We start from the raw sequence: 57,128 nt of genomic DNA, 5'->3' as shown, positions 1-57,128 counted from the left end.
TCCTGAGCACAGAAGAGGAGCGCTTTGCTGTTGATGTTCATTGTCCAGTCCCAGTGGGACTCTTCCAGCTCCATAACAGGACGCAGCACGCCGGAAGCCGCATTGCTGATGAGAACATCCAATCGCCCGAATTCCTCCTTGATTTGTTCGAACATGGCCTTGATTTTATCCACATCCCCGACATTTGCACGAACGATGAACGCCTTTCGTCCAAGCTTTTCGATCTGTTCAGCCGTCTCAAGGGCTCCCTTCTTACTGCGTGCGTAATTGACGACGATATCGTATCCTTTTTCAGCAAGCTGAATGGCGATTTCCCTTCCCAATCCACGACTGCTTCCAGTTACCAATGCTACTTTTTGACTCATGTTCATCTTCCTTCCTTACCCTCTGTATATTCGTCCTTCATTCATCCAAACTAAGGACAGGAGGGATCATTAATGTATGTAGGTAGAGATATGACCGAACTTTCCATGGTACCAAAGAGTGATTGGAAGGAATCCGAACTTGCCTTCTTCCATCACTCACTACAACAAATAGTACCTTATTTGAACAGTGAAGGACAATCCATCCATCGTGAAATCATCAAAGAGATCGAGTCACGCGGAGGCCTGTCCCATCATGAAGCCACTTATACCAATGGAACAAAGGTCAGTTATGATTAGGGGTGCACTTGCCCCTTTTCAAGCTGTGAGCTGACTTCCTTCCATATCTTTTGATGGGATACGGGAAATGCATATTTTTCAAGCTCTTCCGGTGTGACCGCAATAAGATCACCATATGAGTCATGATCTTCAACAGCCCCAACGAATACATCGATATCCCATATGATGTGAGAGAAGATATGTTGGAAGGTCGAAGCGATTTCCCTTTTTAACGCACTCTCCACCCCATATACTTCAATGAGGCTTTCATGGAGCTGTTCACGGATGTGACCGGTACTTCCGACTTCAAAGTTCGGAAACTCCCACAAATTCGCAAGAAGTCCAGTGCCGGGACGCTTATGGATCAAAACCTTTCCATCTGTGTTGAAAAGCACGGCTGCTGCCATATTGAGCTTACGGGCACTTTTCTTTTTTGATTTGATGGGAAGTTCAGACTGAACGCCCTCTTCAAATGCATGACAATGCTCCCTTACAGGACAGAGCAAGCATGAAGGGGACGTCGGCGTACAGGTTAACGCACCAAGTTCCATCAGTGCCTGATTGAAGTAAGAAGGGTTTTCTTCAGAAATGAGGGCCCGTACCGCATCTTCGAACACCTTTCGCGATGAAGGCTTGGCAATATCGAGCCAGATCGATAATATGCGCGAGAAGACCCTCATGACATTGCCGTCCACGGCCGGTTCGGGTTTCCCGTAGGCGATACTTAGGATGGCGCCAGCCGTATAGGGCCCTACCCCCTTCAGGGTGGCGATATCTTTCGGATCATCAGGAACGATCCCGCCGTATGAGTCCCTCACCTCCCGGACCGCTGCCTGCAGATTCCTTACGCGTGAATAATACCCTAGCCCTTCCCAGGCTTTCAGGATTTCTTCTTCATCGGCAGAGGCAAGAGCATCTATCGTAGGAAATTTTCCGATAAATCGGTTAAAATAAGGTATGACCGTATCGACACGAGTTTGCTGAAGCATGATTTCCGACACCCAGACTTTATAGGGGTCCTGGTCCTTCCTCCATGGAAGATCCCGCTGCTCATTGGTGAACCAGGAGATCAGGTCTTCCTGGAACGCTTCACGGTCGATGGAATGGAGATTCTTTAATGGTTCATCTATCACTTTTGTCCCTCCAGGATGTTATTTGTTACTCAATATAGGGAATAACCCCTGTAAGCAGGGGGAGCTTGCCCTCCTGCTACCACGAATTATCACAAAACTGTAATCATTCTTACCTTGAAATTCACACCCATTAACCATATCATGTTCAGAAACGATTCGCGACACAAAACATGCGAGCCAAGGAGGACTTACTTTTGGATACAGGTACACACATCGTCATGGGGTTTGCACTCGGGGGGCTTGCAACGCTGGATCCGGTCGTGGCCGAAAATGCATCCACCGCTCACAGCGTGTTGATTGCTGCGGTTATCGGCTCCCAGATCCCCGATGTCGATACCATACTTAAACTTCGGAACAATGCCGTTTACATCAGGCATCACCGGGGCATCACCCATAGCATACCCGCTGTCATCCTGTGGCCACTCCTGATCGTCGCCTGCCTGTACCCATTCTTCCCGGGTGCAAATCTGCTTCATCTTTGGTTATGGACCTTTTTCGCCGTCTTTCTCCACGTGTTCGTGGATATCTTCAATGCGTACGGCACTCAGGCCATCCGGCCGATTTCATCGAAATGGGTGGCTCTAGGGGTCATCAACACGTTCGACCCCATCATTTTCGGTATCCACATCGTCGGATTGATTCTATGGGCCGTTGGCTTTCCGCCCGGCCAGACGTTCCTTGTGATGTATGCAGTCATTATCGGATACTACCTCCTGCGCTTCATCGTGCAGAAGACGGTCAAAAACGCAGTCAAAAGAAGGATCCCCAATGCCGAACGGATCATCGTCTCCCCGACGATCCGATTCTTCCAATGGAGGCTGGCCATACTTACCAAACATCACTACTATGTGGCACGTGCCTACAGGAGATCCATCACGATCTACGATGAGTTCAAGCGGGTTCCGATACCGGATATCCCGGTTATGAACGCTGCCCGGAAAGATAAAAATCTGGCCGCATTCCTTTCCTTTTCCCCAATCTACCGTTGGGAAATGGACGAATACGATGACCATTATGAAGTAAGATTCATCGACCTCAGGTACCGCAACAATGGTCACTATCCATTCGTTGCTCTCGTGCAGCTCGATAAAGATCTGAACATCGTCAGCTCTTATACGGGTTGGGTGTTCAGCGAAGAGAAATTACGCCAGAAGGTGGATATCAATGTCATCATTGATTGAATGACGAAAGGGACGGCCAATTGGCTGTCCCTTTTGATTTCCACCTGATCAGTGGACCGTATGATCTCCGTCATCAAGCAAATGACTGTATTTCGGATTACTCGCCGCGAAATCATGCACATTTGTTCCATACGTCGCAATCCATTGCCTTACGACCTTTTCAGTGACTTCTTTTCCTTTATATTCATAACCAGCCTTGGCATAAGTCGTTTCAAAATCTTCCCAAACAAGCTCAACCCAAGTCCTGGCCTTTTCATACGTCAGTTTGGAATTTTCATCCATAAGAAGCTGTGTCAGTTCGTGAAAAATCGATTCCATTATCCACCCTCCTTTTCCAGTGACAGTAACGTGTTTTCTATCTGAAAAATCATCATACTATAGATGTGGCATCGTCCACAAACATTCCACCCTTTAAGGAGGCAGTCACATGCGCAATAAGACAACAGGGTTTCCGAATGAACATGGCAATAAATTCGAAGGAGAACCCCGTGCCAAAGCGGAATATGCATCCAAAAGGGCGGATGGCACCATCAATACCCACCCTCAAGAACGAATGAAGGCTTCAAATAATCGCAAGCAGGATTCACTCTAGAGCAGGGGGGAATAGTTGATGAAATTCAATCGAGATTACAACAGTCCATTTAAAAAGGCATTCTACAATCCGAAGCATGCCCATGCACAAGCAAATGGACAAACAACCCAGACACAGAATCTGATCATCCTTGAGCGCGATACTAAAAAGCGCACATAACATGTTGCCCGTTCCCTTTGCGGAATGGGCTTCACTTTTTCTTATCCGGGGCAAGTAGTGAAATCGGCAATGCCTCTTCTTCCCCATTTCCGCCGAGGCGGTAACCCCAGGCAAACACTCCATTCAGGTAGTCGACCTTAAAGTATACACCGGGATCTCCTTCGATCCCATATACCCCGCCGGCCTCATAATCAGCAGGATTCCTCAAATAAGCCTGTGCCATCAGCGTCTTACGCTCCAACACCGCAAACTCATTCACAATGCCCAGTTGCTCAGCCTTGCGTGCCTTCTCCCTCAACGAAGCAATCTCCTGATTCAACTCATGCTCCGTCATCTCACTATAACGTCTCTCCTGATCCATTTCCTCACTCCTCCCTACTATTGTAGTATAAGGAAAATGGTATAATAAGAAAAGCGGAGGGCGCTTGGTCTAGGGCGACAAGCATAAGACGGGAGGGACGGAAAGGCGTCCTGTGCCTTTTTGGCCATCACGGCTTATGACCTCGAGCCCCAAGCGCCCGGAGCTGGACAATAAGAAAAGCGCAGGCGGGTTGGGCTGACCCGACAAGCATAAGGAGAGGAACACAGAAAGGCGTTCTGTGCCTTTTTGGGTTTCTTGACTTATGACCTCGAGGGGCAACCCGCCGGAGCTGGACAATAGAAAAGCGGAGGGCGCTTGGTCTGTGGCGACAAGCATAAGACGGGAGGGATGGAAAGGCGTCCTGTGCCTTTTTGGCCATCACGGCTTATGACCTCGAGCCCCAAGCGCCCGGAGCTGGACAATAAGAAAAGCGCAGGCGGGTTGGGCTGACCCGACAAGCATAAGGCGAGGAACCCGGAAAGGCGTCCTGTGCCTTTTTGGGTTCCTTGATTTATGACCTCGAGGGGCAACCCGCCGGAGCTAGCCAAAAGAAAAGCGCAGACGATCCACCATTTGCTCAACAATAGTACATACGCCGAAAGGATTGATCATCATGGGAACAGCAGTCATAACTGGTGGAGGCACCGGGTTAGGAAAAGAACTTGCAAAACAGCTCAGCGCAAAGGGATATGATATTCTTCTTGTCGGCCGCAGGGAACAGCCGTTAAAAGAAACTGTCCAGAGTATCCTTGCATCAGGTGGGCAAGCTTCATATGTCATCATGGACGTCCGCTCACAATCTGAGATTGAACATACGCTTTCAACATGGGGCGCGCGAGATATTGAACTGCTCGTCCATAATGCAGGGGTGGGTTATTTCGGTCCACTTGAATCATCCACCGACGAAGAATTGGTCGCCACCTTTGAAACAAACGTGTTTGGTCCTATCCGCCTGACAAAGGCCTTGATCGAAGCTGTCCCCCATCCCAGGTTCACTGTTATCAATGTCATCTCGACGGCGGGGCTCCGTGGTAAGAAGAATGAATCGCTCTATGCGGCAAGTAAATTTGCACTCAGGGGATTCGGTGAAAGTCTTCAGAAAGAATATGAAGAGAGCCCGATCCGGATCGTGAATGCCTTTATGGGGGGAATGAATACACCATTCTGGGATAACAGCGACCATGTTGAAGATGCCCGCCGATTCCGCTCACCCTCAGAAGTGGCAGAGATGATCGTATCCCAGTACACGGAAACGGAAGAAATCATCATTGAATCCAAGAAATAAAAAAAGAACCGGGAAGGTCACTCTTCCTGGTTCTTGATTTCCTCTATTGCCCTGTCGATATCCTCCATGGAGAACCCTTTTCGGTACAACGCCTGCTTCATCCTCTGATTATAGTCGTACCCTTCATACTTTGAGCTCAGCTTGCGATGGGCCTTCAATGCCTGATGGTAGACTGCCTGCCACGCTTCGTCATCATCCCGCTGGTTGTCGACCGTTTCCCAAGCCTGCTTCATGATGGGGCCGGTGTAGCCTTTCCTCATCAAGTTCTGTTCAATTTTTTGTTTTGCCACGGTGATGGAGTCATTTTTGTACTTCTTCAGCATCTTCTCCATAAGGGCAGCAGCCTTTTCAACCTGCTGATCCTGAGAGAAGGCCTCTAGAGCCTCTTCGATATACTGGGCATCCACGCCTTTCCTTCTCAGTTCTCCACTTATCCACTTCGGCCCTTTATCCGATGTATTCATATGGGTCCCCGTGAAGGCATGGGCAAACTCCTCATCGTTTGTATATTTCAATTCCTTCAGCTTATCCATCACCTCTTGTACGATCCCATCCTCCCACTCCGACTCAAGAAGGTGGTCACGCACTTCCTTCTCCGTTCTCATCCGGTAGGAAAGATAATGGCTTGCTTTATTGAAAGCTTTCTTCACGTCATCCGCATATTGAAGCTCACTGATGGCAAGCTCGTCCACTTCAAGACCCTTTCGTAAATGATGCGAGGTCAGTATCCCTTCATCGACACTGAATGCATATTTTCCATCTATAAATAGGTTATAACGTTCTGTATTTTTGATCTGCCTTGTTATCTTTGTGATGGTTCCCATCTTTATCACCTCATTTCAATCGTAACACATCCTTTATGTTTTTAATTCTGCAAAGAGGTAAAATAATAAGTATTAACTGGAGGGATGATCATGAAAATAGCGATTACCGGCGGGACAGGATTTGTTGGAAACGTGTTATCAGAGGAACTTCTCAAACATGGGCATGAGCTATTCATCTTGACCCGCAATCCTGACAAACAAACCGCGCACGAAAACATAACCTTTATCGGCTGGATGACCGAAGGAGCCGCTCCTGAAAGCCACCTTGAAGGAATCGATGCCTTCATCAACCTGGCAGGTGAATCCATCAACAGCGGCAGGTGGACGGAAGAACGAAAGCGCAGGATCCTCGCAAGCAGGATTGACGCCACCCAGGAAGCACTGCGCATCATAAAGAATCTGGAAAACAAGCCGGCTTCCTTCATCAATGCAAGCGCCATCGGAATCTACCCTTCTTCTGTATCCAAGACCTATACAGAAGCTTCTACTGAACAAAGCGAAGAATTCCTTGGACAGACGGTACAGATATGGGAACGCGAAGCAGGAAGGGCCCGTGAGATGGGTCTCCGTGTCGCTTTTATGCGATTCGGGATCGTATTGGGAAAAGACGGCGGCGCTCTGCCAAAGATGGCCATTCCTTATAAGCTCTTCGCCGGAGGTCCTGTAGGAAGCGGGGAACAGTGGATGTCATGGATCCATATACAGGATATCGCCAAGGGGATCTCCTATACCCTCCAACATGAAGACATTGAAGGTCCAGTCAATCTGACGGCACCCAACCCGCTTCAGATGAATGAGTTTGGAAAGGTGCTTGCCGAAGTACTCGGAAGGCCCCATTGGCTGCCGGTTCCTTCCCTTGCTCTTAAAGCGGCCATGGGAGATATGAGCACCCTCGTACTCGATGGACAAAAAGTCATTCCAGAAGTCCTTTTGAATCACGGATATGAATTTGAATACCCGCACTTGAAGGATGCACTTCAGTCCATTTATAGGTAATTTACGTATACAACACCCTCTTCAAGGAAAAGATGGAAGTAGGTTTTAATGGAAGGGGTGTACAGATATGGACAAGAAAAAGGGCGATCAAAACAAGGCCACACTGACCTCTGCTCAACAGGTCACCTATTCCCATCAGTTCAAGGCAGCTGACCGTGCTGCAGGCTATGCGCCGAAACGAAATCGCTAGGAAATTTTCCCTTATTAAAATGGGTGACAATGACCCACACTATACGTACAGGCGCCAGCGCTTGTACCGACTATGTATGATAAGGGGATGTTTCGATTGGGAAGATCGCATAAGAATCGTGATAAAAATGCCAATTCATTGCCTCAGACTCCGGCCCAGAACAAAATGGGCGTCGACGAAGAGTTCTCACGTGAACTTGCCGACCAGGCCGATCTAGAAGCCCAGGCCCGCGCCAACGCTGCCAATCAGCGTGCCCGGGCGAAGAAATAGCACCATCATACGACAGAAGCCCCCGCTCACGTTTGTGAGCGGGGGCTTTCCTTTATTCCTCTTCCAAAGGCAGTGGCTCATAGCGGTAGTGATCGAGATTGACTGTCCCGTTCTGAAAGAGGACCCCTTCCTGACGAAGAGCTTCCATTTGGTGCTGACCTTCTTTTCCACCTAGACTGATTTTCCCTTTCGCATTCAAGACTCGATGCCAGGGTAACCCGCGCTTTGCACTCATGGAATGCAGGATCCTGACCACCTGTCTTGCACCCCGAGGACTGCCGGCGTGCGCAGCAACCTGTCCATAGGTCATAACCCTTCCATGAGGTATCGACTTGATGATGCAGACTGCACGTTCTGTGAATGGCTTCAATTCTCCAGCCCTTCACGTTCACCGATCCTCAGCTGCTGCTTGGCAAAATCACGGTACAATGCGTGTGAAGCAAATAGTTCTTCATGATTTCCGCTACCTGTCACCCTCCCTTTCTCAAGGAAGATGATCTGGTCAGAATCAACAATGGTTGACAGGCGATGAGCAATCACGATCGTCGTCCTCCCCTTCATGAGATTCTTGAGCGCTTCCTGTACAACGATCTCAGACTGACTATCGAGGCTAGAAGTCGCCTCATCGAGCATGAGGATATCGGGGTCCCTGAGAAGTGCCCTAGCAATGGCTATACGCTGGCGCTGCCCACCTGAAAGCTTGATCCCGCGCTCCCCTACTTCCGTATCGTACCCATCCGGAAGGTCCTTGATGAAGTCATGGGCAAATGCCATCCTTGCGGCTTCGATCATTCTTTCTTCAGATATTTCCCCTTCAAGCCCATAAGAGATATTATCCCGGATAGAACCGGAATAGATCGGACTATCCTGGGAAACGTATCCCAGCAGGCTTCTCCATGATTTCAAGGAGAAGGTGCTGATAGGCGTTTGCCCAAAGCGGATTGAACCGTGTTGGGGGCGATAGAATTGTTCAATCAAAGAGAACAACGTGGTCTTTCCGCTGCCGCTCGGCCCGACGATGGCGGTGACCTTTCCTTTTTCAGCCATGATACTTACTTCTTTAAGGACCATTTCTTCGGTCTCGTACCCGAATGATACATCTTCGAGGATGAGGGCTTCATCAAGATCCTTCACCTCTTCCCCTTCATCGAGGCGCTCCTCTCCAAGCTGAAGGATGGAAAGAACTTTTTCCGTCGCGCCCACTGTTTTTTGGAACTGGGTGAAAAAGACGATGATCTGTGTGATGGGCATGATGATCTGGAACAGGTAAATGAAAAAGGCAACCAATTCTCCTGCCGTCATGGCTCCGGACGTTACCCGAATACCACCGAATCCGATGATCAGGACAAGGACGATGATGATCATGGATGAGACGACAGGTGACATAAGGGACTGGATGATCCCTTCCCTTATCCCCAACCGGTAAAGCTTTCTGATGCCAGCCTTCCCCTTATCAAATTCAATGTCTTCTGCATTCGAAGATTTCACAAGCCTTATTTCAGAAAGGACACGGGTAAGGTTGGCTGAGAAGCTGGCCGTTTCACCTTGGATGCCCCTTGAGATCTCCGCCATCTTCTTGCCTACGGGAATCAGGAACAAGAGAGCGAGGGGAATGATGGAAAACATCACAAGGGTCAATGGCCAATCGAGGTAGAAGAGGACGATGATTGCCCCGGCAACCGAAATGATGCCTGTAATGAATCCGGTGAGATGCTCTGTGATCAGGTTTTTGATGACTCCTGTATCGTTGGTCATCCTGCTGACAGAGTCCCCCGTTTCATGTGTATCGTAATAAGGGACCGGCAGCGTCAACAGTTTACTCCAAAGCTTTTCACGCAGGGAGGCAATGACGTGCTGACCTACCTTGGCGAGCAGATAGACCGAGACACCACCAGCAAGTGCTTGGATGAAAAAGGCTGCAATCATCGCGATGATCACTCCCCTGCTCAGTGAGTCTAAGCTGAAATCATCAATAAGCTTGCTTGTAAGCAGTGGAATGGCAAGTCCTGCGAGCGTCGTCAGGAGACTAAGCCCAAGGGAAATGCCAAACAATAATTTGGGCGGTTTCGTTTCACGGATAAGTGTGAATAGATGCTTCCAAGAATTTTTCTGATTTGAAGGATTCATTGGGTCTTCCTTTCGAGGGTTTTGTCATGCATTAATTATCCTTTGATATGTTGGATCTTATTGTTCGTGGTTGAAAGCAAGAAGAGCATAGGACGTCATTCCGGGTTCCTCGCCTTATGCTTGTCGCCCCATGGCCAGCGCCCTCCGCTTTTCTTTATTCTATACTGTTTTACTCTCTGACTAAAGCTTCTTTCCTAGATGGATGGTGGTTTTTGTATTACACTAGAGAAGAATTCTAAGAAGGACGTGATTGTCAATGCCAACAGATATTAAATTGATCGCACTCGATATGGACGGGACGCTTGTGAATGACGAGGGAATGGTCTCTCCGGAGAATGAGAAGGCTATTGAGCTCGCCAAAGAAAAAGGCATCCATGTTGTATTGAGTACGGGACGCTCTTTGCGCACATGCCGCGATATTTCGGATCAGCTCGGAAGATCCTCTTACCTTGTGACCGTTAACGGCGGGGAGATCTACGACAAAGAGTACAATCTTGTCCATGGGACGCCTTTGGATAACGAGCTTGTGAAGGACCTTTGGAAACTGAAGGAAACCCACGATAAGGATAGCGTTTATTTCTGGTCTTCCACTTCTCAAGGCCTTTTTAACAGCCATAATCCATTCGATGGTAAGATCGAAGATTATAATTGGCTCAAATTCGGCTTTGATATCAAGGATGATGAGGTCAGGAAGGTCATTTTGGACGAGCTTATGAATAACGAAGCACTCGAAGTTTCGAACTCAAGCCCGACCAATATTGAAATCAATCCAGCCGGCGTGAACAAGGCCGCGGCACTCGTCAAAGTATGTGAATGGCTCGGACTATCCATGGACCAAGTGATGGCCTGCGGAGACAGCCTGAATGACATGGCCATGATTCGTGAAGCCGGGATCGGTGTCGCCATGGGCAATGCACAGGAATCAGTCAAGGAGGCGGCAGACTGGGTAACCGGCCGCAATACGGATCACGGGGTGGCACAGGCCATTCATAAACTATTGGAGCAACAATAATTCTCTACAATAAAAGGCGTATCGGCCAAACCGATACGCCTTTTTGTCTTTATGAGCCGACGATAATATTGTCATCTTTCACAGACACGTTTACTTCCTTCACACCGTCTTCTTCAAGAAGTAGATCGGCGATGCGATCTTCCACCTGTTCTTGGATGACGCGGCGGAGAGGACGTGCACCGAATGCAGGATGATAACCAAGGTCCACCAGTTTTTCCTTGGCGACCGTATCGACCGTAATGGAGATGCCTTGTTCGGATAGATCCTTCCTTAGATCATCGAGCATAAGGTCGAGAATCGTAAGAAGTTCTTCTTTTTCGAGTGATTGGAACTGGATGATGCTGTCGAAGCGATTCAAGAATTCCGGTTTGAAGTACGCTCCGAGAGAGGTCAGAATGTTGGTTTCTTTGATAGCATCCGTTCCACCTGTATCGAAACCGACGACTTTTTCCTTCACATCCGTCACTCCGGCGTTGCTTGTCATGATGATGACAGCATCCTTGAAACTGACTGTCCTTCCCTGGCTATCAGTTAAACGGCCATCTTCAAGGATCTGCAGGAACATATGCTGGACATCTGGGTGCGCTTTCTCGATTTCATCAAGAAGGATGATGGAATACGGGTTCCGTCTTACCTTTTCTGTAAGCTGACCTGATTCCTCATGACCGACATATCCAGGTGGTGATCCGATAAGTTTTGAAACAGAGTGCTTCTCCATATACTCACTCATGTCAAGTCGGAGCATCGCTTCTTTGGAGCCGAAGAGTTCTTCTGCAAGGGTCTTCGTGAGCTCGGTTTTCCCGACACCGGTAGGGCCGACGAAGAGGAATGTACCGATTGGACGATGCTTCGCCTTCAGTCCTGCACGGCTGCGGCGGATGGCTTTAGCCACTTTTTTCACGGCTTCCTCTTGGCCGATGACTTTGCCGGCAAGATTTTCTTCAAGTGATTTCATGCGCTCACGATCGTCGCTTTGGAGCTTGCCGACAGGAATACCTGTCTTAGATTCCACCAGGGATTGAATAAGCTCGGTTTCGACAGTGGCATCATGTGTTTGATGTCCCTCATCCAACTGTTTTTCAATAGCCGCTTCCTGATCTCTCAGGCGGGCTGCTTCTTCATAGTTCTCTGCTTTTGTAGCCTGCTCTTTTTTCAACTTAATGTCACTCAGCTTTTGATGAAGTTCGGCTGTATCTTTTCCTTCAGACAGCAAGTTCACTTTTGAACCGGCTTCGTCCATGAGGTCGATCGCCTTATCAGGAAGGAAGCGATCCTGGATATAGCGGTGTGAAAGCTTCACACATGCTTCAAGGGCTTCATCCGTGAATGTGACTTTGTGGTACGCTTCGTATTTACCCTTGAGGCCTTTCAGGATTTCAATGGATTCCTCAAGTGTAGGCTCGTTGACCATCACGGGTTGGAAGCGGCGTTCGAGAGCCGCGTCTTTTTCGATCTGGCGGTATTCTTTAAGGGTTGTCGCTCCTATGACCTGAAGCTCACCGCGGGCGAGGGCAGGTTTCAGGATATTTCCTGCATCCATGCTTCCTTCCGCAGATCCTGCACCAACCAGCTGGTGGATCTCATCGATGAAGAGCATGACGTTTTTACGGTTTTGAAGCTCATTGATGATACCTTTCAGGCGCTCTTCAAACGAACCTCTCACACCTGTTCCCGCTGTAAGGGAAGCGACATCCATGACATAGACTTCTTTATTCATTAATTTCGAAGGCACGTCTCCAGCGACGATTTTCAATGCAAGACCTTCCGCGATAGCCGTCTTACCGACACCCGGTTCCCCGATGAGGACCGGATTGTTTTTGTTGCGGCGATTCAGGATTTCGATCACCCGGTCGACTTCTTTGTCGCGTCCGATGACAGGGTCGATCAGTCCTGCTCTTGCTCCGTCGGTCACATTGCGTCCGAATTGGTCAAGCAACCCTCCGCCCCTCTGTTGAGTCTGCGGCTGGCTTCCTTGTCCGGACTTGAATCCTGACTGCTGGCTACCTCCGATATTCATGCCTTTAAATAATTCATCGAACGGGAATCCACCGTGCATTCCAGAAGGTGCGGTCTGCTGTTGAAAGCATGTTGAACACATATGCACTTTGGATTTCGTTCCGTTCACTTGAGTAAACAATTCAATGGTTGCCTGATGTTGTTGACAAACTTCACATTTCATTGTGTATGACCTCCTGTTCAAAATTCATCAATAGGTAAGGTCTCATTTGACTTTGACTAACTTTGACCTTATGAACATAGTATACTCTGACCTTTTTTGACTTTCAAGGTTTTTGCTTATTTTTTTATTTCACCCTGTCTTGTTATGGAGTGTGAAAAAAGTATAAAACCTCATTGATTTTCTCTCAAGTAATTTGCTCGGTAAATAAATCTCCATATGACGGTTCGTTCACTTGGTGAATTGTTTCATTCGTTCGAAATTATTGGATCATATCTTCCGCAAGAGGCCCTTTCCGATTTCGAGAAAAGCGATTAGCTTAGACTTCTTTCAAAAGTTATATTTCTCCATTATAGATATTTCAGCATACAAAATAAAAATGATCCCTGATTTATCAGAGATCATTCATCTATGTGAATCCTTATTACAGGAGAATTTTAGTACCATTGCTCCCAGTTGTTTGATTTGATATATTTCTTGATCATTTGTATATCAGACTTCATCTTCTCAATATCCGCATTTACATTGCCTGCGCCACGGTTCATCCGTTTGCTCATGACATTGTTCAGCATGGATGAGATATCGAAGTTCTTTGCCATACCCAGGAGATTTTCCGTTGATCCCAGCCCTGTCCCCTTCATCAGGTTTTTCAGACTGTCTTCATTCATGATGGAATTCATCTGTTCCTTCAATGTATCCATATCGATAGATTGACCTTGATCCTTTGATACTTTGTTGATCATATCGAATAATCCTTCAAGTGGATTTCCTTTTTCGCTCATTCTCCGTTCCTCCCTTCAAGGTCTTCATATTATCTCCTGAAGAAGGGAGCCTGTCCCATCTTCAGGAGCGTCATTCTTACAACTCGCCTACCACTAACAATACAAGTAGCGCAATTCCGATTACTAGTGCCGCAAGAGGGGCAATAGCAAGCGTGATAAGGAACGCAGCCACAAGAATCACCAACAAAAGGCTGTAGAAATCAAATTCATAGCTTGGTTGAGATTTTGAGTAACCCATATCCAGTCACCTCCTTGTTCTTTTCTAGTAAATCACCTTACAACGTTATTCTATGTAGAACTGTAAGTTTCGCATCTGATAGAAGCCTATTTCTAGTAAAACGGGCGAAAATAGACATCAGTATAGATTGAGAGGATCTCTTTGACGCTACTGCTCACAAAACAAATTAAAAACCCGAATTCATTCACCTGATTGCAGGCAAATGAATTCGGGTTTTACTATGACTAAATCACGTTTGTCCCAGCCTCACTGTATTTCTCTTATTTAAACAACTTCACGATCCCAGTGGCGGTGTTCGGAAATGACGGTGATGAATCGTTTGGAGAAATCATCTCCTCCATTCGTAACAACTCCTGAGCCTTGCTGGATACCGGCAGAAGCAAGCCACTCAGATCCTTCATGGACAGCACCGATCGGTTTGAAGTGCGAGAAGGCTTCCTTCACGAAATACTGAGTTTCACTTGTAAACTTCTTATCTACTTCGGTTCCACCAGCGAGTAAGATGCTGTCGAACAGAACCGATTCACCTGTAAGGAATGTATGATCCACCTCAAGCTCCGCCCCGTCAGCTCCTTTGATAACGCCGAGCTTGCCGGATATGATCTCTGGCTGCACCCCTTCTTCTTTAAGAGCATTCAGGATGGCCGATACTTCGCTGTTGAATCCTCCCGCCACGATCACACCGACTTTTCGGGTCTGAGGTTTCTTCTTCGTGTTTTCCTGGCTGAGTGCAGGAGATGATTTCGTTACAGTGGAACCGGCATCCTGAGGAGCCTCAAGGCCGATCTGTTCCGCAAAGCCTTCGGCAAGTTCCTTACTGACATTGGCAAACATGGCCACAATCTGCTTCCTCACGTCCACACTCTCCACTTTTCCAAGCTCAAAGCTGAACGCCTGGATGATGTGATCCTTTTCCGGACGGCTCATGCTGTTCCAGAACATCGTCGCCTGGGAGAAATGGTCTTTGAAGCTCTCACTCCTGGCCCTGACCTTATGGCCCTCAACCTTCTCCTGATAGTGGACATAGCCACCTTCCTCAGGACTTGCCGGTGCAGGGGTATTGTTGGCGAGTGAGTTTTTGTGATAGCTCACCTGACCGCGGTTGATCGTCTGGCGGCCGTAACCATCCCGCTGATTATTATGGAACGGGCAGACCGGTCGGTTAATCGGAAGTTCATGGAAGTTCGGTCCGCCTAAACGGATGAGCTGAGTATCCGTGTAGGAGAAGAGCCTACCCTGTAGTAGGGGGTCGTTGGAAAAGTCGATGCCAGGAACGACAGATCCCGGATGGAATGCCACTTGCTCCGTTTCGGCGAAAACGTTGTCTACATTACGATTGAGCGTCATCTTCCCAATAATCTTCACCGGTACATCTTCTTCCGGCCATAGCTTGGTCGGATCCAATACGTCGAAGTCGAACTTGAATTCGTCTTCCTGCTTGATGAGCTGAACGCCAAGTTCGAATTCCGGATAGTCTCCGTTTTCAATGGACTCAAAAAGATCACGGCGGTGGAAGTCAGGGTCCTTCCCGTTGATTTTCTGTGCTTCATCCCATACGAGGGAATGGGTCCCTAGGACAGGCTTCCAGTGGAACTTCACGAAGTGTGCCTTCCCTTCATCGTTGACAAAGCGGAATGTATGGACACCAAAGCCCTCCATCATGCGGAGACTTCTTGGGATGGCACGGTCGGACATGGCCCACATGACCATATGCGCAGATTCCTGGTTATTGGCGACGAAATCCCAGAATGTATCGTGGGCGGAAGCAGCCTGCGGCATTTCATTATGAGGCTCCGGCTTCACCGCATGGACGAAATCAGGGAATTTGATGGCATCCTGGATGAAGAAGACTGGTATGTTATTCCCAACAAGATCGTAGTTCCCTTCTTCTGTATAGAACTTCGTTGCGAACCCGCGGGCATCGCGTACGGTTTCAGCAGACCCCTTCGATCCTGCCACCGTAGAAAACCGCACGAATACCGGCGTCTTCACGGATGGATCCTGAAGGAATTTCGCCATTGTATAGTCTTTCATCGATTCATATACTTCGAACTCACCGTGTGCGGCATAGCCCCTGGCATGGACGATGCGCTCAGGGATCCGTTCATGGTCAAAGTGTGTCATCTTCTCACGGAAGTGGAAATCCTCGATCAGGGTCGGACCGCGTTCCCCCGCCTTGAGGGAAAATTCATCTTCCGATACCTTCAGGCCCTGATTCGTGGTGAGATGCTTATCCTTATCATCCACACGGTACTGTTCCAGCTGTTCATCCTTGCTATTCCCGTTCACCTTGCCATGACGTTCATTACTCATTCTCTCAACCCTCTCCACCTGTTTTGTAATGCTGTTTACTATGTAAACAAATCCACTTACAAACTACCCTTCTATTGGTAGAATAAACATGATTTTCTGGAGAGGTATTCCTCTTCACCTATTATTTTCATAGAAAAAGAGGCACCATCCAAAGATGCCTCCTTCCTCCCTTATTCTATTCATTTTTCGTCATCGATCATTCTAGATCCCTTACCCATTCAACGGGGCCTGATACGAGTGTACCTTTTGGAACTGTGATATAAACAGTTTCATAGCCGATACTTGAATCGTACATTCCTTCCTCGAATAATGGCTTTCCTTTGAACTGCTTCGTGACAAACGAACTACTATATTGATTAATCGTAAGCGTTTTCTCAGGTTGTCCTTTAACGATCAATGTCCCCTCCTTAAAAGAAACTTGTGGTGAGGGTACTTCACTCGTTATATCCATTTTTCGCACGATACTTCTCGATACAATATGGTGGACCACAATTCGGTCTGCTTCACCCCTGTCGTCGATCAGAATGAAAGGATCGCCTACATTCCAATCCACCGTCTTTACATCGAATGATTTTTTGGGATAGGGAAAATCCCATTCTTTTTTCTGAATAGCTGTTGAAAGCTTATCAATCGTTCCATCCTTCAGTCCATTCATGAATTGTTCATATTCCTTCTCTTCATTAGGGTAATCGTCATTATATGGATACTTTACATTTTTTAAATGAGCAGGAACAAGAGCAAAAACGAGAATCGAGCATAGCAAAAGAATTGAGTACCCCGCCAAGATTTTTTCAGGAAGAATGCGTCTACTGCCCTTTCTTGTTCTGATACGCTTAAATGAAAAACCGATCAACAATGCAAGTAGCCCAAAGATACCAATCAGTGATATGAGACTAATGATCATCATGGTCTCACCGCCAATCTGTTTCCAGCAGTAAAGGTGATTAATAGGAGCGAAATGCTGACAACTAAGAACTTCCCAATAAATAAGAGGAAGGACGTTTCATTAAAAAAGAATTGTAATATGTCTTCAGTAAAAAATCTGATTCCAAGAATAAATGACATTGTAATCGGTATCCCGATAACCACCAAAGGGATGATAAAAAGGAATATTTTTTTGAGTTGAACCAAAATCCCACAAGTATACCCGATAAGAGAGAATAGAAGTAAATAAACACAGGATCCGATCACACCTTGAAACGTTGGGGTCGACCCTTCAAAGATTAATGCCGTATCTTTGAACAAAAGTAACAGATCTCTTAGTAAGTAATCTGCCCCAATGGCTGTAAGTCCACCAATAATGGAGGAGATAACTAAAAACAACAGCGATGAGATTTGACTGGTCATTCTCGTACTTACCATAACAAAGTCATCATATCGGTAAGCTTTAGTTGTAATTAATATGGCTGTCATGAGCCCCCAAAGCATCGTGAAAATCAAGATCAAACTTCCTGAGTACCCGTACACATTGTATGACAAGCCGATAGATGAGGAACCGCTCATACTACTGGTACTACCAAAAGAAAACAACAAAGCCAACACTTGAACCGTAATCAACGACGTATAAATCCCCCTATACGCCTTCAGCTTATACCGAAGCTGTTTCATGACGATACTCCAAAAGTCTGCCTTAGCGATAGACATCATCGATTCCCCCTTTTCCTCTTCCTGTGATGTACACGCATGCGTCTTCTGCCGCTACTTCCCTGACCGAAAACGTTTCAGGGATCCGCCCTTCAAGCCGGTCCTGTCTTACAGCAGCTAACGTCAGGTGAGGGGTGGTGACTTTCATGTGAAGCACGTCCTGCGCGGAAGCCCATTTTTCAAGTTCTTCTTTCGGTCCGCTCACTTCGATGACAAGCTGCCTGACTTCATCAACGGTCTTATGAAGGCACAGTCCGCCGTCCTTCATGAGGAGGATATTCTCTATGAGATCCTCCATCTCGGTCAAGAGATGACTGGAGAGGATCATGGTCCTCGGATGGGCGAGATAATCCTTCAGCATCATGCGATAAAAGTCCTTCCTTACGGCTGCGTCCATACCCGTGACGGGCTCATCCATGATGGTCAAAGGGCACCGTGCAGCAAGGCCGACAATGACATTGAAAGTGCTTTTCATGCCTTTGGACAGCTGGCTATGATACGCATTTCCGTCAAGGGAGAAATGGGCCATCAGCTTCCGGGCGATCTCCATATCCCAATTGGGATAGAAATCCTTCATGGCATGGAGGATTTCCTTCAGATTCAGATAAGGGGAAAAGGTCATTTGGTCATCCACATAGATACTGTTGGCGGATACCTTCAAAGAATTGAAGGGAGTTTCTTCAAAAATGCGGATTTCCCCATCCGTCGGCCGTATGAAGCCTGTCAGGAGCTTCAATAAAGTCGTTTTCCCTGCGCCGTTCCTCCCGATCAAACCCGTGATTACATTCTCCTCGATCGTGAAGGTCAGCTGATTCACGGCCTTTTTCCCAACGTAGGTCTTTGAGACTCGATTACACTCGATGACACTCATTCTTCATTCCTCCTTCCCATTTCTTCCCTGATCAACCGGATCAGTTCGTCTTCCGATACATTCAGATACGCGGCTTCCTTCACCAGATTTTCGATGAGTTCCCCAAGCGTTTCATTTTTTCTCCTCATCAAAATGATGTTCTTGGCCTTTTCCGATACAAACATACCCAGCCCCCTTTTTTTGTACAGCACTTCTTCATCTACTAATAGTGATAGGCCCTTTCCTGCCGTCGCCGGATTGATATTGAGCATGTCGGCGAGCTGATACTGGGAGTACACTTTCTGATCTGCCTGTAGGGCATCAGAAAGGATCTCCGTCTCGATCCATTCGGCAATCTGGACGTATATCGGCTTCGAACTGTTTGAATTTAAGATCAAGAGTGCATTCACCTCTTCCCACCATAGTGCATTACTGATGTAATGTACTATATACTGATTTCCATTGTTTTGCAATAGGCAAAGAGGAATTTTTTTCAAACTCACTTGCCAACGTAACATTGTTCTGTTATTGTGAATACAGATATAACGTAACAATGTTTTGTTACAAGGAGGTTGAGTATGAGTGAAGAACTGATTTCAAAACGTGAAGTCCTCGATATGACCGGCATTTCCTATGGACAGCTCTACCGGTGGAAAAGAAAGAACATCCTCCCTGAAAGTTGGTTTATCAAAAAGTCCAGCTTCACGGGACAAGAAACCTATTTTCCAAAAGTGAAGGTGCTCGAACGCATACAAAAAATCAAAGAGCTGAAGGATGACCACTCCCTCGACGAGCTATCAGCGATCTTCTCTCCTGATTCGTCCACCATCCAACTGAGTGGACAGCAGGTAAGGGCACTGAACCTGATACCGGAAGATCTTTGGAACCTGTTCCAAGTAAGGGAAAGCTTTACCGGTCAGGATCTGCTGCATGGCAAGGTCGTGTACCAAGCCAAAGAACAAGGCGTCAAGGAAGAAGCACTGAAGGAGCTGGTTTCCTTTCTGGAATCATCCCCTCCTCCCCTCGACTACTTGCTCATCGGCATGAGTAAAGGATCGGAATGGATGTGGATGCAGCTTCCCGGTGACAGTAAATGGGTCATGGAAGAATCCGCGAACTCCTTGGAGATTGACATCGGTTCGTTGATGGAACAAGTGAACGGCAGCATTGCAACAAAGTGAAAATATTTTGAGGAGGATCATGATGAGTACAGCTCAAACGAAATTACATGACTTGAAGATCAGTGGAAGCGGGACATCGGGAGGCGGAACATTCAAAGATGTAAAAATTAGCGGGAGTGGGAAAATTCACGGCGATCTATCCTGCAAGGAATTCCATATGTCGGGTTCGGGTAAGGTGAATGGAAAAGTGGACGCGGAGCAAATGAAAACGAGCGGTTCATCCGTGTTTTCAGGCGATATCGAAACAGGGACCTTCACCGTAAGCGGCTCTTCCAAATGTAACGGGAACCTTACCGCACAAGAAGTTGACATCAGTGGATCGGTGAAGATCGCAGGCAATTTATGCGCTCAGACACTTGAGAGCAGCGGTGCCTGTAAAGTGGACGGAAAGATCCAGGGGCAATCCTTAGAGACAACCGGCTCTCTCAAGGTCGGCAAAGACTGTGAAGTGGAAAGCTTCACTTCTTCAGGCTCCGTCCATATTGACGGATTGCTGAATGCAGATAATATTGAAATCAAGCTGCATCATCACTCCTCCATCAAGGAAATCGGCGGCGAAACAGTGGTGGTCAAACAGAGCCGCACGGGGAAATTCTTCAAGCAGGTGGTCAATTTCTTCACACAAAAGGATGAGTTCCTACACTGTGACCTCATTGAAGGAGATCTCATCACCCTGGAAAATACAAAAGCAAAGCTCGTTCGCGGAAAGCACATCATCATCGGAGAAAATTGTGAAATCGATCATGTGGAATATTCCCATGAACTCGATACAAAAGAAAATGCAAAGGTCGAGCGTTCAACCAAGATTTAATCACGAGATTGGGACAAAACAAAAAAGGTCATGACGAACAATATCAGTATGGCTTCTTTATACCGCTAATGATTTCCGTGCAAGACTACGCTTTCCGCGGGTAGCCCGTGAGCCTCCTCGGCAAGCCTGGGGTCTCACATCCGCTACTCTTCCCGCTGGAGTCTTCGTCTTGCACTCCAATCAACCGCTAGGATCAAGTAAATAGTAATGGTCATGAACCAAATCAAAAACCCGAACGATCTCAGGCAAGATAGTTCGGGTTTTACTATGACTTAAACACTCTTGTCCCAGCCTTTTTTCATTTCCTTTACCTGTTTTTAACAAAAGCACATATATACATTCTGAATCTTCTGCTATATTAATAGATATATAGTATATTTCCCTGTTGGAGGTACACATGACCCGCCTGACTGAGCATCTTATCGTCGTATCATTTGACTGCCTGTCTTCACTGGATTATCCCCTTTTGCAAGAGCTCCCGCACTTCAGACGCCTGCTCGATGAAGGGGCATTATGCCGGAATGTGCGCACCATTTATCCATCAGTCACCTACCCTTGTCATGCGTCGATCGTGACGGGTAACTATCCGAAGCGTCATGGGATCATCAATAATACGCTCATCCAGCCGGGACGCCCTTCGCCCGACTGGTACTGGCACCGCTCTCACATCCAGGGAACCACCCTCTACGATGAAGCAAAGGCAGCCGGGCTTACAACGGCCGCCCTTCTATGGCCCGTCACTGCGAAAGCAAACATCGATTACAATCTTCCCGAGATATTCGCCAACCGTCCGTGGCACCACCAGATCATGGTTTCACTCATGAATGGGACCCCGCTCTATCAAATGGATCTTCAACGGCGATTCGGTTCAATAAGGAACGGACTTGAACAACCCGCTTTGGATGCTTTTGTACTAGAGTCAGCGGTCCATACGATCCGCACGAAGAAACCAGGCCTGACACTCATCCATTTCACCGACCTCGATACAATGAGGCACTACCACGGATTCTCTTCCAAGGAAGCTGTTGATGCCATCCACCGTCATGATGATCGCCTCGGAAGGATCATGCATGCACTGGATGAAAGTGGGTGTGAGTATACCTTGATTGCTTTGGGCGATCATAGTGCACTCGACGAAGAGACAGCCATCCAACTGAACGTATGCTTTAAACAGAAAGGTTGGATTACATGTGATCGAAAAGGAAAGGTGACCGACTGGCAGGTTTATGCAAAAGGGTGCGACGGCTCTTCGTATGTGTATGTAAGGGACGATCGTCTTATGGATGAGATCCACCAACTATTGAAAGCGCTTCAAAAAGAAGAAGGAATTGAAGCCATCATCACGGGATATGAAGCCGGGCTCATGGGTGCAGACGGAAGTGCTGCATTCATGCTAGAGGCAGAGAGAGGCTATTACTTCAAGGACTTCACCGAGGGCCACTTTCTTCATCGCATTTCACCGGAAGATGTCAAGGATCGCACCTATACATGGGGTTCTCATGGGTACTCCCCTTTTAAAGAGCAGTACGGGACTATATTCATGGCCATGGGCAAAGGAATCAGAAAGACGGAAATCCCCGTAATGAATCTTGTGGATGAGGGGCCTACCATGGCACGCCTCCTCGGCCTTGACCTTGGGAATACAGATGGGATATGCCGAGATGAATTACTGGACGCAGCGAACATTGAACAGGAGGATCAAAAGGATGAAAAAATTCACAAAAGAAGAGAACAGTTGGATCCTTTATGATTGGGCGAACTCAGCCTATTCCATCATCATCTCCACGGCGGTTTTCCCGCTATTCTTCAAGGCAGCCGCTACAAGTGCAGGAGTGAGTTCCGTGGACTCCACGGCGTATCTCGGTTACACCATTGCCATCGCGACGTTCATTTTGGCCATGCTCGGTCCGATTTTGGGCACGATTGCTGATTACGAAGGCTACAAGAAAAAATTCTTCACCTTCTTCTTCACCCTGGGTATCATCTTTACAGCTTCCCTCGCCTTCATTCCAGGGGAGCAGTGGATCCTCCTCCTCATCTTTTACACGGTTTCCACTGTAGGGTTTGCGGGAGCCAACGTCTTTTATGATGCCTTCCTCACCGATGTGACAAGTGAAGACCGGATGGACCGTGTTTCTGCGAGGGGCTATGGGCTCGGTTACATCGGAAGCACGATCCCGTTTATCATCGCCATCGCCATCATCGTGCTCGCCCAGAGCCAGGTCATTCCCATCGCCGTCGAAACGGCCAGTGGCATCGCCTTTGTTATAACAGCCATATGGTGGGGGATTTTCACCATTCCACTTCTCAAGCATGTCAAACAGCACTACTTCATCAAACGCGAAAAAAACCCTGTTGCGAAAAGCTTCAAACGCCTCGGCAAGACCTTTAAAGAAATCCGGAAATACAGAGCCCTTTTTCTATTCCTATTGGCTTATTTCTTTTATATCGATGGAGTCGGTACGATCATCACCATGTCCACCGCCTATGGAAGTGATCTTGGCATCACTTCTACCAACCTGTTGATCATCCTATTTGTCACCCAAGTGGTGGCAGGGCCGTTTTCCATCCTTTACGGCAGGCTTTCAGAGAAGTTCACGGGGAAGAAAATGTTGTACGCAGGCATCGTCGTCTATATAGGCGTCTGCATCTACGCCTATTTCCTTGAAACAACCCTCGATTTTTGGATTCTTGCCATGCTTGTCGCCTCCTCTCAGGGCGGTATCCAGGCACTAAGCAGATCCTATTTTGCCAAGATGGTTCCTAAAAAGAACGCCAATGAGTTCTTCGGTTTTTATAATATTTTCGGGAAATTCGCATCGATCATGGGACCATTGCTCGTGGCTGTGACGTCCCAGGTGACAGGGCAGTCGAACAGCGGGGTGTTCTCGCTGGTGATCCTTTTCGTGATCGGGATCGTCATCCTCGCCTTTGTACCTGAGCCTAAGGAAGAATCCGTCGATCGCTCCGCCATCATCTGATAGAAAAATCCGGCCGAAACCATTTCGGCCGGATTTTCTTATTAGAACTTCGGAGCAGCGGCTTTTGCCTTTTCAATGGCTTCCGCTTTGATTTCTTCGGCTTTATCCGGCATAGCCGCATGCCCTTCGACGAAGATCCCTTCAAAAGACGGTACCCCGAAAAATTGCATGATGATCCCAAGATATCGGTGACCCATCTCAAGCTCCGCCTGGGGACCATGGGAATAGATGCCACCTCTTGCCTGGATGTGGATCGCCTTCTTGTCCGTTAAAAGACCGACAGGACCATTCTCTGTATACTTGAATGATTTCCCTGCGACGGCAACCGAGTCTATATATGCTTTCATGACCGGTGGGAATGAGAAATTCCAGAGTGGCGTGACGAACACATATTTATCGGCTTCGACGAACTGTTCCGAAAGCTCATTCAGGCGGCTTACCTTTGTCTTCTCATCCGGGGACAGATCTCCACCTGACTGAAGTTTCCCCCATCCACTGAACACATCGGCATCGATGGCCGGTATATGTTCCTTATAGAGATCAAGATGGGTGATCTGGTCATCCTGGTGGCTTTCTTGATAGGACGTCATGAACGCGGATGCAACCGCCATGCTGTAAGATTGGGTTTCATCGTGCGGGTGTGCGGTGATATATAGAACCTTTGCCATGTCGGAAACTCCTCCTTTTATGCTCTCTTCTCAATTGAAGAAAGAACCTCCATAGTTTTCTCTTTCGGCAAATGATTATCCCGTTTTTCAAAAAAAGAGCGACCCCAGTTGTATGAACGTGGGTTCGCTCCTATTCATTCTTCCATTCCGTATGGATTCCCGAGATGCTCTTCCGCATGTCTTCGGTCAAAACGAAGGGCCCCTGTACCCCTTCGCCTTCCTTGACTACAGGATGACTCCCATCATAATGCAATGGTTTTCCTTCCATATGATCACACCTCCGTTTTAATCGCTCGCATCTCCGGATGACTGATTCTTTATACCTATTTCTCCTTCTTACAACTTTTTCCCTTTTTTGTACTGATAATATTTATTTTCAAGGTCAATTATTTGTCCCTGATGTGTTTCATATGCGTTGCGTTTTGTTTCTTCCACAAGCTTTTCCAGATACACCCTGCACTGCTTCGCTCCCCTTAACAGCAATGGGACACCGATGGCATCCAGCCCGAGTCCCCTGGCAAAAAAACCACCTGCGGTCATGACCGGGGGCACAACGGGGGATGTGTTCGAGAAAATGATCTTTCCGTCACGATCATAGCGGGAAAGAAGCATCTTACTTACATCTTTCATGGCGGGCAGTACATACTTAGAAGACCGTTTCCCGATTGTATACACATCATGACCGTCATGATCCGTCCCTTTGAAAAAAAGGTGGCCGGCATCTTTTTTCTTCAGCTGATTGAAGTCCGGGATATCTAGGATTTCCTCATCGGTCCACTCTCTATCCGGAAGCAATCTCAGGTGGATCGCTGCAGCCATGGAGGTCGTGTGGGTCCCGCCAAAATCATGGTAAATAAAAATCATCTCATCACCCTTACCGATTATCTTTTTATCAGTATGGGCCTTTTCCTACTTTTTATCCCCCTGCTGCACCCGCTCCTCCTGCGGCCCCAGCCGGTGTCCTTTGCCCGAGCTCCTGATCGAGGACCAAGATGGCGGCTGAATTGTTCCCTGCAAGGGTCAGCCGGTCTACAATCGTTTTTGACTGGGCTTCTTCATCGACCTGCTCACGGAGGAATTCCTGAATGATGATGGCAGACTGTTGATCATTCTGGGCAGCGTACTCATAAGCTTTCCGGTATGCATCCGTGACGAAACGCTCGTGCTCCAAGACCTTTTGGAAGGTTTCAAGCGGTGTGCCGAAGGTGTTCGGCTGTGCAGGGAGAGCCGCCAATTCAACCACACCCCCACGATCAGTCAGGTAGTCGATCAGTTTCAATAGATGCGTCCTCTCTTCTTCCGATTGGACCCGAAGCCAATTGGCCATTCCTGTGTAGTTTTGATTGGCAAGGTAAGCAGACATGGCAAGGTATAGGGTGGTAGAAACATGTTCAATTTGAATCAGATTATTGATGAGCTTTTGCATCTGTTCATTCATGATCCTTTTCCTCCTTTTGTTCATTAGGGACTCATGCCCATTACATTCATATATATAGTGGATGGAAGCAGGATATGAATAAATAACCTTGATGATTCTTTGGGCATATATTGTACAGAATGAGAAAGGGTGGATGACATAAACATCTATGCAATCAGGAATCACAGACCTGTTCACGGCGGAGGCGGTCACGTCAACTGGGGCAACAGCTCGGCCAGCTGGCATCACGGGGGCGGATGGAATACAGGAGGTTGGAACCACGGTGGAAACTGGGGACCGGGTTGGAATCATGGATGGGGGTATCCCGGTGCAGGCTTCGCCGCAGGAACGGTCACCGGTCTTGCCGTTGGGGCAGCTGCCTCACCAGGACCCTACCCTGTCCCCGTGCCCGCTTATTCATATCCCTATCCTTACCCCTATCCAGCACAGTAGGCTGTCGGCCGGTCATTTGCCGGCCTCTTTTTCATTTTGGGAAAATGGGATGACGATGGTTTTAGTGCTATAATAAGTGGGCAACATACTGCTTGAGATAAGAAACAGGAGGAACCATTATGGATTTATCTTTTTCATCCGAAGCCATCATTGCGCTGTTGAAGATCATCGCCATTGACATCATCCTGTCTGGTGATAATGCCGTAGTCATCGCCATGGCTACGAGAAGACTCCCTAAAGATCTGCAGAATAAAGCTATCTTCTGGGGCACAGGCGGCGCAGTCATACTAAGGATATTATTTGCAGCTATCATTGTTTATCTTTTAAAGATCCCTTATGTTCATCTGCTCGGAGGCATCCTTTTACTATGGATCGCCTATAATGTCCTCGTCGAAGATGAAGGAGATGCCGATATCAAATCGCATTCCAAACTGGGACAAGCAATCGGGACCATCATCCTTGCCGATGCAGTCATGAGCCTTGATAATGTCGTGGCAGTGGCAGGAGCCGCTCATGGTCATATCGGCATGATTGCACTCGGGGTATTCATCAGTATCCCGATCATGATCTTCGGTTCGAAACTCATCGTCAAGGTTCTCGAGAAATATCGCTGGATCGCCTACTTGGGCTCGGGGATCCTTGCCTATACGGCAGGGGAAATGATCGTCGGGGATGAAAAATTCATGAAGTTCCTGAACCTTCATGAAGGTCCTGCCACCATGACAATCACGATCGCCCTTACCATCGCCATCCTTTTGATCGGCTTCCTGGTGAATAAGCGCAGATCCTCTAAACACGAAAACCAATATGGGTAAATAAAAAAATCCAGACAGCTGTCTGGATTTTTTTATTTACCTACCATCTTTTTGATCAATTCACGGTTCCTCTTTTTGAATACTTCGTTATGGGAAGACACCATTCCTGACCGGTCGGCATCTGGTGAAATAAAGTTTTTTGCACGGTTGACGGCATTCGCCGCGTCCTGAAACGCTCCTGCGATCAAATGGACCTTTCCTTCGTGCTTCAAGATATCGCCTGCTGCGTACAATCCTTCCACGGATGTTTCGCTCACGGCATTCCCTTTCATATAAAAGTCATCCAGCATTTCAATGCCGAGGGAGCTGTCTTTCAAGAGAGAGGAATCGATTTCGAACCCATGATTGACGATGACGTCGTCGACCGACACGACCGTTGTATTCTTTGTCTCCACATTCATCAGCTCCACCTTCTCGATCCTCTCCCCGTCCTCAGAACCGATCAAGCGCGTAATGGTTGTGTTGAATAGGCAATCGGCCGAGCTGTTCATGAGCTGGGAGCATTGGGCTTCATGCCCGGTGAAGGAAGCCTTCCTGTATGTGACCATGACCTTTCCTGCCACAGGCTCCAACTCATTCGCCCAATCAACAGCCGAGTTCCCGCCTCCGGAGATCAAGACGGTCCTGCCCTTGAATTGTTTGAGGGATTTCACTGTGTAATGAAGATTGGACACCTCGAACCGCTCTGCTCCTTCGATCTTGAGTTTCTGAGGATTGATGATGCCACTCCCCACCGCCACGATGACCGTTTTGGACAAATGGACATCACCTGAATCTCCTTCAAGAATAAAGATTCCCTCCGAATCTTTTCTGATAGACGAAACCTTTTCATTGAGTACGACGGTCGGATCGAATGTGAGACCCTGCTTCACGAGCTGCTTGATCAGATCGGCCCCCGATAAAGGTGTAAGGCCCCCGACATCCCATATCATTTTCTCTGGATAAACATGGATCTTACCGCCCAATCGCTGCTGGGACTCAATCAGCTTCGTTTTCATTTCCCGTAATCCACTATAGAAAGCAGAATATAGACCAGCTGGCCCTCCGCCGATTATCGTGACATCATAGATCTCCTTCTCTCTCATCCTAATCCCCCGCTATCTAAATGATTATCATTCTCAATTACATCCTACCTCTTTTCATCTGTTTTGACAACCAATTTTCTATTGACAATGGGCAAAAAGGAATATAACATGAGTATTAGTTGACACTGAGAATCATTATCACCGATTAGGAGGGATAGGATGAATCGTCTCTTTTCTACCGAGCTTTCCGTAGGCTATGACGATCGACTCATCGTGAAGAATCTGAGCGTAAGCATACCGGACAAACAGATCACCACGATCATCGGACCGAACGGCTGCGGGAAGTCGACCTTGTTGAAAGCGATTACCCGGATCATTCCCCATCAGACGGGGAATATCCTTCTGGATGGACAAAACATCCATAAACAGAGTACGAAGGAATTGGCCAAAAAAATGGCCATACTTCCCCAGACCCCTGAAAGCGCAAGCGGATTGACCGTCGGTGAACTGGTATCGTACGGACGATTCCCCCATCAGAAAGGCTTGGGCCGCTTGACGAAGAAAGATCTGGATATGATCCACTGGGCCATGGAAGAGACTGGCACGCTGCCTTTCAAACACAGGGAGGTAGATGCCTTATCTGGGGGACAACGGCAGCGCGTATGGATCGCCATGGCCCTCGCCCAGGAAACAGACATCATCTTCTTGGACGAACCGACAACGTATCTCGATATGGCCCACCAACTGGAGGTCCTCGAGCTCTTGGAGAGGCTTAACCGGGAACAAGGACGCACGATCGTCATGGTCCTCCATGATCTGAATCAGGCAGCACGGTTTGCCGATCATATCATCGCCCTGAAGGACGGCGACTTGGTGAGTTCCGGCACAGGGGAGCAGGTCATTACCCGCGAGACCTTGAGGAAGGTATTCAACATCGACGCCGAAATCGGCCGCGATCCCCGCACCCTCAAACCGATGTGCATCACCTACAACTTAATCAAAGGAGAAGAACAACATGAAGAAATGGCTGGCACCTATCATTCTGCTATTCGTGCTACTAGTTAGTGCATGCGGCAACCAAACATCAACGGATCAAAAGGAAGAGAAAAAGAAAGAAGACAAAGGAACCATTACCTATCAATCTGAAAACGGGCCCGTAGAAGTTCCGGCCGACCCTAAACGCGTCGTTGTCCTGTCCTCTTTCGCAGGTAATGTCATGGCCCTAGATGTCCCTCTTGTCGGAGTGGATTCATGGTCCAAGATGAACCCTCGCTGGGATGACTCCCTTAAAGATGTGAAAGAAGTGAGCGATGAAGACCTGGAGAAGATCATCGAGTTGGACCCGGATCTCATTATCGGACTATCCAATATCAAGAATGTCGATAAACTCAAAAAAATCGCCCCTACCGTTACATACACGTATGGAAAAGTCGATTACCTCACGCAGCATCTTGAGATCGGAAAACTCCTGAACAAAGAAGATGAAGCAAAAGCATGGGTAGATGATTTCAAAAAACGGGCAGCTACTACTGGAGACGATATCAAAGCGAAAATCGGTGATGATGCCACTGTTTCCGTCATCGAAAGCTTCAATAAACAACTCTATGTGTATGGAAACAACTGGGGACGCGGAACCGAGATCCTCTATCAGGAAATGGGACTGAATATGCCTGATAAAGTAAAAGAAGAAGCGCTTGAGCCAGGTTACTTCGCCCTTTCCACCGAAGTTCTACCTGACTTCGCCGGTGACTACCTGATTGTCAGCAGGGATCCGAATGCAGAGAATTCTTTCACCAAGACGGATACGTATCGTTCGATTCCTGCAGTGAAGAATAACCGCGTATATGAAGTGAACATGATGGAATTCTACTTCAATGATCCTCTGACGCTGGATTACCAGCTCGAGTTCTTCAAAGAGAAATTCCTAGGAAACCAGTAATCTCCCGAAAGGAATTCTTACTATAAGAATTCCTTTCTCTTATACTACGACAGAAAAGATGATGGCTATGAGTCGAAAACTACCATACATACCTGCACTATCCATACTGATAATCGTATTATGCGCAACATTCCTTGTATCGGTCACCTTTGGTGCGGCTGACACGTCCCTTGCCGATGTCTGGGGGGCGCTGACCAATACCGGGAGCGGGGACAAGATCTCGATCCTCCAGGAACTCCGTTTCCCGCGTGAAGTGGCTGCCATCCTGGTCGGCGCCGCCCTCAGCGTTTCAGGAGCCATCATGCAGGGTATGACCCGCAACCCCCTGGCTGATCCGGGGCTGCTCGGTCTGACGGCTGGAGCCAATGCCGCCCTTGCTGCCGCCCTTGCCTTCCTGCCTTCCATCGGTCCCTTCGGTATCATGCTTGCGTGTTTCATAGGAGCTGCTATAGGCGCAGGGCTCGTCTTCGGGATCGGAGCAGTGAAGAGGGGAGGATTCTCCCCCTTCCGGATCGTCCTTGCGGGAGCTGCTGTGTCTGCTTTTTTATTTGCTGTTTCAGAAGGAATCGGCCTTTACTTCAAACTCTCAAAAGACATCTCCATGTGGACCGCGGGAGGACTGATCGGCACGACGTGGAATCAAATCTATATCATCGGTCCTTGCATCCTCTTAAGTGTAATCATTTCAATGGGGTTCTCAAGGCAATTGACCATCCTGAGCCTGAATGAGGAAGTCGCAGTCGGATTGGGTCAAAGAACGGTCCTCGTCAAGTCGGCCCTCTTCATATTGACGGTCATCCTTGCAGGTTCTGCTGTCGCCCTCGTAGGGAATATGGCCTTTCTCGGACTGATGGTCCCTCATATCGCCAGGGCACTGACAGGGACCGATTACCGCACCACCATCCCTGTCTCGGTCGTCCTCGGAAGCACGTTCATGCTTCTGGCCGATACGATCGGCCGGACCGTGAATGCACCCTACGAGACTCCCGTTGCGGCCATTGTATCCATGATGGGCCTCCCCTTCTTCTTATTCATTGTTCGGAAAGGCGGTAAACTATGATCCATCCCAAGCTACTTAAAAAACAACGGGGGATCTTGATCGCCCTTCTGCTTTTCATTGTGTCTACTGTTTTGATCGGCATCAGCCTGGGGTATTCCTCCGTGTCGATTGACCGGCTGATCCCCACCATCATGGGGAATGGCTCGTTCAAAGATGAATTCATCCTTTTCTCCATCAGGCTACCGAGGATCGTGATTACCGTCCTTGCCGGTATGGCCCTTGCCCTTTCAGGCTCCATCTTGCAGACGATGACAAAAAATGATCTTGCAGATCCGGGTATCATCGGGATCAATTCCGGTGCCGGTGTCGCCATCACGGTCTTTTTCCTGTTCTTCCCCATCGATGCAGGATCTTTCGCCTTCATGCTTCCAATCGTGGCCTTCGCCGGTGCGATTCTGACTGCTGGTCTCATCTACTTCTTCTCCTCCACACGGGGAGGCGGACTTCAGCCCGTCAAGATGATCCTTGTGGGAGTCGGATTCTCCACGGCATTCTCGGGATTGATGATCATCATGATCTCAAGCGCGGAACGGGCAAAAGTCGACTTCATTGCCAACTGGCTTGCCGGTAACATATGGGGAGCTGATTGGCCCTTCGTATGGGCGGTCCTTCCTTGGCTGGTGATACTGATACCGTTCACTCTGTATAAAGCCCGTACACTGAACCTCCTAGCCCTGAGCGACTCCGCTTCCATCGGCGTCGGGGTCGCACTGAAGCGAGAGAGGATCGTCCTTCTATTCACAGCCGTCGCCCTGGCCGCCTCGGCCGTCTCCGTGACGGGTGGGATTGCCTTCATAGGCCTGATGGCCCCCCATCTCGCCAAATCCCTTGTGGGGCCGCGCCATCAGCTGTATCTTCCGGTAGCCTTGCTCCTCGGTGGATGGCTGCTCCTTGCAGCCGATACGGTCGGCAGAAATGTCCTCGATCCCGATGGTCTTCCCGCCGGGATCATGGCCGCTTTGATCGGGGCTCCCTATTTCGTGTATCTGCTTCTGAAAAAATAGCAGGGCAAAAGCCGGATCTTCCGAGATCCGGCTTTTTTATGCTCATGAAATGGTCAGGATAGTAACCACCGTCCTCATGGTATTCCTGTATTAGTCAGAGAAAAGGCTGAAGGGGAGTTATCCTCCCTTCAGCCTTTTATGATTATCCAGCCTTCACCTTCTCTTCCGCCTCGTCGACTTTAGCAGGTTTCTTACTCCAATAGGTTGCGAGGATCGGACCTGATATATTGTGCCAGACTGCGCCAATAACACTTGGAAGTGCGGCAAGTGGACCAAAATGGGCGGTGGCGAGTGCCACACCGAGTCCAGAATTCTGCATTCCGACCTCGATGGAAATCGCCCTTCTGTCCCCTTCCTTCAGTTTCATGATGATGGCCGCCACATATCCAAGTGTCAGACCAAGCAGATTATGAAGGATCACAGCAATAAAGATGATGGCTCCTGAAGTACGGATATTGGATGAATTGGCAGAAACCACGGCCGTTACAATCGTCATGATGGCAAGTACAGAGATCAGCGGGATGATCTCCAGACTCTTCTCAACAACGCCAGGAAGAAGCTTCTGGACGATGATACCAAGCGTAATCGGCACGATGATCACCTGAAAGATCGACAGGAACATGGCCATGGGATCCACCGGCATCCACTGCCCGGCCAATCCAAGCAGAATCAAAGGAGTCGCAACTGGGGCTATCAAAGTGGATAATGACGTCATGGCAACGGACAATGCAAGGTTACCCTTGGCAAGATAGACCATCACGTTCGATGCTGTCCCGCCCGGTACAGAGCCTAAAAGGACAAGTCCAGCGGCAAGTTGACCTGAAAGGCCGAGGACGTACACAATGAGAAGCGCGCCGAGGGGCATGATCAAAAACTGTGCCAGGATTCCGACGATGACCGGAAGCGGCTTCTTCACGACCAGCTGAAAATCCACCGGTTTTAGCGTCAATCCCATCCCGAACATGACCACACCGAGGAGGATGGTGATGTATCCTCCAAGGGGAAGGAAAGGTGCCGGGATGAAATAGGCCACGACCGCTACAAGGATGACCCAGAAGGCAAAGTACTTTCCTGCAGCCCTGCTGATGGTCTCAAGGAATTTCATTGTCCCGCCTCCTTTTGTTTGATCAGTTTGTTGGGGTTGAAGATTCCCTTGGGATCGAGGGCTTCTTTGATCCGTTCCATCACCCGCAGTGAATCACCGTGCTCCAGTTCCTGATACTTTTGCTTCCCTACCCCGACCCCATGCTCACCCGTACAGGTCCCCCTGCGTTCAAGTGCGTATTCAACGATCTGTTCATTGAACTGTGCAGCTTTCTCCACTTCCCTGGGATCTTCCATATCGATCATGAGGAGCACATGGTAGTTTCCATCGCCTACGTGACCGAGTATGCCTCCAGTGAGTCCGAAGGTATCTAGCCTCTTCCTAGCGTCCCTGATGGCCCCTGAAAGCTCGGAAATGGGAACACAAACATCGGTCACCATCATCTTCTTGCCTTTGTTTCCATGAATATAGGCATAGGCAAGATTATGACGGGCATCCCATAACCGATTCCTTGCCCCTTGATCGGTTTCAAAGGCAACAGACTCGCACCCATGATCAGAGACGATTTCCTTTGTGAATTCCACATCTTGGGCGAGACCCGCTTCGTTCCCGTGAAACTCAAGGAAGAGCGTAGGCTTTTCATGATAATCCGTTTCACTGAATCGATTGGCCTGCACCATGGACGTTTCATCGAGAAGCTCGACCCTGGCAATCGGGACACCCGCCTGCAGGATCGATACAACGGCTTCCACTGCATCATCGAGCTCTTGGAACGAGGCTCTTGCCGCCACGATATGCTCTGGTATCCCGTATACTCTCAAGGTCAGTTCCGTTATGCACCCGAGCGTTCCTTCAGACCCTACAAACAAACTGTTGAGATGGTAACCCGAGGAAGATTTCTGTGCAAGGTTCCCGGTATGTATGATACTGCCGTCGGGAGTCACCACCTCCAGATCTCGGACCTGGTCACGCATGACCCCATATTTTACTGAAGTTGTCCCGCTGGCATTGGTAGCCGCCATTCCGCCAAGGGTTGCATCGGCCCCGGGGTCGACGGAAAAGAACAATCCATGTTTCTTGAGTTCCTTATTGAGCTGGGAGCGTGTCACACCCGGCTGCACGGTAACCAAAAAATCCTTCTCCCTTACTTCCACTATCTCATTCATTCCGGAGAAATCGATGGTGATCCCCCGGTCATACGGAATGACATGACCTTCCAAACTTGTTCCCAGTCCAAATGGAATCACCGGTACTTCGTGAGCAGCCGCTGTCTTCACGATGGCCCTTACGTCTTCTGCACAAGAGGGGAAGACCACGAAATCGGGATTACTCGGTTCGTGATAGGACTCATCCCTCCCGTGCTGCTCCCTTACTGTTATATTGGTTGATAACTGGTCTTTACCCAGTACGTTTTGAAGTTCTTCATATAATGTTTCTGTGTTTGTGTTCATATGCTTCTCCTCCTGATGATGGGTATTGTCGAATTATACCTAATAATCAGAATTTTTCAATGATATGAGAAGAACTTTTTTCAAAAACTTCTTATTTCCTTTTAATCACATAAAAAATCCGTCCCCTGATTACAGTAAGGAACGGATTATTCTCAATTCTTTTCTTCCTGTTCCATCATCGCTTCATTGACAAAGTCGATGACTTTCGTGCTATATTCTGTTTCATTCACGAGAAATCCTTCCGTATGACCTGCTTCCGGGACGATCCACATGTCCTTTTTCCCTCCGGCTGCCTTATAGATTTCCGTTGCCATCTCCGTTGGGACCAGTTCATCTTCAGCTCCGTGAATGATCAGGAGGGGGAGATCATTCTTCTTTACCTGCTCAACAGCAGATGCCTCTTTGAAAGAGTACCCCGCCCGGATCTTGGTGACGATGGAAGTGGCGTCAACAAGGGGGAAGGCTGGCAGATCATAGAGGTATTTCAGCTGATGGGCAAGCTCGTCCTCCAGATTCGTATACGCACTATCGGAAATGATCCCCTTCACTTCCGGCGGCAGATCTTCTCCACTCGTCATCAGGACAGTGGATGCCCCCATTGAGAACCCGTGAAGGAAGATTGCTTCCTCCCCTTTCTCCTTGACGAGGAAATCGATCCATTTCACATAATCGAGCCGGTCTGGCCAGCCATACCCGATATAGTCGCCTTCACTATCCCCGTGTCCCCTCGCATCGGGCTTAAGGATGTTATAGCCTTGGCGATAATAAAACCGTGTCACCTCCGGAAGCTGGTCACTGTTTCCCTTGTATCCGTGGGCAAGAACGACCGTCTTTCCGTTCGGATACTTATTCTTGAGGTAAAGGCCTTTCAAGGTCAGACCGTCGTCTGATTGGATGGATACCTGTTCGAATTTTTGCCTGCTCGTCCAACTGCGCAGTTCTTCCAGCCTTTTTTGTTCTTCTTCCAATGCGCTCACAGCTTCCACCGCCTCATCCGTTCCTCCGTAGAGCTGGACAACACCGCTGTTGCGGCTGATGGCAAGATCATATATATAGTTACCCGCAAGCCCCAGGACGATGACAACGAGGGCCAACAATGAACCGATCAACCAAATGATTCGTCTTTTCATCACTCGTTCTCCTTCGATCGTCAGTCATCTAATGGAAGCCTGTCAATGGTAAGTAGGATCACCCGTCAGTTGTGGAAAGGGTATCTTCCGAAGATTTCTGAACTAGATTGTCTCTACCCCTTTTTCCCTTATTCCCTAAGCAGTTAAACCCTATTATGTGTTGAAGATGAAGGCACGGGAGAGATGATCATTCCACAAATGGAACATGCCTCCATACCTGTAAGGATTCACTACCACCTGAAAAAAAGCATCCGGTTCACCCGGATGCTTTTTCATCTGTGACGAGCTCTGTATAAACGACCAGTCGCTCGACATAATTATGAATATCGTGGTCAAAATATCCTGTGCACGTAATGATATTAAGACCGATATGATCTCCCGGCCCGAAAATCTTCCGAAGGGGGGCATCATCTTTCAGATAGGCTTGTTTATCCTTCACCTCAAAGACCAGTTCTTCATCATCCTTTCCCTTCAGGATGATCCTGTCCCCCTTCTTGATATTTTTCAGGTCGAAAAAGACCGCAGGTTGCTTTTCGTCATCGACATGCCCTGCCAGGACGGCATTTCCTCGTTCCCCCGGGCGAATCCCCGGTGAGAACCAGGCGACATCCTTCCCGTTTTTGGGAAGCTCCATATTCCCTTCCTTATCCAGACCGAATGCTTTCACAGGGGCATCAATATCAAGCGAAGGGATCGTAATCGATTCAGGAGTAATCGATTGTTCATCATCCTGCACGTTGGCTGTTTGAACAGCAGGCTTCACCGCTTGTACCTTTTGGACGGGTTCATCCGCTTCCGGTGCAGTGGAAGGGTCATTGGAGCATGCGGCCAGAAGCAATGGAATGAACAAGACAACCGCAATCCGCTTCATTAAGAAGAGAATAATTTTTTACGGTTGATGAATAGTAGTGCTCCTCCACCAAGCACTGCAACGGCTGCTACGATCGGAAGCATCGTATTTTGATCAGCTGCTCCTCCCATACCGGTTTCAGGCATTCCACCAGGCATAAGCGTGTAATCTTTCAATACAAGTACTTCAAGTTTGTCTGCTGTATTGATGGCAAACACACTGTATACGGTATTTTCAGCTAGTTCCGTTCCGGAAAGATCCAATACTTGCTCTCCCTCAGGTGTGCGGATTTCAAGATCATACGTTCCAGGATCCAATTCCTGATAATCCGTGATGGCTTTGAATTCTGCTCCTTCGAACAACGCATCTCCATCCTTCAGTCCAACATCGACTGTTGGTGCATCAGGGGATAAATGGCCGCCCCTTACTTTTGTCTTGCCTTCCGTTACGTCCATTGAATCATTGGCTACGACAAGTTCAAGATTCTCAAGGGTATTGGTGGCTGCGACCGTGTAAGCCATACCAGCTTCAACGGTAAGATCTTGTGAAATCACCGGATCTTCCTTTGTTCCAGCTGCAAAAATCTCCACTTTGTGGTCACCTGCAGGAAGCTCCATATAGTCAGTGGCGGCTTTGAATTCTGCTCCCTCAACCACTGCATTACCATCTACATAAACATCGACAGCCGGTGCGTCAGGGGATGCGTGCACGATTCGCACCATGGCATCTCCATCTGCCGCAAAGGCAGCTCCCGATACACCAAACGTCATCAACACTGCGACCAACATTGCAAAAAGCTTTTTCATTCACTCCACTCCTTGTATATGTTTTATGCAAGGTTTGTTCGAACCTTGTATATCTAATGTATAACGGTTACATTTTTCCTACAACTCTCAACCTGCCGATTGAGCACATTGGATGTGCTCACCCGACCGGTAACCTGAATCCACCCTTTTCCGATCCATTCTTTCCATTTTTCATTGACATTTCTAAAGAGCAGCATATACAATGTTCCTTAAACATTTTAATAGCAGCATGAGTGTTCTCGTATAATATTGGAAATATGGTCCAAAAGTTTCTACCAAACTACCGTAAATGGTTTGACTACGAGGAGACAGGGGCCGTATGCCCTGTCCTTCTCCAACGTCGAACCCTGGGTGAACCCCGGGGCTTTTTGTTTATAAAGGAGAGAAAACGTTGATGAAAAAGACTGATTTGACAAGACGGATACAGGCAGCCGCCGGTACTGCCGCGGCTGATATCGTGATAAAGAATGCCCGAATCATAGATGTATTCAACAGGGAGATCGCAGAAGGTGATGTCGCGATCACAGATGGCATCATTGTGGGAATCGGAAACTACCAAGGAAAGGAAACGATTGATGCAGAAGGGAAGTGGCTCTGCCCTTCGTTCATCGATGGTCACGTGCATATCGAATCATCCATGGTACCGCCATCGGAATTTGCAAAAGTGGTCCTCCCCCATGGTGTGACAACGGTCATCACCGACCCGCATGAGATCGGGAATGTCTCAGGAGTCGAAGGCATACAGTTCATGCTCGATGATTCAGAAAACCTTCCCCTTGATGCGTTGACCATGCTGCCATCCTGTGTACCTGCAACGCCATTTGAGAATTCGGGAGCGGAACTTGGCGCTGATGACCTTGCCCCTCTCTTCGAGCATGATCGCGTTATCGGGCTTGCCGAAGTGATGGATTATCCTTCCCTGCGATCAGCCTCCCCCGGCCTTATAGACAAGATTGCCTTGACCTCTGAGTATAGCCGTCTTGTCGATGGCCATCTGGCCGGTCTTCCCGAGGAAGCCATCAATGTGTACCGTGCAGCAGGCGTATCAACCGACCATGAGTGCAATACAGTGGAAGACGCAAAGGCCAGACTTCAACGTGGGATGTACCTTCTTATACGTGAAGGGTCTGTGGCTAAAGACTTGAAGAAATTGCTACCCGTCGTGAATGAACGCAATGTACGCCGCTGCCTATTCTGCACAGACGACAAGCATCTCGATGATCTAGTTGAGGAAGGAAGCATCGATCACAATATCCGCCTGGCCATCGGGGAAGGAATGAACCCTCTCATGGCCATTCAAATGGCCACGCTGAATGCAGCGGAATGTTATGGTCTCTACACCAAGGGGGCCATCGCACCTGGATTCGATGCCGATTTCCTCCTTCTTGACGATCTAGATGCCTTGCACATCGCTTCTGTCTATAAAGGAGGGCGCCTGGTTGCCCGGAACGGGGAGACCCTTTCCATCAATGGTGCGAATATAACCCCGCCCATGTCATTGACCGATACCCTCCACTTTCCTGATGTAGCGGCAGAAGACCTTTCAATCCGAATGGATGGCGGTAGCACAGCAAACGTCCTTCAGATCATCCCGAATCAGCTTCAAACCATTAAACGGGTCGAGACCGTGGACACAGCCGGAGGTATCTTCTCCGTTTCAATTGAACATGATCAATTGAAGATGGCCGTGGTGGAGAGGCATCACGCAACAGGCAATATCGGGCTCGGCATCGTTAAGGGCTTCGGACTGAAGGCAGGGGCCATTGCTACGACGGTTGCCCATGATTCACATAATCTTGTTGCCGTCGGTACCAACGATTCCGACCTGCTTACAGCGGTCAGGTCTCTGCGCGACATGAAGGGCGGACTTGTAATGGTGAAGGACGGATCGGTGATTGCATCCCTCTCCCTTGAGATCGGGGGATTGATGTCCAGTGCCGGTCATGAAGAAGTTCTCAAGGGGCTGGAGGAGCTTAATACGTCCTTGAAGGATATCGGATTCACTGGAGATTTCAATCCTTTCCTCACCCTTTCCTTCCTGACCTTGCCCGTCATCCCGAGCATCAAGCTCACCGACCTCGGCCTGTTCGATGTCGATGAGATGAAGCATATCCCGGTTCGTGCAGAAGGTTGAACGTGAGGATGTTCTGAAGCCGTCCGTTCCTTTCCGCTGCAGTCACTTGCTTTCCGCGGGGAGGAAGTCGAGCCTCCTCGGCTGAAGAGCGCCTCCGGGGTCTCGATCATTCCTCCATTTCCGCAGGAGTCAAGCGCCTTCCGCTCCAATCCACTCAGTAATGGCAGGAACATCTGCACGATCCTTCAAGCTCTTCGACCACCAACTTGAAGCCATCCGACACAAAAAATCCGAACGCATTCGATATCTTGGAGACTATCGAATGATCGTTCGGATTTTTTTGTGGACAAGGATTTTATGAGATTATTCTTTCGGTTCTTGACTCTCTTCCGTTTCGTCGGTTTCTTTAGTAGCCGCTGCTTCCGCGTGATTCGGCTGGGAAGCGACAGGCTGGTTGACTTCGATTTTCTGTGTCCGATTGGCGTAGGATTTCAAGAGGTCACCCACGTCGATCCCTGTCATTTCCTTCAAGGGTTCCTGCATATCGAGCATGGTGCGGGTGATGCTTTTCCCGAAAGACGGGACACCCTGGCCGTTGCCTGAGTCAATGATTTTCACAGAGTCGATATTATTAAGCGGCTGTGCAATCTTCTCGGCGAAGACGGGTAGCATCTCGATGAGTTTCTCGGTGATGATGACATCGCCGTGTTTCTCCATCGCTTCTGCCAATAGCTTCCGTGATTCTGCTTCGGCCTTACCGCGCTCCCTGATGACGTCTGCCTCGGCGGATCCTTCTTCCCTGCGGATCTTCGCTTTTGCTTCCCCGTCGATTTCAGCTTTGCGCGCTTCGGCTTCCGCTTTACGAGTCGTTTCATAGTAATCGGCATCGGCCTTGGTTTTTCTCACTTTGGTTTCTTCAGCCTCGAGTTTTACGGCACGTTCCCTTTCAAGGAATTGAAGGGTCAATTCTTCTTCTTTTACTTCCTTGGCAAGCTTTGCTCTTTCCAGTTCATAGGACTGCTCTGATTTCGCCCGTGCACGCTCTGTTTCTTCCTTGAAGGAAGCATCCTTGATGTCCTTTTCCTTCTTGGATTCAGCAATCGTGATCTGGCGTTTGTATTCTTCTTCTTTTGCCTCTTGATCGGTCTGGGCACGGTGAATCCGCGTTTCACGTTCTGTGTTGGCCTCGGCGATTTCTGCCAGCTTGCGTACTTCGGCAATCCTTGGACGCCCAAGATTTTCTAAGTATCCATTTTGTTCGTCCGCATCGCGGATGTCTGTCAGCCCGAGAGATGTGATTTTGAAGCCCATGAGATCAAGCTGTTGCTGGGCGATTTCCTGCACATCAGCATTGAATTTCTCACGGTTGCTATTGATATCCTCAACCGTCATTTTTGACAAAATGGCACGGAGATTACTTCCGAGTACTTCAATGATTTCATCTTCGATTTCCTTCTGATCTTTTCCGAGGAACTGCTCGGCGTAGTTGGCGATTCCGTTCAGTGAATCTGCCACCTTCACCATGGCAACGGCATCTGCCACGATCGGGACGCCTCCGTTCGTATATACACGTGGCGTTGAAAGTTTGAGCTGGAATGATGTGAGGTTTACAGGAGTGGACGTCTGGAACCGGCGCAGCCTGTATCCTCCACCCCTGATGATTTTCATCGATCGTCCTTCACTATCGGTGAATATATTCGTTTCTTTTTCCGGATCACCCAATCTTGGTCCCGTGATGATAAGTGCCTGATTCGACTTCGCCGTACGATAGCGGAAACGGATCCAGAAATAATAACCGACCCCTGCGATTGCGGCGATGACCAATAGAGGGATGAGAATGACGAACACCCCTGCCAATGTTAATCCTGCCATGATAAAACCCCTTTCTGTTGATGGTTCATAAATAGATTGGAATATTCCTACACCACTATCTACGGAAGGACCTGCCAAAAAGTTTCATGATTTGACGAAATGAATTATTTTCCACTACCCATTGTAAAGGATTCACTCGTGATTTCTACTCTATCTGCCTTTTGATCTCGCACTCTTCTTTTCTTCATGGATGGAACGATGCCGTCCACCAGCCCCTTCTTCAAGGTTGTACTGATGGAATTGGCACACAGGATGCTCACAGCGAAGAACAGAAGTGGAATGAGCACAAGATGCACCCTATTGAAAACTTCCCTGATATTGATGGCGATGGTCGCTCCCCACTCATTCGTCTCGGAAAAATAAACAAGGGACTGGGTCATGACTCCGACGTCCGCTATCTTCAATCCACCGAGACACATGAGCATGATGCCCAGCTGAATGATCAGCGCAAGGGCCGCTGCAATCTGTTCTGAGAATAGCACTACAGAATGCCTCATGAACTGCGGGAACAGGTGACGTCTCAGCAAATGGAAGCGATTGGCACCCATGGTTTGGGATGCAACGATAAAGTCATTCTTCATGAACAGCTTCATTTCTTCACCGAGATAGATTCCGAGAGAAGGAATCGACACCAGGGCGATGACGGCAATCTGGATGGCAAAGTATTTACTTGATGACAACACATCCCCCGAGAAGGCAATTTCAAGGGGAATCAGGAGGATGAAAACAATGATCACAAGAGGAATATACTGAAACGCTTCCGTCACACCCTTCAGGATCCGATTGATCAAGGACGGAAGGAAGGCATACACGCAGGCAAAGAGGAAGCCGAAGAGCATTCTCAGCAGCGCAATGGCTACAGCAGCCAACAGTGTATACTTCGCTCCTGCCACTAATAGATAGAATAGATTCCTTCCAAGCACATCCCCTCCGAACGGCGGCATCTCACTGATTGAATAAGGAGGGGCTGCAATCACCCTGCCCTCATCGTTCTGCAAGTACTTAGTCTTTTCATCAAAGTCCGGATTCACATAAGGAAGTAAAAAGCTTGCCAGCACGAGTCCAGTCAGGAACAATACGGGCAGTGCGAGTCGTTTCAACATCCAAGGCTTCATGCGTGTTCACCCCCGAGCCAACGGCTCAAGATCCATGAACCGAGTTGGAATACAATAAAGAACGGTATGAAGATCAGAAGCAGCCCGATAAAAAAGCCTGCCGGTACGGAAATCGCTGCGGTTGCGAGTGTCATCATGAAGCCGTTGATGTTGAATAGGATCTCAATGATCAACAAATTCGACAACATTAACAGGAAGATCGGCTTCAAATGAAGGAAGAAGTGGATCCATACGTTCCTGAAGATATGCCGCCATACCGTGTAGGACTTCCTGAACCCCTTGGCAAAGGAAAATTCGACGTACGGCTTATTTTCTTCTTCTTTCAACTGGAAGATGAATTGCTTCACCAGGAAGACGACAGGGAGAAGCGACAGACACAGAATCGGAAGGAAGTAGATCTTCTCCTCTCCGAATGCGTAAATCTCAAAAACCAATAGACCCGTCTGCTTGAATAGCCAGATGATGAAAAGCTGGAAACCGACCACGATGAATACATCGGGAAGGGCATCTATGGCATTCACAATTTTCATGGTGAAACGGTAGCCCTTGCCCGGTAGCATCATGATGGAATAGCTGATGATGATGGCAAATGCCACAGCCACGAAAAATGCCGCAATCAAGATGGAAAACGAATAAAAGTAGGTTTTGGAAAATACGGTCGTGATGGGGTATGTCTTATTCCCCTCTCCCCACGGCATGGCAATCTGGGCTGGATGAAGGATCTGATGGAAGATTTCCTTCAGTCTGACCCCGTAGTCCCCTAAATTGATGACAAGCTCAGTATCGTAGGATAGCAGCGCCCCAAGGCCGCTCAATAAAAACAAACCAGTAATGACTAAAATAAAGTGTAGAGGAGTATACAGTACTCTCTTCATCTCTTCTCCCCTTTTCGTTTCCATATTTATGTAGAATCAAACTAAAAACAATGTTACAATACTGAAATGGAATTGTAAATATTATTCTGAATATACGAATAAGGGTGACACATATGAAATACGTAACGTTGATTGTTGCTACCACTGCCGTGATGCTCCTTTCAGGCTGCAGGGTTACCTTTACCCCAACAGTGCAAGAAGCGTCCGCAGGGAATGAAATGGCGGCTGCACCGGAAGACACCCAGGTACCCGATCGTTCCGAGTTGATTGCAGCCACCATGCAGGTGGATAACCCCAAGGTGATCTTAAGGGGTCAAACCTCCCTACCGCCAGGAACCGTCCTGAACGTAGAGATGAAACCGTATGCAAAGGAAGAGGCATTCGAGCAGATTGAAGCGGGCCAGGTGGAGCCGGATCCCAAACCGGTCCTGACCTCAGAAGCCGTCATCAGTGACAACGGTGAGATGGAGCTTACAGTGCTGAGAAGACCTGATAATGAGAGCAGCTATCGTGTTGATCTGATGCTCATACCGGACAACCAGCCGGAGGCAGTTCAATCAGATGTAGAAGAGGCAGTAACAGAAGGATCTGCTCCCGTCTTTTTCAATGGAGAGGAAAGCAGGGGCTTGCGATTCTCGGCCATTATTTCGGAAGAGGAAGAATGGTACGGAAATCATTTTACGTCCGATATGAAACCACCTGCCAACTAAAAAAAGAGCCCAATGGGCTCTTTTTTGATTCGTCTTCAATAATGGCCTTCAGCCTCATCCTCTTCCGGCATCTGATACTTTGTGAAATAGGCGCCGATGAGGAGGAAGGCAACAGACAGGCCCCAGCTGATCAAACCGATGAAGTCAAATAATAAGGCGAGGATATTCAAAACCCCGACGGATAAAAAACAGATCGGTGTGAGGGCCGATTTGATACCGGTCACTCCATGCGCCTTCCTTTTCCTTATAACAACCCTGATGGTCCAGAGGAAAATAGGGATGAAGAGGATCGCAAGCAATATGTCGAACATGATAGATGACCTCCTTGCCCTCAGTCTATCACAAACGAGAATGACCTTGGATCATACATTGAATCTTTTCTTTCGGTATTCATTGAAGGAATCATCGTCCAAATCCTTTTTATTCAAGCGCCCGTCCTCCCACTCCGTCATAGACCCCTTTGTAAGGGTGACACTGCCGGTGTCGGTCCGCTTTGTCAACAGAGGGGACCGGTTGAAAGGGGATTCTGGATGGACAGATACTGTTTTTTGAACTTCTGCCAGTTCATTTAGATCCGTTACAGGTTTTGTGGTGTCGAATGCATACCCTTTCTGCCACTCGTCGGACCTATACGACAGCTTCATCTGAAGAATATAATCCCCATGGGATGTATTTTCCTTTGCTATCCTGAAGTCTCCGTTTGCAGACGTTACGACTTCCCCTGTGAGAGGGACCGGTTTCAGCGGGATATTCCCCCCGAACCCTCCGTCCACTACCCAGCTTTCTCCTCCATGCTCGAGAAGGATCAGGACATGGGTACGCCCGATATCATGGAAATCCCCTTTCCCCTGATGATAGACGACTCCCCTTACAAGCGTGACACTGAAGCCCGCCTCCTTGAGATAGAGGTATAAGAGACCGTTCAAGTCGTAGCACAATCCTCCCTCGCCACGAACCAGGATCTTCTCCTTCAAGGATTGTTCAGAGAATGGAGTGAGACGATCTTCTGTGATGGCCATGTTCTCAAAGGGAACGGCCTTGGCAAATGCCTCGAGGAGGACCGGTATCTCCGCAAAAGCGGGTGACCAGCTCTCTTCCATACCGATTCTGCGATTTAGGTCTTGCTGTACGTTATCCATTTTGTTCCCTCCTGCCATAGTTATTCCTATTATTATGGCAGGATTCCATTCATTTAGCAGTACATATGCTTATCCATACTTTTTCAGGTAATGGCTGATGGTCACCATGGGCCAGATCCACTGGTAGCTGTGATAATGGATATAAAGATTCCCCGGTAAGCCGGCACCGGTAGGGTAATCATCCTTTTCCTCCAGAAGTTCAAGCAGGGTCTGCATGCCCGTATCAATGGCTGGGGTCGGTTCCTCCTCCAATGAAATCAAGGCATCCAGTGCCCACGCCGTCTGGGATATGGTCGCTCTAGACAAGGGGATATAATGTTTCACTTGATCGCTGAGACATGATTCTCCCCATCCGCCGCCGCGGTGCTGAATTTTTTCTAGCCACTGTTTGGCAAGCACAAGATGATGGTCATCCCCTGGCACACCTACAGCCCTCATGCCCGTAACAGCCGCCCAGGTCCCATAGATATAACAGACTCCCCATCTCCCGTACCAGGACCCATCGATCTCCTGTGCTTTCTTCAGCCAACTGACCCCCTTTTTGATTCCCCTGCGGTTCTTCTTCAGTCCCGCATATCCGCCTAGGAACTCAAGTGCCCTTCCTGTAAGGTCGGGCGTCGAAGGATCGATGGCCGCTGCTTCTGCTCCGTTGATGGGAAAGAGCGTGAGAAGCTCATTCGTTTTGTTCGGTTCAAATGCCGGCCACCCACCATCAGGATTTTGCATCCCGACCATGAAGTCCACCCCCCGCTGCCAGGAGTCCCGCATCTCAGGCCGGTCTGCTGCTGTTGATGTCAGGGCCCTCAAGGCAGCAGACGTATCGTCCACATCCGGGTGAATCGTATTACCCGCGGTGAATCCCCAGCCCCCAGGAGCTACCGGGGACTCCATTCCCCAATCCCCATAGCGGAATTGCTGATGCTTCTGCAGGAATTGTATGGATTTCCGAATGGGTCCATCGGCAGCCGATCTCCCCGCCGACTGAAGGGCATAGGACAATAACGCCGTGTCCCATATGGAGGATGGGGAATTCTGTTGATGATAGCCCCTTTCCGTCTTAAGGATCATCGCCTTCAATCCTTCAACGCATTTCTCGATCAACGGATCATCCTTGCGATACCCGATGGACAGGAGTGCATAGATCATGAAGAAGCTTGAGCTGAAGTATTTCATATAGGTCCCGTCAGGCTCGATCCTTTCGAGCATATAGTCCCGCGTGAACTGTTCGGCACGCTCCTTGAGGGATGACGACAGTCCTCCCATGCTCCCAAGAGCACCGGAGATCTTATTCAGGAAGTGCCTCTCCCCGTCAGGTATTCGCTCTTCCCCTTCCCGGTTCATCGCCTTCAATTCCCCTGCGATTCCCTGCGGACCGTGTGCGTACCCACGGCTTTTCAATAACAGGATCGGAGCCATATGGGCCCTCGCATAGCTTGAAAAGTCCCAGAATCCCACGGGTGAGGAAGGAGGAATAAGGACGAACTCAATCGGGACCGGAAGAACCTTTTTCCACTTCATTCCGCCGAGTATCGCCAGCATGAAGCGGGTAAGGGAGTGAGCTTTTCCTACACCGCCGTTATCCTGGATGAAACGCTTAGCACGTGTGATCCTCTCATCATTTTCTTTTATTCCGCTCATCCGCAGGGCGACATACGCTTCGATTGTAGAGGAAAGATTACCTTCCTCTTCATCCTTGAACAGTTTCCACGTCCCTTCTCTCGTTTGCAGACAGAAGAGACGCTCCACAAGTTTATCCACCCACTGGTCTTCCCTTCGACCCAGGCTACAGAGAAGAATGATCATGAACGCATCGGTCATGGGGCTGTTTTCAAAACAAAACGTCCAGCTTCCGTCAGGATTTTGACGCTGTTCTAGTTGTTCTGCCATCCTGTCCAACTTGGACCTCATCCGTTTCTTCACAGTGCCACCCCCTTTTGCTCGGTCTCATCACATGTATATGTCAGGGTAGGGCGTGGTAGAAACAATCAAAAAGGACCCCGGACATCAATCCGTGGACCCTTCTTCCGTGCTATACGTTTCAAGGAGATCCGGGTAGTCGAGCATTTCCCTCTTCCCTTTATCCGTGAGCTCATATACTCCTCTTTTGACCCTGTCGTACCATCCATAGTAATTCTTCTGAAGGATCAGTGGGGTTTTATCCCCTGTCCCGAGTTCTTTGAGAGATTTCGGTGAAAGGGGGCCATGGCGATCGAGCAGGACGGCAATGTGAATGCAGCTTTCTTTATAAGCCGTCATGATCTTCAGCTTATTGCTTCCCCCCACATTGTAATCTGCGCTCCTTCCTTCGATTTCCCTCACAAGCTGCGCACGCTTTTTCTTTCCATATGAAAGGCTTGCCTTCCGATCAAAGGGAGCCGGATGATGCACGAACTCGATTTTATCCCCCTTGGCATGGGGCGCCACGGTAATCAAGCCTAGCTCCAGCCTTCTCACCAGGTGACAGGCATCCCTCCACCTTTTGGATCTCGTCCGCTTCGGTCTCGGGACGGCTATGTATACCATATCTGTCAGTCTGAGCCTCTTGGCGGCCTGGACGAGAAGATCCACTGTAAGGGAAAGCTTCATCTCCACGATGATAAGCTCTTCTCCTTTCATGGCCGTTACATCACAATCCTTCACCTCTCCGTTGACACGGTAGCCCAGGGAATGGAAATGGTTGCGTATAGGTGGATACAGATCAGCTTCTTTCATATTGATCCTCCTATCAGGCACTGCCTGTTGATTGCAGATTCTTCTATGAATCTAGTGTTAGTGAAAAGTATAGACCATTTTCAGCAAATGAAAAACCTCTTGTCACTAAAAACCCCCCGGATCCTGAACGATCCGGAGGGCAGCCAATCATTTTCTTATTTTGTGGATTTCATCCGCGACGAATTGTACGGATGTACCGACGATTACTTGAATGCTATGTTCTCCTACAACATGTATGCCGGGCACACCTGTGCGCCTGATCCTGTTCTGATCCACGACGTCCATATTATCCACTTCGATTCGCAGACGGGTTACACAGTTATCAACGGATGTCACATTTTCGTCTCCACCAAGGCCCGCATAGATCTCAGTAGCCATAGCTGAGAACTTATCTTCCTTTGATGTCTCAGGCTGAGCCGTCTCTTGAACGGCTTCTTCCAAGTCATCTTCTCCCCTTCCAGGTGTCTTAAGATTGAACTTCACAATCAAGAAGCGGAAGAGGAAGTAGTAGATCAGTCCGAAAACGATTCCCTGTACGAGGAGCATGTAGGGCACATTGGCGATCGGCAGTCTTGAACTCAGTAAAAAGTCGATAAGCCCTGCCGAGAAACCAAATCCGGCCGTCCAATGGAAGAACGCCGCTACTGCAAGTGATAAGCCCATAAGCACCGCATGCACAAGGAACAGCACAGGTGCCGCAAACATGAAGGCAAACTCAAGGGGCTCTGTCACACCAGTGAAGAAGGATGCAAAACCAGCCGCAAGCATGAGGGACCCGATCTGCTTCTTCTTGCCCGGCTTTGCCGTATGGTAGATGGCAAGCGCCGCAGCCGGAAGACCGAACATCATGATCGGGAAGAATCCGGCCATGTACATGCCCGTAATGCCTTTATCCCCTTTTCCGGACCAGAAGTTCCCGATATCATTGATTCCCGCGACGTCGAACCAGAATACAGCGTTCAACGCGTGATGAAGGCCTGTCGGAATCAGCAGGCGGTTAAAGAACCCATAGAGTCCGGCACCGACATAGCTGAGGGAACTGATGGCCTCCCCGAAGGCAATCAATCCTGAGAAGATGAGCGGCCACAAGAAAAGCATGATGACGGAAACCACAAGCATAGAAACGGCCGTCATGATCGGCACAAGCCGCTTGCCACTGAAGAAGGCGAAGGCATCAGGAAGCTTCACTTCACTGAAGCGGTTGAAGTTCCAAGCCGCTATGATCCCGCAGAGGATCCCGATAAACTGGTTGTTGATTTTGCCGAAGGCTATATTGACCGAATCAACATCGACACCCTGAAGCATGGCCACGCTATCCGGGGACAAAAGGGTGGTAATGATCAGGAAGGCCACCAAGCCGCTGAGAGCCGCCGATCCATCCTTTACTTTAGTCATTCCGAGGGCAATCCCGATGGCAAACAGGAAGCCCATGTTGTTAATCAGCGATTCTCCTCCCTTGATCAAGAAGGCGGCAAAAGGATTATTACCTCCCCACCCATCAGAATCAATCCAGTAACCGATTCCCATAAGAATGGCAGCCGCAGGAAGGACTGCAACCGGTAGCATAAGAGATTTACCGATTCGCTGCAAATAGTTCATCATACACATTTCCCCCTTTTTTCTTTAAGATGCTCAACACATTATAATTTCATAAACCGGGGCAATTCTATAGGAAAATGAACATAATGATAAATTGCCCATGCATCCGCCTCTTACAAAGAGACGAACAGGACATAAAATCCTATAGTAGACGATATTCGCAGATTGTGCAATTTAGAAGAAAGGGGAATGGATGTTTTTTGGTCTCTCACCACAAAAAAAGACCCTCCGGATTCCATATTCCGAAGAGTCTTTCCCTCTTATTAAGGCAGTTGGGTCGCACCCATCAGGTAGCGGTCGCACTCCCTCGCTGCTTCCCTGCCTTCATTGATCGCCCATACAATCAGGCTTTGGCCGCGTCGCATGTCACCGGCGGCGAATACGCCTTCCACATTGGTCTTGTAGTCACCATATTCCGCCTTCACGGTTGAATTTTGGTTCGTTTCAAGTTCCATGGCCTTGATGAGATCCTGTTCAGGACCACTGAATCCGATAGCGAGAAGAACAAGGTCAGCTGGCCACGCCTTTTCACTTCCCGGGATTTCCTCACGGATTTTGTTGCCTTCTTCATCATAACGAAGTTTCACATTGACCGTGTGTACTTCTTTGATATGCCCATTCTCGTCACCGACGAATCTCTTCGTCATGACAGCATACGCGCGGGGGTCGGTACCGAATGTTTCTTCTGCTTCCTTCTGGCCATATTCAACCCGGTGAATCACTGGATACTGCGGCCACGGATTGCCCACCTCATCACGCATGGCGCCTTTCTTGTCATAAATGTCGAACTGGGTGAGGCTCTTGCAGTTGTGTCGTACAGAAGTAGCGAGGCAGTCTGTACCCGTATCCCCGCCTCCGATCACAATGACATTCTTGCCTGCGGCAGAGATATACTCCCCGTCGCCGTGATTGGAATCCAACAGGCTCTTCGTGTTGGAGTGCAGGAATTCCATAGCATAATGGACGCCCTTCAATGCACGTCCTTCCACCTGTACATCGCGATGGACTGCAGCTCCTCCGCACAGGATGACGGCATCGAAGTTTTCACGCAGCTGTTCGACGGTATAGTCCTTCCCGACTTCTGTATTGGTCACAAAGTCGATCCCTTCTTCCTCAAGGATCTTGACCCTGCGCTCCACTACAGAATAGGGGAGCTTCATTTCAGGGATCCCGTACGTGAGAAGACCACCCACGCGGTCATGCTTCTCAAATACGGTCACTAGATGACCCGCTTTGTTCAGCTGCGCAGCCGATGCAAGCCCGGCAGGACCGGAACCGACGACAGCAACCCGTTTGCCCGTACGGTGCTCCGGCGGCTCAGGGATCACCCATCCTTCCTGGAATCCCTTCTCGATGATGGAACGTTCTACCGTGCGGATGGCAACGGGCGGCTCGTTGATGCCGAGGACACATGCCCCTTCACACGGTGCCGGGCATGCAAACCCTGTGAACTCGGGGAAGTTATTCATTTGATGCTCCCTCTTCAGCGCTTCCTTCCATTGCCCCTGGTATACGAGATCATTCCATTCGGGGATCAGGTGATAGACCGGACAGCCTGTAGTGGAGCCATTGATCTCCATTCCCGATTGACAGGTGGGAACGCCGCAGTCCATGCAGCGCGCTCCCTGATTCCTGACTTCCTGTTCCGATAGGGGGAGTGTGTAGTCGTCCCAGTCCTTCGTCCTTTCACTAGGATGCCTTTCCTTTAATGTTTGCCTGCTGTATTCCATAAAGCCAGTCGCTTTTCCCATGAGTCCCCCTCCTTTTCTACTTCGCTGTTTCTAGCACTTTCTTTTTCTCTTCCTTCGTTCCTTCTTCAAATGCGGCCATCTCTGCATCGAATTTCTCAAGGCCCTTGCTTTCGAATTCACTGATCCGTTCTTTCATTTTCAGATAGGATTTCGGGATCACCCGCACGAATTTCGATAGATAGGATTCCCAGTTTGCAAGGATTTTGCGACCATTATCACTATTGGTATACGAGACATATCGCTCGATCATTTCATACAATTCTTTCGATTCTTCGGGATCAAACAGCGGTTGCACATGGACAAGCTCCTGATTGCAGCGGCTTCGGAACGTTCCATCGTCATCCAGTACATACGCGACGCCTCCGGACATTCCGGCAGCAAAGTTCCGTCCCGTCATACCCAGAACAACAACCTTTCCACCCGTCATGTATTCACATCCGTGATCTCCGACTCCTTCGACCACCACGTCGGCACCGCTGTTACGGACACAGAAACGTTCTCCCGCGATACCATAAATGTAAGCCTCCCCTGATGAAGCACCATAGAAGGATACGTTCCCAACGATGGTATTGCGCTCAGGGATGAACGTAGCCGTCGGATCAGGATGAACGATGATTTTACCTCCAGATAATCCCTTCCCGACAAAGTCATTGGAGTCCCCAACAAGTCTCAACGTAAGGCCTTTTGGGATAAAAGCCCCGAAGCTTTGACCGGCCGACCCCTTGAAGGTCAGGCGGATTGTATCTTCCGGAAGTCCCTCCGCGCCGTAGCGCTTCGTGATTTCACTTCCGAGCATCGTTCCCGTAACACGGTGGATATTCCGGATGGCTGTGGTCCACTCTACTTTTTCACCTTTATCGATGGCGTTCCGGCAGCGTGGAATAAGCTCCTGATAATCCAGGGTCTTCGTCAATTCATGATCTTGTTTGCGCGTTGCATACCGAGTCACTTTAGCAGGTACATCAGGCTGATAAAGAAGGGCGGATAAATCGATTCCCTTTCCTTTCCAGTGGTCGATGGCTTCATTCGCTTCAAGGACATCGGTCCTTCCGATCATCTCATTGATCGTCCTAAATCCGAGCTGGGCCATGATCTCCCTTGCTTCCTGAGCCACAAAGCGCATGAAATTCTCGACATGTTCAGGGTCACCCATATATTTCTTCCTCAGTTCAGGATCTTGTGTGGCAATCCCTACCGGACATGTATTCATATGGCATACTCTCATCATCACGCATCCAAGTACCACAAGTGGTGCCGTTGAGAATCCATATTCTTCTGCTCCGAGCAAGGAGGCGATGACCACATCTCTTCCGGTCATCATCTTCCCGTCCGTTTCCACGACGATCCGGTCCCTTAGATGATTGAGGAGCAAAGTCTGATGGGCTTCTGCAAGACCGATTTCCCACGGGAGGCCAGTGTGCTTCAAGCTCGTTCTCGGAGCGGCACCGGTCCCTCCGTCATAGCCTGAGATCAGGACCACGTCGGCCCTTCCTTTGGCTACCCCGGCAGCAATCGTCCCGACACCGACGGCAGACACGAGCTTTACGCTGATGCGTGCGCGGGGATTGGCGTTCTTCAGATTGTAGATGAGCTCGGCAAGGTCTTCGATGGAATAGATATCATGATGGGGCGGAGGTGAGATAAGCTCCACTCCAGGGGTGGACCCCCTTACTTCTGCTACCCAAGGATAGACTTTCTTACCCGGAAGGTGACCTCCTTCTCCCGGCTTCGCCCCTTGGGCAACCTTGATCTGGATCTCGTCTGAGTTGACCAGATAATGACTGGTGACACCAAATCTCCCTGAAGCTACCTGCTTGATGGAGCTTCTGCGGGAGTCTCCATTTTCATCTGGCTGGAAGCGTTCCGGATGTTCCCCGCCTTCGCCGGAGTTGCTTCTGCCTCCGATCCGGTTCATGGCGATAGCCAAAGCTTCATGGGCTTCCTGACTGATGGAGCCGAAGGACATGGCCCCCGTCTTGAAGCGGCGGCAGATGCTTTCCACCGATTCCACTTCGTCAATCGGGATGGATTTCGCATCCTTGAAGGACAGCAGGCCTCTTAACGACTGCAGATGTTGCTTCTCGTCAGTGAGCATGCGCGAATACTTTTTAAATAGCTCGTAATCATTCGAGCGGCAGGCGTGTTGCAGCGTATGGATCGTACTTGGATTGTAAGCATGGTCCTCTCCCTTGTTCCGGTACTGGAATTCATCTCCTGATTCAAGGGTCCGATTCGGGTCTTTGCGATCGGCATAGGCCTTGTTATGGCGCATGAGAACTTCCTTCTCGATCAGATCGATCCCAATTCCACCTAGCCTCGACGGGGTACGGGTGAAATAGCGATCAATGACCTCGTTTTGGATACCAACGGCTTCAAAGATCTGTGCACCCCTGTAGCTCTGAATGGTTGATATCCCCATTTTCGAGAGAACCTTGACCACTCCATCCGTTGCAGCCTTTACGTACTTATCGACAGCTTCGTCGAAGGTCTTGCCGCTGATTTCACCGTTTCCGATCATACTGTGGAGGCTTTCATACGCAAGATAAGGATAAATCGCTTCGGCTCCATAGCCGAGGAGTGTGGCAAAATGATGGACCTCCCTCGGCTCCCCTGATTCCAGGAGAAGGCTTACTCTCGTACGTGTCCCCTTCCGGATGAGATGATGGTGCAGCGCGGATACGGCCAAGAGTGCAGGAATTGCAGCCTTCTTCTCTTCGACACCTCGATCGGAAAGGATGAGGAGCGTCGTTCCTTCCTCGACTGCTTGATCTGCTTGTTCGAAGAGGCGTTCCAGGGTAGGAGTCAGTAGATCTCCTTCTTCCGTCACCTTGAAAAGGATGGACAGCGTGACGACTTTGAAACCCTCTTCACGCTGCTGACGCAGTTTTTCAAATTCGGTCCCGTTAAGGACCGGTGTCTCAAGATAGATATGGCGACAGCTAGCGGGTGTCGGTGCAACGAGATTCCCTTCGGCACCGATTGTCGTTCCGACAGAGGTGATGATCTGCTCCCTGATGGCATCGATCGGCGGATTCGTCACCTGTGCGAATAGCTGTTTAAAGTAGTTATAAAGAAGCTGCGGTTTCTTCGAAAGGACGGCGAGGGGTGAATCATACCCCATGGACCCGACGGGATCCTTCCCTTCAAGCACCATCGGCTTGATGAGCTTATTGAGTTCCTCGGTCGTGTAACCGAAAGCCTGTTGCTGCACCACTACCTCTTCTTCTGGTATCGTTTCCGGCTCCCTTACAGGATCGGGTAGATCCCTCAGATTGAATTTATTCTGATCGAGCCAGTGGCGATAGGGTTGTTCGGACGCAACACGCAGCTTGATTTCCTCATCAGGTATGATCCTTCCCTTTTCAAGGTCCACTAATAGCATTTTCCCCGGCTGCAGCCGATCTTTATAAACAATATCATCAGCGAAGATATCCAGTGCACCGACCTCGGAACCAAGAACGATCATGCCGTTCTTCGTCACATAGTATCTGGCTGGACGCAGGCCGTTACGGTCAAGACATGCACCGATTTCCTTGCCGTCAGTGAATACAAGGGCAGCAGGCCCATCCCACGGTTCCATGAGACAGCTGTGGTATTCATAAAAGTCTTTTTTCTTCGGATGGATGGTTTCATCATTTTCCCACGGCTCCGGTACCATCATCATGGCCGTGTGGGCAAGGGATCGTCCCGATAGATGCAGGAATTCGAAGCAGTTATCGAACATGGAGGAATCACTGCCTGTCTCATCGATCACAGGAAGGATCTTTTTAAGGTCTTCGTCATTGAATGCACTGGATTCGCACAGTTTCTCCCTTGCTCTCATCCAATTGACATTGCCGCGAAGGGTATTGAATTCACCATTGTGGATCGTATAGCGGTTCGGATGCGATCGCTGCCAGCTGGGGAAGGTATTCGTGCTGAAACGGGAATGCACAAGAGCGAGGGCAGAACGGAATTCAGGGTGATTAAGGTCGATGTAAAAGGAGTCCAGCTGCTCAGGCACCAGCATCCCTTTATAGACGATGGTGGTCGACGATAGACTGCAGATATACACGTCTTCCTGTCCTTCTACATTGGCTGCCTCATTTTCAATCCGTTTGCGGATCACATACAGCTTGCGTTCGAAGTCCATGCGTGTCTCCATATCATCGGAAGCACCGATGAACACCTGACGGATGAACGGTTTGGACTTCGATGCCACTTTCCCCACGAAGGAATCATTCAATGGCACCGGTCTCCAGCCAAGAACCTCCTGACCTTCTTCCTCGATGATACGTTCAAAGATCTCTTTGCTTTTCATTCTCTTTTCATATTGTTCAGGGAGGAAGACCATCCCGACCCCATATTCTCCTTTACGTGGAAGGAAGATGTCCTCTTTCTCGCACTGCTTCTTGAAGAAATGATGGGGGATTTGAGTAAGAATACCAGCACCATCGCCGGTGCTGGTATCAGCGGACTGTCCTCCGCGGTGCTCTAGGTTACAGAGAATATTGATCGCATTTTGCACGATACTATGTGATTTGCTTCCATCAATGTTGGCAATCATCCCGATCCCGCATGCTTCATGCTCATGAAGGGGGTTATATAATCCTTGTGCCGCCGGAAGATTCGTTTTCATTCAATGTCCTCCTCTACTCATGTGTATAAAAATTGAATAAATACCACCTGATGCATTTAGTTGATTTTCGTTAGTATATCATGAAATTTAGAAAAAACGAAAAATTTAGTCATTAAATCCACCTCTATTTATACCAAAATAGTTGGAAAAGTAGTCGTGTACAATAAGCCGGACCCTATGGATTTCCGCTAATTTTCAGAATCTTTAAAACCTTGATTTGACAATAAAGTAATCGTTTACATTTTCATTCTGAAAAAGCGCGTCCACAGATGAATTTTCATACAAATATATCTTTAAAAAAAATTTTTTTGTCAGACTGTTTTACAAAGTGATTCCAGGTCAATCTTCAAGGATGATTTCGGAAGAACGATGAGAATGGGTATCTCAGCGGAGGACACGGCCGTGCCAAGGTAAGTGGATATCAACGTTATTTACCCACTATTCCTAAAGATCAAACCGTAGTACTAAACGACTAGCATTCACTAGCATCCATTCACTCTAATGGAACTATATACCACAGAACTACCCACCTCTATAATGAAGTTAGAAATATTATTTCACAGAATTATCAGTTATTAGTGAAGTGTTATTTCACCGAGTGTTTTGAAAGCGTTTGCTATTCGAAACAAGAAAGGGAGGAGTTCTATGAAAAAAGGAAAGAAGGCAATTGTCGTAATCCTGCTTCTGGCCCTGCTCGCCCCTATGTGGGCTGGACAAGCTTCTGCATCGGCACAGCCAAAGCATGAGATGCGTGCCGCATGGATTGCCACTGTTCAGAATATCGACATGAAGGCAGGGATGGACAAAGCCGCCTACACGTCATGGGTTCAATCGACTCTGGATGATCTTAAAGAAAGGAAATTCAATACGGTCATCTATCAGGTGAAACCGACCGTCGATGCCCTCTACCCCTCAGATCTTGCCCCATGGTCGAAATACATCACCGGTAAAGCTCAAGGAACCGACCCTGGATATGACCCCCTCGGCATCATGCTTGAAGAAGCCCACAAACGGGGAATCGAGCTCCATGCATGGGTGAATCCCTACCGTGTCACCATGCCGGGCATGACGCTTAACGACCTTGATTCTGGCAATGTGGCAAAGCTTCACCCTGACTGGGTGCTGAAGTACGGAAGCCAATACTATCTGGATCCAGGTCTACCTGAGGTCCAGGAATACCTCATCGAGGCCGTGGAAGAGCTCGTAGCCAATTATGATATTGAAGCCGTTCACATGGATGATTATTTCTATCC

57 protein-coding genes and 1 riboswitch (2 of these 58 cut by a window edge) are annotated in these 57,128 nt (G+C 48.8%); of the genes, 22 read left to right on the top strand and 35 right to left on the bottom strand.

Features of this window, described 5'->3' with window-relative positions:
- On the bottom strand, positions 1–365 hold the 5' portion of the coding sequence (gene fabL / locus ABJ225_RS09730) for an enoyl-[acyl-carrier-protein] reductase FabL (protein WP_048007785.1). The gene continues 379 nt to the left of window position 1, outside the view; the window shows 365 of its 744 coding nt (coding positions 1–365); its start codon is at positions 363–365; the stop codon falls past the left edge of the window.
- 72 nt (positions 366–437) lie between these two features.
- Between fabL and ABJ225_RS09725 the strand changes: the two genes are divergently transcribed.
- Positions 438–662 carry a hypothetical protein gene (locus ABJ225_RS09725; RefSeq protein WP_048012508.1) on the top strand — a complete coding sequence of 75 codons (225 nt, stop codon included), beginning with the start codon at positions 438–440 and terminating at the stop codon, positions 660–662.
- Here ABJ225_RS09725 and mutY read toward each other — a convergent pair.
- A complete protein-coding gene (mutY, locus tag ABJ225_RS09720; protein WP_481900616.1) occupies positions 659–1,771 on the bottom strand; it encodes an A/G-specific adenine glycosylase in 1,113 nt (370 codons plus the stop codon). The two genes, ABJ225_RS09725 and mutY, sit on opposite strands and share 4 nt — an antisense overlap.
- Before the next feature lie 197 nt (positions 1,772–1,968).
- On the opposite strand from mutY, the gene ABJ225_RS09715 reads away from it, so the two are divergent.
- Positions 1,969–2,955 (top strand): metal-dependent hydrolase, encoded by a 987-nt coding sequence (locus tag ABJ225_RS09715; protein WP_218246875.1) that lies wholly within the window; start codon positions 1,969–1,971, stop codon positions 2,953–2,955.
- A 48-nt stretch (positions 2,956–3,003) separates the two neighbouring features.
- Here ABJ225_RS09715 and ABJ225_RS09710 read toward each other — a convergent pair whose 3' ends face one another.
- Positions 3,004–3,273, bottom strand: coding sequence for a YfhJ family protein (locus ABJ225_RS09710; RefSeq protein ID WP_048007764.1), 270 nt, complete (start codon positions 3,271–3,273; stop codon positions 3,004–3,006).
- Positions 3,274–3,382: 109 nt separating this feature from the next.
- On the opposite strand from ABJ225_RS09710, the gene ABJ225_RS09705 reads away from it, so the two are divergent.
- Entirely contained in the window at positions 3,383–3,547 is a 165-nt protein-coding gene (locus ABJ225_RS09705; protein ID WP_079515361.1) for a small, acid-soluble spore protein K, read from the top strand.
- Positions 3,548–3,565: 18 nt separating this feature from the next.
- Positions 3,566–3,706, top strand: coding sequence for a YpzG family protein (locus ABJ225_RS09700; protein WP_079515360.1), 141 nt, complete (start codon positions 3,566–3,568; stop codon positions 3,704–3,706).
- 31 nt (positions 3,707–3,737) lie between these two features.
- On the opposite strand, the gene ABJ225_RS09695 is transcribed toward ABJ225_RS09700, so the two are convergent.
- Positions 3,738–4,067 carry a YfhH family protein gene (locus tag ABJ225_RS09695; RefSeq protein WP_056534603.1) on the bottom strand — a complete coding sequence of 110 codons (330 nt, stop codon included), beginning with the start codon at positions 4,065–4,067 and terminating at the stop codon, positions 3,738–3,740.
- Between the two features lie 613 nt (positions 4,068–4,680).
- On the opposite strand from ABJ225_RS09695, the gene ABJ225_RS09690 reads away from it, so the two are divergent.
- Positions 4,681–5,352, top strand: a complete 672-nt coding sequence (locus ABJ225_RS09690; protein ID WP_347319875.1) for an SDR family NAD(P)-dependent oxidoreductase — start codon at positions 4,681–4,683, stop codon at positions 5,350–5,352.
- 17 nt (positions 5,353–5,369) lie between these two features.
- Here the strand turns inward: ABJ225_RS09690 and recX are convergent, their stop codons facing one another.
- Positions 5,370–6,176, bottom strand: coding sequence for a recombination regulator RecX (recX, locus tag ABJ225_RS09685; RefSeq protein ID WP_056534601.1), 807 nt, complete (start codon positions 6,174–6,176; stop codon positions 5,370–5,372).
- A gap of 90 nt (positions 6,177–6,266) precedes the next feature.
- Between recX and ABJ225_RS09680 the strand changes: the two genes are divergently transcribed.
- The 3 genes from ABJ225_RS09680 (at position 6,267) to ABJ225_RS09670 (ending at position 7,632) form a co-directional block, all read left to right on the top strand.
- Positions 6,267–7,172: a TIGR01777 family oxidoreductase gene (locus ABJ225_RS09680; RefSeq protein WP_079515357.1), complete on the top strand. Its 906-nt coding sequence runs from the start codon at positions 6,267–6,269 to the stop codon at positions 7,170–7,172.
- A 67-nt stretch (positions 7,173–7,239) separates the two neighbouring features.
- On the top strand, positions 7,240–7,362 hold the full coding sequence (locus ABJ225_RS09675; RefSeq protein ID WP_079515356.1) for a YfhE family protein: 123 nt from the start codon (positions 7,240–7,242) through the stop codon (positions 7,360–7,362).
- Between the two features lie 87 nt (positions 7,363–7,449).
- The gene (locus tag ABJ225_RS09670; protein ID WP_174564569.1) at positions 7,450–7,632 is read left to right on the top strand and encodes a YfhD family protein; all 183 of its coding nucleotides are present in this window, start codon (positions 7,450–7,452) and stop codon (positions 7,630–7,632) included.
- A 52-nt stretch (positions 7,633–7,684) separates the two neighbouring features.
- Here the strand turns inward: ABJ225_RS09670 and ABJ225_RS09665 are convergent, their stop codons facing one another.
- Positions 7,685–8,002: an MGMT family protein gene (locus tag ABJ225_RS09665; RefSeq protein WP_079515354.1), complete on the bottom strand. Its 318-nt coding sequence runs from the start codon at positions 8,000–8,002 to the stop codon at positions 7,685–7,687.
- Positions 7,999–9,759 (bottom strand): ABC transporter ATP-binding protein, encoded by a 1,761-nt coding sequence (locus ABJ225_RS09660; protein ID WP_347319872.1) that lies wholly within the window; start codon positions 9,757–9,759, stop codon positions 7,999–8,001. The genes ABJ225_RS09665 and ABJ225_RS09660 overlap by 4 nt, the downstream gene beginning before the upstream one ends.
- A 256-nt stretch (positions 9,760–10,015) precedes the next feature.
- Between ABJ225_RS09660 and ABJ225_RS09655 the strand changes: the two genes are divergently transcribed.
- Complete coding sequence (locus tag ABJ225_RS09655) at positions 10,016–10,771, top strand: Cof-type HAD-IIB family hydrolase (RefSeq protein WP_056534597.1); 756 nt, start codon at positions 10,016–10,018, stop codon at positions 10,769–10,771.
- A 49-nt stretch (positions 10,772–10,820) separates the two neighbouring features.
- Here the strand turns inward: ABJ225_RS09655 and ABJ225_RS09650 are convergent, their stop codons facing one another.
- From ABJ225_RS09650 to ABJ225_RS09615, 8 genes are all read right to left on the bottom strand, one after another.
- Entirely contained in the window at positions 10,821–12,950 is a 2,130-nt protein-coding gene (locus tag ABJ225_RS09650; protein ID WP_347319870.1) for an ATP-dependent Clp protease ATP-binding subunit, read from the bottom strand.
- A 434-nt stretch (positions 12,951–13,384) separates the two neighbouring features.
- A complete protein-coding gene (locus ABJ225_RS09645) occupies positions 13,385–13,729 on the bottom strand; it encodes a hypothetical protein (protein ID WP_048004989.1) in 345 nt (114 codons plus the stop codon).
- A 76-nt stretch (positions 13,730–13,805) separates the two neighbouring features.
- Positions 13,806–13,967 (bottom strand): hypothetical protein, encoded by a 162-nt coding sequence (locus ABJ225_RS09640; protein ID WP_156183417.1) that lies wholly within the window; start codon positions 13,965–13,967, stop codon positions 13,806–13,808.
- A gap of 264 nt (positions 13,968–14,231) precedes the next feature.
- On the bottom strand, positions 14,232–16,280 hold the full coding sequence (locus tag ABJ225_RS09635) for a catalase (RefSeq protein ID WP_347319868.1): 2,049 nt from the start codon (positions 16,278–16,280) through the stop codon (positions 14,232–14,234).
- 196 nt (positions 16,281–16,476) lie between these two features.
- Entirely contained in the window at positions 16,477–17,136 is a 660-nt protein-coding gene (locus tag ABJ225_RS09630; RefSeq protein WP_347319866.1) for a hypothetical protein, read from the bottom strand.
- A gap of 47 nt (positions 17,137–17,183) precedes the next feature.
- A complete protein-coding gene (locus ABJ225_RS09625; protein ID WP_218246884.1) occupies positions 17,184–17,924 on the bottom strand; it encodes a hypothetical protein in 741 nt (246 codons plus the stop codon).
- Positions 17,911–18,795, bottom strand: a complete 885-nt coding sequence (locus ABJ225_RS09620; RefSeq protein ID WP_347319864.1) for an ABC transporter ATP-binding protein — start codon at positions 18,793–18,795, stop codon at positions 17,911–17,913. Before ABJ225_RS09620 ends, ABJ225_RS09625 begins: the two co-directional genes overlap by 14 nt.
- Positions 18,792–19,172, bottom strand: coding sequence for a GntR family transcriptional regulator (locus tag ABJ225_RS09615; protein ID WP_347319862.1), 381 nt, complete (start codon positions 19,170–19,172; stop codon positions 18,792–18,794). The genes ABJ225_RS09620 and ABJ225_RS09615 overlap by 4 nt, the downstream gene beginning before the upstream one ends.
- Before the next feature lie 180 nt (positions 19,173–19,352).
- Between ABJ225_RS09615 and ABJ225_RS09610 the strand changes: the two genes are divergently transcribed.
- The 4 genes from ABJ225_RS09610 (at position 19,353) to ABJ225_RS09595 (ending at position 23,747) form a co-directional block, all read left to right on the top strand.
- Positions 19,353–19,955 carry a DUF4004 family protein gene (locus tag ABJ225_RS09610; RefSeq protein WP_347319860.1) on the top strand — a complete coding sequence of 201 codons (603 nt, stop codon included), beginning with the start codon at positions 19,353–19,355 and terminating at the stop codon, positions 19,953–19,955.
- A 22-nt stretch (positions 19,956–19,977) separates the two neighbouring features.
- Positions 19,978–20,766, top strand: coding sequence for a polymer-forming cytoskeletal protein (locus tag ABJ225_RS09605; protein ID WP_347319858.1), 789 nt, complete (start codon positions 19,978–19,980; stop codon positions 20,764–20,766).
- Between the two features lie 397 nt (positions 20,767–21,163).
- Positions 21,164–22,516: an alkaline phosphatase family protein gene (locus ABJ225_RS09600; protein WP_347319856.1), complete on the top strand. Its 1,353-nt coding sequence runs from the start codon at positions 21,164–21,166 to the stop codon at positions 22,514–22,516.
- Positions 22,473–23,747: an MFS transporter gene (locus ABJ225_RS09595; protein ID WP_347319854.1), complete on the top strand. Its 1,275-nt coding sequence runs from the start codon at positions 22,473–22,475 to the stop codon at positions 23,745–23,747. Before ABJ225_RS09600 ends, ABJ225_RS09595 begins: the two co-directional genes overlap by 44 nt.
- Before the next feature lie 41 nt (positions 23,748–23,788).
- Here ABJ225_RS09595 and ABJ225_RS09590 read toward each other — a convergent pair whose 3' ends face one another.
- The 4 genes from ABJ225_RS09590 to ABJ225_RS09575 all read right to left on the bottom strand — a co-directional run bounded on the left by ABJ225_RS09590 (position 23,789) and on the right by ABJ225_RS09575 (position 25,853).
- Positions 23,789–24,415 carry an FMN-dependent NADH-azoreductase gene (locus ABJ225_RS09590; RefSeq protein ID WP_347319852.1) on the bottom strand — a complete coding sequence of 209 codons (627 nt, stop codon included), beginning with the start codon at positions 24,413–24,415 and terminating at the stop codon, positions 23,789–23,791.
- Between the two features lie 130 nt (positions 24,416–24,545).
- Positions 24,546–24,683: a hypothetical protein gene (locus ABJ225_RS09585; protein WP_218246892.1), complete on the bottom strand. Its 138-nt coding sequence runs from the start codon at positions 24,681–24,683 to the stop codon at positions 24,546–24,548.
- 68 nt (positions 24,684–24,751) lie between these two features.
- Entirely contained in the window at positions 24,752–25,279 is a 528-nt protein-coding gene (locus ABJ225_RS09580) for a DUF3189 family protein (protein ID WP_218246893.1), read from the bottom strand.
- 52 nt (positions 25,280–25,331) lie between these two features.
- Complete coding sequence (locus ABJ225_RS09575) at positions 25,332–25,853, bottom strand: ferritin (RefSeq protein WP_218246894.1); 522 nt, start codon at positions 25,851–25,853, stop codon at positions 25,332–25,334.
- 129 nt (positions 25,854–25,982) lie between these two features.
- On the opposite strand from ABJ225_RS09575, the gene ABJ225_RS09570 reads away from it, so the two are divergent.
- Entirely contained in the window at positions 25,983–26,285 is a 303-nt protein-coding gene (locus ABJ225_RS09570) for a hypothetical protein (protein WP_347319850.1), read from the top strand.
- 119 nt (positions 26,286–26,404) lie between these two features.
- The gene (locus tag ABJ225_RS09565) at positions 26,405–27,100 is read left to right on the top strand and encodes a TerC family protein (protein WP_218246896.1); all 696 of its coding nucleotides are present in this window, start codon (positions 26,405–26,407) and stop codon (positions 27,098–27,100) included.
- A 32-nt stretch (positions 27,101–27,132) separates the two neighbouring features.
- Here the strand turns inward: ABJ225_RS09565 and ABJ225_RS09560 are convergent, their stop codons facing one another.
- On the bottom strand, positions 27,133–28,185 hold the full coding sequence (locus tag ABJ225_RS09560) for an NAD(P)/FAD-dependent oxidoreductase (RefSeq protein ID WP_347319848.1): 1,053 nt from the start codon (positions 28,183–28,185) through the stop codon (positions 27,133–27,135).
- Between the two features lie 159 nt (positions 28,186–28,344).
- On the opposite strand from ABJ225_RS09560, the gene ABJ225_RS09555 reads away from it, so the two are divergent.
- The 4 genes from ABJ225_RS09555 to ABJ225_RS09540 are packed head-to-tail and all read left to right on the top strand — an operon-like array spanning position 28,345 to position 32,128.
- Positions 28,345–29,190, top strand: coding sequence for an ABC transporter ATP-binding protein (locus ABJ225_RS09555; RefSeq protein WP_218246898.1), 846 nt, complete (start codon positions 28,345–28,347; stop codon positions 29,188–29,190).
- Positions 29,141–30,064 (top strand): iron-hydroxamate ABC transporter substrate-binding protein, encoded by a 924-nt coding sequence (locus ABJ225_RS09550; RefSeq protein ID WP_218246899.1) that lies wholly within the window; start codon positions 29,141–29,143, stop codon positions 30,062–30,064. Before ABJ225_RS09555 ends, ABJ225_RS09550 begins: the two co-directional genes overlap by 50 nt.
- Before the next feature lie 58 nt (positions 30,065–30,122).
- Positions 30,123–31,124 (top strand): FecCD family ABC transporter permease, encoded by a 1,002-nt coding sequence (locus ABJ225_RS09545; RefSeq protein WP_481900612.1) that lies wholly within the window; start codon positions 30,123–30,125, stop codon positions 31,122–31,124.
- Positions 31,121–32,128, top strand: coding sequence for a FecCD family ABC transporter permease (locus tag ABJ225_RS09540; protein WP_347319844.1), 1,008 nt, complete (start codon positions 31,121–31,123; stop codon positions 32,126–32,128). The genes ABJ225_RS09545 and ABJ225_RS09540 overlap by 4 nt, the downstream gene beginning before the upstream one ends.
- Positions 32,129–32,270: 142 nt before the next feature.
- On the opposite strand, the gene ABJ225_RS09535 is transcribed toward ABJ225_RS09540, so the two are convergent.
- The 5 genes from ABJ225_RS09535 to ABJ225_RS09515 all read right to left on the bottom strand — a co-directional run bounded on the left by ABJ225_RS09535 (position 32,271) and on the right by ABJ225_RS09515 (position 37,410).
- Positions 32,271–33,233 carry a bile acid:sodium symporter family protein gene (locus ABJ225_RS09535; RefSeq protein ID WP_347319842.1) on the bottom strand — a complete coding sequence of 321 codons (963 nt, stop codon included), beginning with the start codon at positions 33,231–33,233 and terminating at the stop codon, positions 32,271–32,273.
- Positions 33,230–34,624, bottom strand: coding sequence for an FAD-binding oxidoreductase (locus ABJ225_RS09530; protein ID WP_218246903.1), 1,395 nt, complete (start codon positions 34,622–34,624; stop codon positions 33,230–33,232). Before ABJ225_RS09530 ends, ABJ225_RS09535 begins: the two co-directional genes overlap by 4 nt.
- A 152-nt stretch (positions 34,625–34,776) precedes the next feature.
- On the bottom strand, positions 34,777–35,754 hold the full coding sequence (locus ABJ225_RS09525; RefSeq protein WP_347319840.1) for an alpha/beta hydrolase: 978 nt from the start codon (positions 35,752–35,754) through the stop codon (positions 34,777–34,779).
- 256 nt (positions 35,755–36,010) lie between these two features.
- Complete coding sequence (locus ABJ225_RS09520; protein WP_048005012.1) at positions 36,011–36,625, bottom strand: class F sortase; 615 nt, start codon at positions 36,623–36,625, stop codon at positions 36,011–36,013.
- A complete protein-coding gene (locus ABJ225_RS09515) occupies positions 36,625–37,410 on the bottom strand; it encodes a DUF4397 domain-containing protein (protein WP_347319838.1) in 786 nt (261 codons plus the stop codon). Before ABJ225_RS09515 ends, ABJ225_RS09520 begins: the two co-directional genes overlap by 1 nt.
- 219 nt (positions 37,411–37,629) lie before the next feature.
- Positions 37,630–37,731, top strand: a riboswitch (purine riboswitch).
- Positions 37,732–37,804: 73 nt separating this feature from the next.
- Here ABJ225_RS09515 and ade point away from each other — a divergent pair.
- Complete coding sequence (gene ade, locus ABJ225_RS09510) at positions 37,805–39,544, top strand: adenine deaminase (protein WP_347319836.1); 1,740 nt, start codon at positions 37,805–37,807, stop codon at positions 39,542–39,544.
- A gap of 303 nt (positions 39,545–39,847) precedes the next feature.
- On the opposite strand, the gene ABJ225_RS09505 is transcribed toward ade, so the two are convergent.
- The 3 genes from ABJ225_RS09505 to ABJ225_RS09495 all read right to left on the bottom strand — a co-directional run bounded on the left by ABJ225_RS09505 (position 39,848) and on the right by ABJ225_RS09495 (position 43,346).
- Positions 39,848–41,356: a flotillin family protein gene (locus ABJ225_RS09505; RefSeq protein WP_218246907.1), complete on the bottom strand. Its 1,509-nt coding sequence runs from the start codon at positions 41,354–41,356 to the stop codon at positions 39,848–39,850.
- Positions 41,357–41,460: 104 nt separating this feature from the next.
- Positions 41,461–42,471 (bottom strand): ABC transporter permease subunit, encoded by a 1,011-nt coding sequence (locus ABJ225_RS09500; RefSeq protein ID WP_347319834.1) that lies wholly within the window; start codon positions 42,469–42,471, stop codon positions 41,461–41,463.
- Positions 42,468–43,346 carry an ABC transporter permease subunit gene (locus ABJ225_RS09495; protein WP_347319832.1) on the bottom strand — a complete coding sequence of 293 codons (879 nt, stop codon included), beginning with the start codon at positions 43,344–43,346 and terminating at the stop codon, positions 42,468–42,470. The genes ABJ225_RS09500 and ABJ225_RS09495 overlap by 4 nt, the downstream gene beginning before the upstream one ends.
- A gap of 113 nt (positions 43,347–43,459) precedes the next feature.
- Between ABJ225_RS09495 and ABJ225_RS09490 the strand changes: the two genes are divergently transcribed.
- Positions 43,460–44,056 carry a hypothetical protein gene (locus ABJ225_RS09490; protein WP_056534537.1) on the top strand — a complete coding sequence of 199 codons (597 nt, stop codon included), beginning with the start codon at positions 43,460–43,462 and terminating at the stop codon, positions 44,054–44,056.
- A gap of 35 nt (positions 44,057–44,091) precedes the next feature.
- On the opposite strand, the gene ABJ225_RS09485 is transcribed toward ABJ225_RS09490, so the two are convergent.
- The 7 genes from ABJ225_RS09485 to gltB all read right to left on the bottom strand — a co-directional run bounded on the left by ABJ225_RS09485 (position 44,092) and on the right by gltB (position 55,875).
- Positions 44,092–44,367 carry a hypothetical protein gene (locus tag ABJ225_RS09485; protein WP_053428043.1) on the bottom strand — a complete coding sequence of 92 codons (276 nt, stop codon included), beginning with the start codon at positions 44,365–44,367 and terminating at the stop codon, positions 44,092–44,094.
- A 51-nt stretch (positions 44,368–44,418) separates the two neighbouring features.
- On the bottom strand, positions 44,419–45,195 hold the full coding sequence (locus tag ABJ225_RS09480) for an arylamine N-acetyltransferase family protein (RefSeq protein WP_347319829.1): 777 nt from the start codon (positions 45,193–45,195) through the stop codon (positions 44,419–44,421).
- 69 nt (positions 45,196–45,264) lie between these two features.
- Positions 45,265–47,115 (bottom strand): terpene cyclase/mutase family protein, encoded by a 1,851-nt coding sequence (locus tag ABJ225_RS09475; protein WP_082529645.1) that lies wholly within the window; start codon positions 47,113–47,115, stop codon positions 45,265–45,267.
- An 84-nt stretch (positions 47,116–47,199) separates the two neighbouring features.
- The gene (locus tag ABJ225_RS09470; protein WP_056534533.1) at positions 47,200–47,907 is read right to left on the bottom strand and encodes a DUF2161 domain-containing phosphodiesterase; all 708 of its coding nucleotides are present in this window, start codon (positions 47,905–47,907) and stop codon (positions 47,200–47,202) included.
- A 147-nt stretch (positions 47,908–48,054) separates the two neighbouring features.
- Entirely contained in the window at positions 48,055–49,509 is a 1,455-nt protein-coding gene (gene nagE, locus ABJ225_RS09465; protein ID WP_347319826.1) for an N-acetylglucosamine-specific PTS transporter subunit IIBC, read from the bottom strand.
- Positions 49,510–49,769: 260 nt separating this feature from the next.
- A complete protein-coding gene (locus tag ABJ225_RS09460; protein WP_218246916.1) occupies positions 49,770–51,257 on the bottom strand; it encodes a glutamate synthase subunit beta in 1,488 nt (495 codons plus the stop codon).
- Positions 51,258–51,273: 16 nt separating this feature from the next.
- Complete coding sequence (gltB, locus tag ABJ225_RS09455) at positions 51,274–55,875, bottom strand: glutamate synthase large subunit (RefSeq protein WP_347319824.1); 4,602 nt, start codon at positions 55,873–55,875, stop codon at positions 51,274–51,276.
- 645 nt (positions 55,876–56,520) lie between these two features.
- Here gltB and ABJ225_RS09450 point away from each other — a divergent pair.
- A protein-coding gene (locus tag ABJ225_RS09450; RefSeq protein ID WP_347319822.1) for a glycoside hydrolase family 10-like protein crosses the window boundary here: on the top strand, positions 56,521–57,128 show its start. The gene runs 928 nt beyond the window's last position; the window shows 608 of its 1,536 coding nt (coding positions 1–608); the start codon lies at positions 56,521–56,523; the stop codon falls past the right edge of the window.

It is taken from the genome of Rossellomorea sp. RS05 (assembly GCF_039822645.1).
GTDB lineage: Bacteria > Bacillota > Bacilli > Bacillales > Bacillaceae_B > Rossellomorea > Rossellomorea marisflavi_B.
This window is presented reverse-complemented; position numbering and strand designations above follow the sequence as displayed.

What these genes read in the sequence shown, in the direction of transcription:
- recX (WP_056534601.1), bottom strand. Translation starts at nt 6,176, where the DNA reads ATGGGAACCATCACAAAGATAACAAGGCAGATCAAAAATACAGAACGT.
- ABJ225_RS09650 (WP_347319870.1), bottom strand. Translation starts at nt 12,950, where the DNA reads ATGAAATGTGAAGTTTGTCAACAACATCAGGCAACCATTGAATTGTTT.
- ABJ225_RS09680 (WP_079515357.1), top strand. Translation starts at nt 6,267, where the DNA reads ATGAAAATAGCGATTACCGGCGGGACAGGATTTGTTGGAAACGTGTTA.
- ABJ225_RS09585 (WP_218246892.1), bottom strand. Translation starts at nt 24,683, where the DNA reads ATGGAAGGAAAACCATTGCATTATGATGGGAGTCATCCTGTAGTCAAG.
- ABJ225_RS09675 (WP_079515356.1), top strand. Translation starts at nt 7,240, where the DNA reads ATGGACAAGAAAAAGGGCGATCAAAACAAGGCCACACTGACCTCTGCT.
- ABJ225_RS09515 (WP_347319838.1), bottom strand. Translation starts at nt 37,410, where the DNA reads ATGAAAAAGCTTTTTGCAATGTTGGTCGCAGTGTTGATGACGTTTGGT.
- ABJ225_RS09485 (WP_053428043.1), bottom strand. Translation starts at nt 44,367, where the DNA reads ATGTTCGACATATTGCTTGCGATCCTCTTCATCCCTATTTTCCTCTGG.
- ABJ225_RS09545 (WP_481900612.1), top strand. Translation starts at nt 30,123, where the DNA reads ATGATGGCTATGAGTCGAAAACTACCATACATACCTGCACTATCCATA.
- ABJ225_RS09635 (WP_347319868.1), bottom strand. Translation starts at nt 16,280, where the DNA reads ATGAGTAATGAACGTCATGGCAAGGTGAACGGGAATAGCAAGGATGAA.
- ABJ225_RS09480 (WP_347319829.1), bottom strand. Translation starts at nt 45,195, where the DNA reads ATGGATAACGTACAGCAAGACCTAAATCGCAGAATCGGTATGGAAGAG.
- ABJ225_RS09460 (WP_218246916.1), bottom strand. Translation starts at nt 51,257, where the DNA reads ATGGGAAAAGCGACTGGCTTTATGGAATACAGCAGGCAAACATTAAAG.
- ABJ225_RS09530 (WP_218246903.1), bottom strand. Translation starts at nt 34,624, where the DNA reads ATGAACACAAACACAGAAACATTATATGAAGAACTTCAAAACGTACTG.
- ABJ225_RS09655 (WP_056534597.1), top strand. Translation starts at nt 10,016, where the DNA reads ATGCCAACAGATATTAAATTGATCGCACTCGATATGGACGGGACGCTT.
- ABJ225_RS09640 (WP_156183417.1), bottom strand. Translation starts at nt 13,967, where the DNA reads ATGGGTTACTCAAAATCTCAACCAAGCTATGAATTTGATTTCTACAGC.
- nagE (WP_347319826.1), bottom strand. Translation starts at nt 49,509, where the DNA reads ATGATGAACTATTTGCAGCGAATCGGTAAATCTCTTATGCTACCGGTT.
- ABJ225_RS09660 (WP_347319872.1), bottom strand. Translation starts at nt 9,759, where the DNA reads ATGAATCCTTCAAATCAGAAAAATTCTTGGAAGCATCTATTCACACTT.
- ABJ225_RS09590 (WP_347319852.1), bottom strand. Translation starts at nt 24,415, where the DNA reads ATGGCAAAGGTTCTATATATCACCGCACACCCGCACGATGAAACCCAA.
- ade (WP_347319836.1), top strand. Translation starts at nt 37,805, where the DNA reads ATGAAAAAGACTGATTTGACAAGACGGATACAGGCAGCCGCCGGTACT.
- gltB (WP_347319824.1), bottom strand. Translation starts at nt 55,875, where the DNA reads ATGAAAACGAATCTTCCGGCGGCACAAGGATTATATAACCCCCTTCAT.
- ABJ225_RS09525 (WP_347319840.1), bottom strand. Translation starts at nt 35,754, where the DNA reads ATGAAAAGACGAATCATTTGGTTGATCGGTTCATTGTTGGCCCTCGTT.
- ABJ225_RS09645 (WP_048004989.1), bottom strand. Translation starts at nt 13,729, where the DNA reads ATGAGCGAAAAAGGAAATCCACTTGAAGGATTATTCGATATGATCAAC.
- ABJ225_RS09555 (WP_218246898.1), top strand. Translation starts at nt 28,345, where the DNA reads ATGAATCGTCTCTTTTCTACCGAGCTTTCCGTAGGCTATGACGATCGA.
- ABJ225_RS09580 (WP_218246893.1), bottom strand. Translation starts at nt 25,279, where the DNA reads ATGATTTTTATTTACCATGATTTTGGCGGGACCCACACGACCTCCATG.
- ABJ225_RS09700 (WP_079515360.1), top strand. Translation starts at nt 3,566, where the DNA reads ATGAAATTCAATCGAGATTACAACAGTCCATTTAAAAAGGCATTCTAC.
- ABJ225_RS09520 (WP_048005012.1), bottom strand. Translation starts at nt 36,625, where the DNA reads ATGAAGCGGATTGCGGTTGTCTTGTTCATTCCATTGCTTCTGGCCGCA.
- ABJ225_RS09695 (WP_056534603.1), bottom strand. Translation starts at nt 4,067, where the DNA reads ATGGATCAGGAGAGACGTTATAGTGAGATGACGGAGCATGAGTTGAAT.
- ABJ225_RS09500 (WP_347319834.1), bottom strand. Translation starts at nt 42,471, where the DNA reads ATGAAGCCTTGGATGTTGAAACGACTCGCACTGCCCGTATTGTTCCTG.
- ABJ225_RS09495 (WP_347319832.1), bottom strand. Translation starts at nt 43,346, where the DNA reads ATGAAGAGAGTACTGTATACTCCTCTACACTTTATTTTAGTCATTACT.
- ABJ225_RS09565 (WP_218246896.1), top strand. Translation starts at nt 26,405, where the DNA reads ATGGATTTATCTTTTTCATCCGAAGCCATCATTGCGCTGTTGAAGATC.
- ABJ225_RS09705 (WP_079515361.1), top strand. Translation starts at nt 3,383, where the DNA reads ATGCGCAATAAGACAACAGGGTTTCCGAATGAACATGGCAATAAATTC.
- ABJ225_RS09725 (WP_048012508.1), top strand. Translation starts at nt 438, where the DNA reads ATGTATGTAGGTAGAGATATGACCGAACTTTCCATGGTACCAAAGAGT.
- ABJ225_RS09575 (WP_218246894.1), bottom strand. Translation starts at nt 25,853, where the DNA reads ATGAATGAACAGATGCAAAAGCTCATCAATAATCTGATTCAAATTGAA.
- ABJ225_RS09535 (WP_347319842.1), bottom strand. Translation starts at nt 33,233, where the DNA reads ATGAAATTCCTTGAGACCATCAGCAGGGCTGCAGGAAAGTACTTTGCC.
- ABJ225_RS09610 (WP_347319860.1), top strand. Translation starts at nt 19,353, where the DNA reads ATGAGTGAAGAACTGATTTCAAAACGTGAAGTCCTCGATATGACCGGC.
- ABJ225_RS09540 (WP_347319844.1), top strand. Translation starts at nt 31,121, where the DNA reads ATGATCCATCCCAAGCTACTTAAAAAACAACGGGGGATCTTGATCGCC.
- ABJ225_RS09595 (WP_347319854.1), top strand. Translation starts at nt 22,473, where the DNA reads ATGAAAAAATTCACAAAAGAAGAGAACAGTTGGATCCTTTATGATTGG.
- ABJ225_RS09605 (WP_347319858.1), top strand. Translation starts at nt 19,978, where the DNA reads ATGAGTACAGCTCAAACGAAATTACATGACTTGAAGATCAGTGGAAGC.
- ABJ225_RS09690 (WP_347319875.1), top strand. Translation starts at nt 4,681, where the DNA reads ATGGGAACAGCAGTCATAACTGGTGGAGGCACCGGGTTAGGAAAAGAA.
- ABJ225_RS09490 (WP_056534537.1), top strand. Translation starts at nt 43,460, where the DNA reads ATGAAATACGTAACGTTGATTGTTGCTACCACTGCCGTGATGCTCCTT.
- ABJ225_RS09560 (WP_347319848.1), bottom strand. Translation starts at nt 28,185, where the DNA reads ATGAGAGAGAAGGAGATCTATGATGTCACGATAATCGGCGGAGGGCCA.
- ABJ225_RS09620 (WP_347319864.1), bottom strand. Translation starts at nt 18,795, where the DNA reads ATGAGTGTCATCGAGTGTAATCGAGTCTCAAAGACCTACGTTGGGAAA.
- ABJ225_RS09505 (WP_218246907.1), bottom strand. Translation starts at nt 41,356, where the DNA reads ATGGCAGGATTAACATTGGCAGGGGTGTTCGTCATTCTCATCCCTCTA.
- ABJ225_RS09550 (WP_218246899.1), top strand. Translation starts at nt 29,141, where the DNA reads ATGAAGAAATGGCTGGCACCTATCATTCTGCTATTCGTGCTACTAGTT.
- ABJ225_RS09600 (WP_347319856.1), top strand. Translation starts at nt 21,164, where the DNA reads ATGACCCGCCTGACTGAGCATCTTATCGTCGTATCATTTGACTGCCTG.
- ABJ225_RS09625 (WP_218246884.1), bottom strand. Translation starts at nt 17,924, where the DNA reads ATGTCTATCGCTAAGGCAGACTTTTGGAGTATCGTCATGAAACAGCTT.
- ABJ225_RS09670 (WP_174564569.1), top strand. Translation starts at nt 7,450, where the DNA reads ATGTTTCGATTGGGAAGATCGCATAAGAATCGTGATAAAAATGCCAAT.
- ABJ225_RS09470 (WP_056534533.1), bottom strand. Translation starts at nt 47,907, where the DNA reads ATGAAAGAAGCTGATCTGTATCCACCTATACGCAACCATTTCCATTCC.
- ABJ225_RS09710 (WP_048007764.1), bottom strand. Translation starts at nt 3,273, where the DNA reads ATGGAATCGATTTTTCACGAACTGACACAGCTTCTTATGGATGAAAAT.